General features: G+C 68.4%; 55 protein-coding genes (1 of these 55 cut by a window edge). 26 read left to right on the forward strand and 29 right to left on the reverse strand.

Annotated elements, in window-relative coordinates; genetic code table 11:
- Window positions 1-27 precede the first annotated feature (27 nt).
- On the reverse strand, window positions 28-1,062 hold the full coding sequence (gene fbaA, locus ACFTZB_RS03495) for a class II fructose-bisphosphate aldolase (RefSeq protein WP_378430108.1): 1,035 nt from the start codon (window positions 1,060-1,062) through the stop codon (window positions 28-30).
- A 204-nt stretch (window positions 1,063-1,266) separates the two neighbouring features.
- On the opposite strand from fbaA, the gene ACFTZB_RS03500 reads away from it, so the two are divergent.
- Window positions 1,267-1,998, forward strand: coding sequence for a VTT domain-containing protein (locus ACFTZB_RS03500; RefSeq protein ID WP_378430109.1), 732 nt, complete (start codon window positions 1,267-1,269; stop codon window positions 1,996-1,998).
- A 25-nt stretch (window positions 1,999-2,023) separates the two neighbouring features.
- Window positions 2,024-2,689, forward strand: coding sequence for a DedA family protein (locus ACFTZB_RS03505; protein ID WP_378430110.1), 666 nt, complete (start codon window positions 2,024-2,026; stop codon window positions 2,687-2,689).
- Here the strand turns inward: ACFTZB_RS03505 and ACFTZB_RS03510 are convergent.
- From ACFTZB_RS03510 to ACFTZB_RS03530, 5 genes are all read right to left on the reverse strand, one after another.
- The gene (locus tag ACFTZB_RS03510; protein WP_378430111.1) at window positions 2,686-3,855 is read right to left on the reverse strand and encodes a GTP-binding protein; all 1,170 of its coding nucleotides are present in this window, start codon (window positions 3,853-3,855) and stop codon (window positions 2,686-2,688) included. The genes ACFTZB_RS03505 and ACFTZB_RS03510 overlap by 4 nt on opposite strands.
- Before the next feature lie 59 nt (window positions 3,856-3,914).
- Window positions 3,915-5,270 carry an LLM class flavin-dependent oxidoreductase gene (locus ACFTZB_RS03515; protein ID WP_378430112.1) on the reverse strand — a complete coding sequence of 452 codons (1,356 nt, stop codon included), beginning with the start codon at window positions 5,268-5,270 and terminating at the stop codon, window positions 3,915-3,917.
- Window positions 5,271-5,337: 67 nt separating this feature from the next.
- A complete protein-coding gene (locus tag ACFTZB_RS03520) occupies window positions 5,338-6,456 on the reverse strand; it encodes a glycoside hydrolase family 76 protein (RefSeq protein ID WP_378430113.1) in 1,119 nt (372 codons plus the stop codon).
- A gap of 34 nt (window positions 6,457-6,490) precedes the next feature.
- Window positions 6,491-7,138, reverse strand: a complete 648-nt coding sequence (locus ACFTZB_RS03525; protein WP_378430164.1) for a TrmH family RNA methyltransferase — start codon at window positions 7,136-7,138, stop codon at window positions 6,491-6,493.
- Between the two features lie 49 nt (window positions 7,139-7,187).
- Window positions 7,188-7,787, reverse strand: a complete 600-nt coding sequence (locus tag ACFTZB_RS03530) for a hypothetical protein (protein WP_378430114.1) — start codon at window positions 7,785-7,787, stop codon at window positions 7,188-7,190.
- A 114-nt stretch (window positions 7,788-7,901) separates the two neighbouring features.
- On the opposite strand from ACFTZB_RS03530, the gene ACFTZB_RS03535 reads away from it, so the two are divergent.
- Window positions 7,902-8,348, forward strand: coding sequence for a hypothetical protein (locus ACFTZB_RS03535; RefSeq protein ID WP_072937374.1), 447 nt, complete (start codon window positions 7,902-7,904; stop codon window positions 8,346-8,348).
- Here ACFTZB_RS03535 and ACFTZB_RS03540 read toward each other — a convergent pair.
- Window positions 8,332-9,060, reverse strand: a complete 729-nt coding sequence (locus ACFTZB_RS03540) for a lysoplasmalogenase family protein (protein ID WP_378430115.1) — start codon at window positions 9,058-9,060, stop codon at window positions 8,332-8,334. The two genes, ACFTZB_RS03535 and ACFTZB_RS03540, sit on opposite strands and share 17 nt — an antisense overlap.
- A 102-nt stretch (window positions 9,061-9,162) precedes the next feature.
- Between ACFTZB_RS03540 and ACFTZB_RS03545 the strand changes: the two genes are divergently transcribed.
- Complete coding sequence (locus ACFTZB_RS03545) at window positions 9,163-9,804, forward strand: ScbR family autoregulator-binding transcription factor (RefSeq protein ID WP_378430116.1); 642 nt, start codon at window positions 9,163-9,165, stop codon at window positions 9,802-9,804.
- 1 nt (window position 9,805) lies between these two features.
- On the opposite strand, the gene ACFTZB_RS03550 is transcribed toward ACFTZB_RS03545, so the two are convergent.
- Complete coding sequence (locus ACFTZB_RS03550) at window positions 9,806-10,102, reverse strand: hypothetical protein (RefSeq protein ID WP_378430117.1); 297 nt, start codon at window positions 10,100-10,102, stop codon at window positions 9,806-9,808.
- 244 nt (window positions 10,103-10,346) lie between these two features.
- Here ACFTZB_RS03550 and ACFTZB_RS03555 point away from each other — a divergent pair, with 244 nt between their 5' ends.
- Window positions 10,347-11,615, forward strand: a complete 1,269-nt coding sequence (locus tag ACFTZB_RS03555) for a benzoate/H(+) symporter BenE family transporter (RefSeq protein ID WP_378430118.1) — start codon at window positions 10,347-10,349, stop codon at window positions 11,613-11,615.
- Window positions 11,616-11,619: 4 nt separating this feature from the next.
- Here the strand turns inward: ACFTZB_RS03555 and ACFTZB_RS03560 are convergent, their stop codons facing one another.
- On the reverse strand, window positions 11,620-12,135 hold the full coding sequence (locus tag ACFTZB_RS03560) for a DUF1992 domain-containing protein (RefSeq protein ID WP_378430119.1): 516 nt from the start codon (window positions 12,133-12,135) through the stop codon (window positions 11,620-11,622).
- 122 nt (window positions 12,136-12,257) lie between these two features.
- Between ACFTZB_RS03560 and ACFTZB_RS03565 the strand changes: the two genes are divergently transcribed.
- From ACFTZB_RS03565 to ACFTZB_RS03580, 4 genes are all read left to right on the forward strand, one after another.
- Window positions 12,258-13,805 carry a flavin-containing monooxygenase gene (locus ACFTZB_RS03565; protein WP_378430120.1) on the forward strand — a complete coding sequence of 516 codons (1,548 nt, stop codon included), beginning with the start codon at window positions 12,258-12,260 and terminating at the stop codon, window positions 13,803-13,805.
- The gene (locus ACFTZB_RS03570; protein WP_378430121.1) at window positions 13,802-14,257 is read left to right on the forward strand and encodes an SRPBCC family protein; all 456 of its coding nucleotides are present in this window, start codon (window positions 13,802-13,804) and stop codon (window positions 14,255-14,257) included. The genes ACFTZB_RS03565 and ACFTZB_RS03570 overlap by 4 nt, the downstream gene beginning before the upstream one ends.
- Window positions 14,258-14,352: 95 nt before the next feature.
- The gene (locus tag ACFTZB_RS03575; RefSeq protein ID WP_378430122.1) at window positions 14,353-14,793 is read left to right on the forward strand and encodes a MarR family winged helix-turn-helix transcriptional regulator; all 441 of its coding nucleotides are present in this window, start codon (window positions 14,353-14,355) and stop codon (window positions 14,791-14,793) included.
- A gap of 32 nt (window positions 14,794-14,825) precedes the next feature.
- Window positions 14,826-16,088, forward strand: a complete 1,263-nt coding sequence (locus ACFTZB_RS03580; protein WP_095861285.1) for an MFS transporter — start codon at window positions 14,826-14,828, stop codon at window positions 16,086-16,088.
- Between the two features lie 52 nt (window positions 16,089-16,140).
- Here ACFTZB_RS03580 and pyrE read toward each other — a convergent pair whose 3' ends face one another.
- The 6 genes from pyrE to ACFTZB_RS03610 all read right to left on the reverse strand — a co-directional run bounded on the left by pyrE (window position 16,141) and on the right by ACFTZB_RS03610 (window position 23,450).
- Window positions 16,141-16,671: an orotate phosphoribosyltransferase gene (gene pyrE / locus ACFTZB_RS03585; protein WP_072937384.1), complete on the reverse strand. Its 531-nt coding sequence runs from the start codon at window positions 16,669-16,671 to the stop codon at window positions 16,141-16,143.
- A 20-nt stretch (window positions 16,672-16,691) separates the two neighbouring features.
- Entirely contained in the window at window positions 16,692-17,486 is a 795-nt protein-coding gene (locus ACFTZB_RS03590; RefSeq protein ID WP_378430123.1) for an SDR family NAD(P)-dependent oxidoreductase, read from the reverse strand.
- Window positions 17,487-17,553: 67 nt separating this feature from the next.
- The gene (locus tag ACFTZB_RS03595) at window positions 17,554-18,471 is read right to left on the reverse strand and encodes a hypothetical protein (RefSeq protein ID WP_378430124.1); all 918 of its coding nucleotides are present in this window, start codon (window positions 18,469-18,471) and stop codon (window positions 17,554-17,556) included.
- A gap of 112 nt (window positions 18,472-18,583) precedes the next feature.
- Window positions 18,584-19,549: a hypothetical protein gene (locus tag ACFTZB_RS03600; protein WP_378430125.1), complete on the reverse strand. Its 966-nt coding sequence runs from the start codon at window positions 19,547-19,549 to the stop codon at window positions 18,584-18,586.
- 143 nt (window positions 19,550-19,692) lie between these two features.
- The gene (clpB, locus tag ACFTZB_RS03605; RefSeq protein ID WP_378430126.1) at window positions 19,693-22,245 is read right to left on the reverse strand and encodes an ATP-dependent chaperone ClpB; all 2,553 of its coding nucleotides are present in this window, start codon (window positions 22,243-22,245) and stop codon (window positions 19,693-19,695) included.
- Between the two features lie 167 nt (window positions 22,246-22,412).
- Complete coding sequence (locus tag ACFTZB_RS03610; RefSeq protein ID WP_378430165.1) at window positions 22,413-23,450, reverse strand: alpha/beta hydrolase; 1,038 nt, start codon at window positions 23,448-23,450, stop codon at window positions 22,413-22,415.
- 195 nt (window positions 23,451-23,645) lie between these two features.
- Here ACFTZB_RS03610 and ACFTZB_RS03615 point away from each other — a divergent pair, with 195 nt between their 5' ends.
- Window positions 23,646-24,866, forward strand: coding sequence for a globin domain-containing protein (locus tag ACFTZB_RS03615; protein WP_378430127.1), 1,221 nt, complete (start codon window positions 23,646-23,648; stop codon window positions 24,864-24,866).
- A gap of 60 nt (window positions 24,867-24,926) precedes the next feature.
- Window positions 24,927-25,679 (forward strand): FAD-binding oxidoreductase, encoded by a 753-nt coding sequence (locus ACFTZB_RS03620; protein ID WP_378430128.1) that lies wholly within the window; start codon window positions 24,927-24,929, stop codon window positions 25,677-25,679.
- Between the two features lie 10 nt (window positions 25,680-25,689).
- Here the strand turns inward: ACFTZB_RS03620 and ACFTZB_RS03625 are convergent, their stop codons facing one another.
- Complete coding sequence (locus ACFTZB_RS03625) at window positions 25,690-26,856, reverse strand: FAD-binding oxidoreductase (RefSeq protein ID WP_378430129.1); 1,167 nt, start codon at window positions 26,854-26,856, stop codon at window positions 25,690-25,692.
- Between the two features lie 111 nt (window positions 26,857-26,967).
- On the reverse strand, window positions 26,968-28,545 hold the full coding sequence (locus ACFTZB_RS03630) for an AMP-binding protein (RefSeq protein ID WP_378430130.1): 1,578 nt from the start codon (window positions 28,543-28,545) through the stop codon (window positions 26,968-26,970).
- A gap of 173 nt (window positions 28,546-28,718) precedes the next feature.
- Between ACFTZB_RS03630 and ACFTZB_RS03635 the strand changes: the two genes are divergently transcribed.
- From ACFTZB_RS03635 to ACFTZB_RS03650, 4 genes are read left to right on the forward strand one after another with little or no spacing between them, the layout of a single operon-like run.
- The gene (locus tag ACFTZB_RS03635) at window positions 28,719-29,213 is read left to right on the forward strand and encodes a CinA family protein (RefSeq protein ID WP_378430131.1); all 495 of its coding nucleotides are present in this window, start codon (window positions 28,719-28,721) and stop codon (window positions 29,211-29,213) included.
- Between the two features lie 58 nt (window positions 29,214-29,271).
- The gene (locus tag ACFTZB_RS03640) at window positions 29,272-29,679 is read left to right on the forward strand and encodes a ChaB family protein (protein ID WP_378430132.1); all 408 of its coding nucleotides are present in this window, start codon (window positions 29,272-29,274) and stop codon (window positions 29,677-29,679) included.
- The gene (locus tag ACFTZB_RS03645) at window positions 29,676-30,857 is read left to right on the forward strand and encodes a zinc-dependent alcohol dehydrogenase (protein WP_378430133.1); all 1,182 of its coding nucleotides are present in this window, start codon (window positions 29,676-29,678) and stop codon (window positions 30,855-30,857) included. The genes ACFTZB_RS03640 and ACFTZB_RS03645 overlap by 4 nt, the downstream gene beginning before the upstream one ends.
- 26 nt (window positions 30,858-30,883) lie before the next feature.
- On the forward strand, window positions 30,884-31,447 hold the full coding sequence (locus ACFTZB_RS03650) for a type 1 glutamine amidotransferase domain-containing protein (RefSeq protein WP_378430134.1): 564 nt from the start codon (window positions 30,884-30,886) through the stop codon (window positions 31,445-31,447).
- 15 nt (window positions 31,448-31,462) lie between these two features.
- On the opposite strand, the gene ACFTZB_RS03655 is transcribed toward ACFTZB_RS03650, so the two are convergent.
- Complete coding sequence (locus ACFTZB_RS03655) at window positions 31,463-32,650, reverse strand: sensor histidine kinase (protein ID WP_378430135.1); 1,188 nt, start codon at window positions 32,648-32,650, stop codon at window positions 31,463-31,465.
- A gap of 1 nt (window position 32,651) precedes the next feature.
- A complete protein-coding gene (locus tag ACFTZB_RS03660) occupies window positions 32,652-33,287 on the reverse strand; it encodes a response regulator (RefSeq protein ID WP_378430166.1) in 636 nt (211 codons plus the stop codon).
- Window positions 33,288-33,550: 263 nt separating this feature from the next.
- Between ACFTZB_RS03660 and ACFTZB_RS03665 the strand changes: the two genes are divergently transcribed.
- Together ACFTZB_RS03665 and ACFTZB_RS03670 are read left to right on the forward strand one after the other, a co-directional pair.
- The gene (locus ACFTZB_RS03665) at window positions 33,551-34,027 is read left to right on the forward strand and encodes a hypothetical protein (RefSeq protein ID WP_206006068.1); all 477 of its coding nucleotides are present in this window, start codon (window positions 33,551-33,553) and stop codon (window positions 34,025-34,027) included.
- A gap of 47 nt (window positions 34,028-34,074) precedes the next feature.
- The gene (locus ACFTZB_RS03670) at window positions 34,075-34,221 is read left to right on the forward strand and encodes a hypothetical protein (RefSeq protein WP_378430136.1); all 147 of its coding nucleotides are present in this window, start codon (window positions 34,075-34,077) and stop codon (window positions 34,219-34,221) included.
- A gap of 90 nt (window positions 34,222-34,311) precedes the next feature.
- On the opposite strand, the gene ACFTZB_RS03675 is transcribed toward ACFTZB_RS03670, so the two are convergent.
- Genes ACFTZB_RS03675 through dnaK form a run of 4 tightly spaced genes read right to left on the reverse strand, consistent with a single transcriptional unit; the run spans window position 34,312 to window position 38,417 of the window.
- Complete coding sequence (locus tag ACFTZB_RS03675) at window positions 34,312-34,719, reverse strand: heat shock protein transcriptional repressor HspR (protein WP_378430137.1); 408 nt, start codon at window positions 34,717-34,719, stop codon at window positions 34,312-34,314.
- Window positions 34,719-35,903, reverse strand: coding sequence for a molecular chaperone DnaJ (gene dnaJ / locus ACFTZB_RS03680; protein WP_378430138.1), 1,185 nt, complete (start codon window positions 35,901-35,903; stop codon window positions 34,719-34,721). Before dnaJ ends, ACFTZB_RS03675 begins: the two co-directional genes overlap by 1 nt.
- 22 nt (window positions 35,904-35,925) lie before the next feature.
- On the reverse strand, window positions 35,926-36,576 hold the full coding sequence (gene grpE / locus ACFTZB_RS03685) for a nucleotide exchange factor GrpE (protein ID WP_378430139.1): 651 nt from the start codon (window positions 36,574-36,576) through the stop codon (window positions 35,926-35,928).
- A complete protein-coding gene (gene dnaK / locus ACFTZB_RS03690) occupies window positions 36,573-38,417 on the reverse strand; it encodes a molecular chaperone DnaK (RefSeq protein WP_072937401.1) in 1,845 nt (614 codons plus the stop codon). The genes grpE and dnaK overlap by 4 nt, the downstream gene beginning before the upstream one ends.
- A gap of 348 nt (window positions 38,418-38,765) precedes the next feature.
- On the opposite strand from dnaK, the gene ACFTZB_RS03695 reads away from it, so the two are divergent.
- Window positions 38,766-39,332, forward strand: coding sequence for a hypothetical protein (locus tag ACFTZB_RS03695; protein WP_378430140.1), 567 nt, complete (start codon window positions 38,766-38,768; stop codon window positions 39,330-39,332).
- Between the two features lie 19 nt (window positions 39,333-39,351).
- On the opposite strand, the gene ACFTZB_RS03700 is transcribed toward ACFTZB_RS03695, so the two are convergent.
- Entirely contained in the window at window positions 39,352-39,612 is a 261-nt protein-coding gene (locus tag ACFTZB_RS03700; RefSeq protein WP_378430141.1) for a hypothetical protein, read from the reverse strand.
- Between the two features lie 315 nt (window positions 39,613-39,927).
- Here ACFTZB_RS03700 and ACFTZB_RS03705 point away from each other — a divergent pair, with 315 nt between their 5' ends.
- Window positions 39,928-40,470, forward strand: a complete 543-nt coding sequence (locus tag ACFTZB_RS03705; RefSeq protein WP_378430142.1) for a DinB family protein — start codon at window positions 39,928-39,930, stop codon at window positions 40,468-40,470.
- Between the two features lie 75 nt (window positions 40,471-40,545).
- On the opposite strand, the gene ACFTZB_RS03710 is transcribed toward ACFTZB_RS03705, so the two are convergent.
- The 4 genes from ACFTZB_RS03710 to ACFTZB_RS03725 are packed head-to-tail and all read right to left on the reverse strand — an operon-like array spanning window position 40,546 to window position 46,004.
- A complete protein-coding gene (locus tag ACFTZB_RS03710; protein ID WP_378430143.1) occupies window positions 40,546-42,798 on the reverse strand; it encodes an alpha-galactosidase in 2,253 nt (750 codons plus the stop codon).
- Entirely contained in the window at window positions 42,795-43,730 is a 936-nt protein-coding gene (locus tag ACFTZB_RS03715; protein ID WP_378430144.1) for a carbohydrate ABC transporter permease, read from the reverse strand. Before ACFTZB_RS03715 ends, ACFTZB_RS03710 begins: the two co-directional genes overlap by 4 nt.
- The gene (locus ACFTZB_RS03720) at window positions 43,730-44,653 is read right to left on the reverse strand and encodes a carbohydrate ABC transporter permease (protein WP_378430145.1); all 924 of its coding nucleotides are present in this window, start codon (window positions 44,651-44,653) and stop codon (window positions 43,730-43,732) included. The genes ACFTZB_RS03715 and ACFTZB_RS03720 overlap by 1 nt, the downstream gene beginning before the upstream one ends.
- Window positions 44,654-44,708: 55 nt before the next feature.
- Window positions 44,709-46,004 (reverse strand): ABC transporter substrate-binding protein, encoded by a 1,296-nt coding sequence (locus ACFTZB_RS03725; protein ID WP_378430146.1) that lies wholly within the window; start codon window positions 46,002-46,004, stop codon window positions 44,709-44,711.
- Between the two features lie 229 nt (window positions 46,005-46,233).
- Here ACFTZB_RS03725 and ACFTZB_RS03730 point away from each other — a divergent pair, with 229 nt between their 5' ends.
- The 7 genes from ACFTZB_RS03730 to ACFTZB_RS03760 are packed head-to-tail and all read left to right on the forward strand — an operon-like array spanning window position 46,234 to window position 54,921.
- Window positions 46,234-48,312, forward strand: coding sequence for a beta-galactosidase (locus ACFTZB_RS03730; protein WP_378430147.1), 2,079 nt, complete (start codon window positions 46,234-46,236; stop codon window positions 48,310-48,312).
- The gene (locus ACFTZB_RS03735; RefSeq protein ID WP_083395591.1) at window positions 48,309-49,115 is read left to right on the forward strand and encodes a DeoR/GlpR family DNA-binding transcription regulator; all 807 of its coding nucleotides are present in this window, start codon (window positions 48,309-48,311) and stop codon (window positions 49,113-49,115) included. The genes ACFTZB_RS03730 and ACFTZB_RS03735 overlap by 4 nt, the downstream gene beginning before the upstream one ends.
- Window positions 49,102-50,268, forward strand: coding sequence for a galactose-1-phosphate uridylyltransferase (galT, locus tag ACFTZB_RS03740; RefSeq protein ID WP_378430148.1), 1,167 nt, complete (start codon window positions 49,102-49,104; stop codon window positions 50,266-50,268). The genes ACFTZB_RS03735 and galT overlap by 14 nt, the downstream gene beginning before the upstream one ends.
- Window positions 50,265-51,455, forward strand: coding sequence for a galactokinase (galK, locus tag ACFTZB_RS03745; protein ID WP_378430149.1), 1,191 nt, complete (start codon window positions 50,265-50,267; stop codon window positions 51,453-51,455). Before galT ends, galK begins: the two co-directional genes overlap by 4 nt.
- Before the next feature lie 27 nt (window positions 51,456-51,482).
- On the forward strand, window positions 51,483-52,565 hold the full coding sequence (locus tag ACFTZB_RS03750; RefSeq protein WP_378430150.1) for an ABC transporter ATP-binding protein: 1,083 nt from the start codon (window positions 51,483-51,485) through the stop codon (window positions 52,563-52,565).
- A 16-nt stretch (window positions 52,566-52,581) separates the two neighbouring features.
- Complete coding sequence (gene galE, locus ACFTZB_RS03755) at window positions 52,582-53,574, forward strand: UDP-glucose 4-epimerase GalE (RefSeq protein WP_378430151.1); 993 nt, start codon at window positions 52,582-52,584, stop codon at window positions 53,572-53,574.
- A gap of 27 nt (window positions 53,575-53,601) precedes the next feature.
- Entirely contained in the window at window positions 53,602-54,921 is a 1,320-nt protein-coding gene (locus ACFTZB_RS03760; RefSeq protein WP_378430152.1) for a DUF2252 domain-containing protein, read from the forward strand.
- Window positions 54,922-54,926: 5 nt separating this feature from the next.
- On the opposite strand, the gene ACFTZB_RS03765 is transcribed toward ACFTZB_RS03760, so the two are convergent.
- Window positions 54,927-56,209 carry the 3' portion of a dynamin family protein gene (locus ACFTZB_RS03765; protein ID WP_378430153.1) on the reverse strand. Its footprint extends 214 nt past the window's final position, so only the last 1,283 of its 1,497 coding nucleotides appear in the window; its start codon lies off the right edge, out of view; it ends in the stop codon at window positions 54,927-54,929.

Genomic DNA, 56,209 nt, shown 5'->3' on the forward strand with positions numbered 1-56,209 from the left:
CCGGAAAGGCGCACGGGCCTGAAGGGCCTATCCGGAGACGGAACGCCCCGCGGACTCGAGGTCGTTGCAGGCCTCGATGACGCGGGCCGTCATGCCGGCCTCGGCCTTCTTCAGGTAGCTGCGGGGGTCGTAGACCTTCTTGTTGCCGACCTCGCCGTCGACCTTCAGCACGCCGTCGTAGTTGCCGAACATGTGGCCGACGATCGGACGGGTGAACGCGTACTGGGTGTCGGTGTCGACGTTCATCTTGACGACGCCGTAGTTCAGCGCGGCCTCGATCTCCGACTTCAGCGAGCCCGATCCGCCGTGGAAGACGAAGTCGAACGGCTGCGAGCCGTCGGACAGGCCGAGCTTCGCGGCGGCGACCTTCTGGCCGGTCTCGAGCACCTCGGGACGCAGCTTCACGTTGCCCGGCTTGTAGACGCCGTGCACGTTGCCGAATGTGGCGGCCAGCAGGTACTTGCCGTTCTCACCGGTGCCGAGCGCGTCGACGGTCTTCTCGAAGTCCTCGGGCGAGGTGTACAGCTTGTCGTTGATCTCGGCTTCCACGCCGTCCTCTTCACCACCGACGACGCCGATCTCGACCTCGAGGATGATGTTGGCTGCCTTCGCCTTCGCGAGGAGCTCCTGGGCGATCTCCAGGTTCTCGTCGATCGGGACGGCCGAACCGTCCCACATGTGGGACTGGAACAGCGGGTTGCGGCCGGCCTCGACGCGCTGACGTGAGATCTCGAGCAGCGGGCGGACGAACGTGTCCAGCTTGTCCTTGGGGCAGTGGTCGGTGTGCAGGGCGATCGTGACGTCGTACTTCGCGGCGATCACGTGAGCGAACTCGGCGAGTGCGACCGCGCCGGTCACCATGTCCTTGACACCCAGGCCCGAACCGAACTCGGCGCCACCGGTCGAGAACTGGATGATGCCGTCGCTGCCGGCGTCCGCGAAGCCCTTGATGGCGGCGTTGATGGTTTCGGAAGAAGTGCAGTTGATGGCGGGGAAGGCAAAGGAGTGCTCCTTGGCCCGACCAAGCATCTCGGCGTAGACCTCGGGAGTCGCGATTGGCACGGCGGCAGTCCTCCATAAAGAGTCGATTTCGGCGCGCGCGATCAGCGCAGCACACGATGTGGTCCTAGCAGTATGGCAATACCGGTAGCGTACGTCTCCCGGTGGCTGTCGCGGCACCCCGTTTCGGCCGGTCCGCGGCCCGGCCGAAACTCCATGACCTGCACCATTCCGACAGTCGAGGAATACGCCGGTACGCTGAGGGCCGTGATTGTGCAGGCAGCATCGGATTCCGTGACCAACCTCGCGTTGTTGCCGGGATTCCTCGACCCGGTGAACCTCCTCAACTCCTTCGGCACCTGGGTGCTCGTCGGGCTCCTACTGGTCGTCTTCATCGAGTCGGGTTTGCTGTTCCCCCTGCTCCCCGGCGACTCGCTCCTCTTCACCGCGGGACTCATCGCGGCGTCGAAGTCGACGGAGATCGAACCGTTCGCTCCCCTCTGGGTGCTGCTGGTTCTGATCCCGATCGCCGCGATCCTCGGCGACCAGGTCGGCTACTTCATCGGCAGCAAGGGCGGCACCGCCCTGTTCAAGAACGACGACGCCCGGTTCTTCAAGAAGAAGTACATCGACGAGTCGCACGCGTTCTTCGAGAAGCACGGCCCCATCACCATCATCCTCGCTCGATTCGTTCCGATCGTGCGCACGTTCGCGCCGGTCGTCGCGGGTGCGTCGCGGATGCGGTACTCGCTGTTCCTGACGTACAACATCGTGGGCGGCATCCTGTGGGGCGCCGGCGTCACGCTGCTCGGCTACCTGCTCGGGCAGATCGAGTTCATCCGCGACAACGTCGACGTCATCTTCCTGCTGATCGTCTTCGTGTCCGTGCTGCCGATCATCGTGGAGGTGGGCAAGCGTGTCGTGAAGTCCCGTCAGGGCACGAACTCCACGACTGAGGATCCGCAACCGGTCACCACACCCACCGATCCGACTTCCTGACACCGATCGGGGTAGCGCACTGACGATGGTCACCACGGCAGCAGGCAGCTTCGGGCCTCTCGTCTCGGCCGGCCCAGCGCTGGTCTGGGTCGTCGTGCTCACATTCGTGTTCATCGAGTGCGCGGTGATCCTGGGCCTGTTCCTGCCCGGCGACTCGATGCTGATCACCGCGGGCATCGTGCTGGCCAACCATGCGTCGGGCACCGGCCACGTGTGGGCGTTGTCGGTCGGCGCGATGATCGCCGCCATCTGCGGAAACCAGGTGGGGTACGTCATCGGTCACCGCACCGGCAACCGCATCCACGCCCGGAAGGGCGGGAAGTATCTCAACTACGCCAACCTCCACAAGGTGAATGTCCTGCTGGAGAAGCACGGCTTCTGGGCGGTGCTCGTCGCGCGCTGGATTCCGTGGATCCGCACCCTGTGCCCGCTGGTCGCCGGTGCTGCCAAGATGAACCACACCAAATACACGATCGCCAGCACTATCGGCGCCATCTTCTGGGCGCCCGTACTGCTGCTCATCGGCTTCTACTTCGGCTCGTTCCTCGACCGGGTGTCGTGGCTGATGCCTGCAGTGCTCGCCGGGATGGTCACACTGCTGGTGATCGGCACGGCCCTCGGGGTGTGGCACTACCGGCAGGAGATGGCGCGGCCACCCGAAGATGTGGCCGTCGAAGAAGTACTGGACTAGTGCTGATGCACCGGCTCCCACGCGGGCAGCGGGTCGTCGAACCGCACCCACTCCGCCGGTCCTGACCGGAGTTCCTCGTCGGTGAGCAGTGCCGGGTCGAGGATCCGCCGCGGGCCGTCGGGATCGAGGCGGACGCCGATGAACACGATCTCCTGCCCCGGACGTTCGTCCGTGGACGCCCACAGCTGGGCGGGCTCGATCACGAGATTCGGGCCGGCCTGCGACCAGACGGCGGCGAGGCCGGGGCGGCTCGCGATCCAGCAGAAGCCCTTGCTGCGGAGCAGGCCGGTGAACTGTCCCAGCGCCTGCTCGAGCCGGGCCGGGTGGAACGGCCGCGACGCCCGGTAGGTGACGCTGCGGATGCCGTATTCCTCGGTTTCCGGGGTGTGGCCCGCCGCCAGTTCCTCCGCCCAGCCGGGCAGCTCTGCCGACACCTCCGGGTCGTACAGGCCCGTGCCGAGTACCTCGCCGGGATCGACGACGCCGCGCGTGGTGCGCAACAGTGTCGCGGTGGGGTTGAGCCTGCGCAGGGTCGCCTCGACGGCGCCGGCGGCACCCTCGCTCACCAGATCCGTCTTGTTCAGCAGGATGACGTCGGCGAACTCCACCTGATCGACGAGGAGGTCGGAGATGCTGCGCTCGTCGCCGTCCCCGGCCTCGAGGTTCCGGTCGTCGAGACGCTCACCCCTGGCCAGTTCGCCGAGGAACGTCGACGCATCCACGACCGTCACCATCGTGTCGAGGGCGGCGACCGCGCCGAGGCGGAACCCGTCCTCGAATTCCCAGTCGAACGTGGCGGCCACGGGCATCGGTTCGGAGATGCCTGTCGATTCGATGACGAGGTGGTCGAACCGGCCCTCCCGCGCCAGCCGGGCGACCGCCTCGACGAGGTCTTCCCGCAGGGTGCAGCAGATGCAGCCGTTGGTGAGCTCGACGAGTTTCTCCTGCGTCCGGTCCAGGTGCCCCTGCCCGGCCACAAAGGGGCGGCTGGGGGAACCCCCTGCAAGAAGTGCTTGGGGGACGATGTTGACGTCGCTCATGTCGTTGACGATGACGGCGACACGCCTGCCGTCCCGGTTCGCGAGGAGATGGTTGAGCAAGGTGGTCTTGCCCGCGCCGAGGAAGCCGGACAGGACGGTGACAGGGACAGGCCGGACGACAGTCATCCCGAAATGATAACTGTTTTCATTAACCCTCGGTGCCGTCGGCCTGCCCGGCTCTGCGACTACAGCGCGACGGTGCCCGACGCGTCCGCGTACTGGCTCTCCGGGCGCGGCAACCCGAAGTGGTCGCGCAGCGTGGTGCCCGAGTACTCGGTGCGGAACAGTCCACGCTCCTGCAGGATCGGGACCACCTTCTGCGCGAACACCTCGAGACCGCCCGGGTAATACGGCGGCATGACGTTGAACCCGTCCGCGGCACCCTGCGTGAACCATTCCTCGATGGTGTCGGCCACCTGCACCGGCGTCCCGACAACGACCCGGTGCCCACGCGCACCGGCGAGACGGTGCAGCAGTCCGCGCAGCGTCGGGTTCTCCCGCTCGACGATCCCTGCGATCACCTGCAGACGGCTCTGCTTGTTGTCCGTGACGTCGCCGGCGTCCCCGAACAGTCCGACAGGCACGGAGGCGTCGAGATCGAGGTGCCGCACGCTCGAGCCGGTGAGCGCCTCGAGTTGGGCGATCCCGTACTCGGGCGAGGTCAGTTCGTTGAACTCCCGCTCCAGGTCCCGCGCCTCCGCCTCGGTGTCGCCGAGGAAAGGGCTGATGCCGGGAAGGACCTTCACGTGCTCCGGGTTGCGGCCGAGTTGCGCCGCCCGCTGCTTCACGTCCGCGTAGAACGCCTGCCCGTCCGACAACCGCTGGTGCGCGGTGAAGATGGCCTCGGCGTACTGGCCCGCGAACGCGCGGCCCTCGTTGGACGCGCCGGCCTGCACCAGCACCGGGTGTCCCTGCGGGGAGCGCGGCGCGTTGAACGGTCCCCGCACCCGCAGGTGGCGTCCGACGTAGTTGATCTCGTGGATCTTCGACGGGTCCGCGTAGATACCTGCGGCCTTGTCGATCAGGATCGCGTCGTCCTCCCAGCTGTCCCACAGCTTGACGGTCGCGTCGACGAATTCCCGCGCCCGCGCGTAGCGGTCGGCATGGTCCGGGTGGCTGGGCAATCCGAAGTTGGCCGCCGCCACCTCGGTTCCGGTGGTCACGATGTTCCAGCCGGCCCGTCCGCGGGAGATGTGGTCGAGCGACGCGAACAACCGCGCGAGGTTGTAGGGCTCGAAATACGTCGTGGACGCGGTCGCGATCAGCCCGATCCGTTCGGTGGCCGTCGCGATCGCCGTCAGCAGCGTGATGGGCTCGAGCGCTCCGGCGGCGCCGTGCTCGACGTCGCTGCGCAGGGCGGGGCCGTCGGCGAAGAAGATCGCGTCCAGCTTCGCGGCTTCCGCTGTCTGCGCGATCTCCTGGAAGTAGGAGACGTCGTACAGCCGCTCGGGCGTCGTGAGCGGGTGCCGCCACGCCGACTCGTGGTGCCCGGCCGGGTAGATGAACGCGTTGAGACTCAGCTGCCGCTGTTGATCTGACATAACGAACTGTCTAACAGCGCCGAATCCGGGGCGATACGGTTAATTTTCGCGTGATTCGAACCGTCGCCTAGCGTCGCGGATACCCCGCCGCGGACACCATGTGCGCGGCCTCCATCAGCATCCAGCCACCGAGTTGCACGGACATGTCGCGTTCCGGGATCCCGGACGAGTGCACGGTGCCCCCGGTGAACGTGGCGATTCCCCCGCCCATCCCCGGCAGTTGCGCCTGCCGGGTCCAATCGTGGCCGAACAGCGGCTGCCCCTCGATCTGCAGCCGGTTCTCCCACGCCGATTCCGCGGACGTCAGCACGAGCTGGGCGGCGATCTCCCGGGCCCGGATGTCGGCGGGCGACTCCCAGGGCAGCATCACCGCGGTCAGCGCCAGATACCGGGCGAGGATCCCGTTGAACAGGCCGCCGTCTCCCCCACCGCCGCCGTCGATGACGCCGTGGGGTGCGAGGTGTTCGTCGATGGCGTCGACCAGCCGGTGGGTCCGGTTGCGGTGCCGGGGCGAACCGAGGCGCACGGCGAGTTCGGTTTCGAGCCCGAGCACGACGCCCTGACAGTAGGAGTAGATGTTCTTTTCGATCTCGCCGCCGGGGTGGATACCGTCGGCGATCAGGTTGGTGTGCACGTCCCGCAGCGTGTCGTCGATCCAGTCCGCGGTGGCCTGGGCGCGCCACAGCTTTCCGGTGCGGGCCAGCATGATCCCGGCCGGTCCGTTGGCGGGCGCGTTGTAGAAATTCGAGCCCTTCCGCCACGGGATGCCGCCTCCCGCCTCGGGCGCCCAGGCGTCGAACAACTGGGATTCGAGCGCCTGCACCGCACTTCTGTTGTCTATGAAGTGCATTCGCTGGGCACGCTCGAGGGCGATCCCCAGCCAGGCCATGTCGTCGTAATAGTTGTTGGTCCAGCCCGAGATGTTCCGCAGACGGTGGCTGCGCGCCAGTTTCACGATGCGACGACGACGGCGCGGCGTGGGGTCGCGTTCGAGCGCGTCGACGGCGCAGTCGAGCAGATGGGCCTGCCACCAGTAGTGCCAGCTGAGGAACAGCCGCTCGCGCCGTACCGCCGGCCAGGCGACGACGCCCAGGGTGGTGCCCGGGAGCGCCCACAGCCGGCGAAGGTGCCTGCTCACCACCGCTTCTTCAGCGGCGTCCGCGCGCGCCGACCACGAGTCCTGCATAAGAGTTGATCTTGCCTATTCGCCAGGGGTTCCGCTACCACGCACGACCGAGGTCGGCGTGCTGGCGCACCCACGCATGCATGGCGATTCCTGCGGCGACACCCGCGTTGATGCTGCGGGTGGAACCGAACTGCGCGATCGACACCGTCATCGCCGCAACCTCTTTCGCCTGGTCGGTGACTCCCGGCCCCTCCTGGCCGAACAGGAGCACGCAGTCGCGGGGCAGGCTCGCCGTCTCGAGCGGCACCGACCCGGGTGTGTTGTCGACGGCCACGATGGTGAGACCTCTCTCACGCGCGAAGTCGACGAGACCGTCGACGTCCGCGTGGTGGAGGACGTGCTGGTACCGGTCGGTGACCATCGCGCCGCGCCGGTTCCAGCGTCGACGTCCCACGATGTGGACCGCCGCGGCGGCGAACGCGTTGGCGGTGCGCACCACCGTCCCGATGTTCGCGTCGTGCCCGAAGTTCTCGATGGCCACGTGGAGCGGGTGGCGACGGTTGTCGATGTCTGCGACGATCGCCTCCCGCGTCCAGTACCGGTAGGCGTCGACCACGTTGCGGCGATCGCCCCCGGCCAGCAGTTCGGGGTCGTACCACGGGTCGGTGGGGGCCGGTGTGTCGTGCTCCTCGGTCCACGGGCCGACACCGTTCGGGTTCTCCCCCCATTCGGTGGGACCCATCTCGGCGACCTCGACCTCCACCGGGCCCGTCTCGACTCCGCTCACGACGTCAGAACGTCTTGTTCGAATCGGGGGCGACGGTGAATCCGTGCGACGTCTCGTCGTTGGTGCACGTGACGGCCGTGGCGGTGGTGCCGCAGGTGTACCCGAGCTTGGTCAGTTTCGACCCGGCCGGCAGCGCCGCGTCCGGTTCGTCGCCGCCCGAGGTGTAGACGAGGCCGCCCGCGCACATGAACGACGCCTCGCCGTCGTTCTCGACGCGGATGCCGTGACCCCAGTCGACCATGCAGTCGTCCGGGCGCGGCGGCACCGGGCTCGTCGACCCCTGGCAGCCGGCCTCGGTGCGGTTCGGCAGCTTGATGATGCCGCATTGAAACCCGCCGTCCGGGGACGTGAAGAAGTACGACTCGTTGTGCTCGTACGGGACGTCGACGAGCGTCGTGGTCGGCGCTTCCGTCGTCGTCGGCGGCGGCGCGACGGTCGTGGTGGTAGTGGTCGGCGGAACCGTCGTCGTGGTGGTGGTCACAGGGGCCGCGGCCGTCGTCGTGGACGTCGGCGGAGCCACCGCGTCCGAGGACCCACCACACCCTGCGAGCATCATGGCCGAGCCAATGCTCAGACACACCAACGACACCCGACGCCACGCCATACGGCCACCTCCACACATACTTACCTGCTGCCGACACTGCACTCTAACGGCAGTGCGGCGGCGGGGCCGCTTCGGCGAGGCCGGGACGGGTTAATCTGGAGGTGGAGGCATTCGATGAATCATCAGCGCATCGTGCGGACGGTCTGCTTCGTCACGGTCGGCTACGTCATCGTCCTCGCCGTCTGGCTGGGATGGTTGATCCAGCACACCCCGCCGGCCACGATCCCGTACCAGATCATGGGATTGGTCGCGGCCTTCGGCTCGGCGCTGGGCTTCGGGATGATGGCGGCCGGGCGGCCCAGTCGCGCCGACCGGAAACTCGAGCGGCACGGACTCGAGGGCTGGGCCCGCATCGAGCACGTCACCCCGCTTCGCCGCACCCCGGACGACGGAGAGCTCACCGAACTGGACCTCCGGCTGACCGTGCCCGGATCGGAGAGTTACGCCGGACGGGTCGTCTACGAGGTGCGTCGGGAGAACGCGACACGATTCGTGCCCGGCGAGACGATCACCATCCTGGTGGACCCGGAGGACCGGGACCACATCATGCTCTGCCCGTGATCCGGCGACGCCCGAGCACGAGCATCCCCTCGACGAGCAGCAGCTGGGCCGCCGCGTAACTGGCGAGGATCAGCCCCTCGGCCGCGGCTCTCCCCCGGTCTCCCCGGATGAGCAAGCGCCGCACCACGATCAGCCCGTCGGAGGCGGTGAACAGCATCCCGCCCACGCCGAGCCAGCTGCGCCGGTCGGTTCCCGGCACGGCCACGTTCGCGAACACGTCGGCGCCGGGCGCGAGGGACGGGTCGGCCGACAGCGTCGACGTGGTGCCGAGCAGCGCACCGTACGCGGTCAACGGGGTTGCGACCTCTTTCGCCCGCCCGCGGAGCAGGGCCGCCGCGCCCGCCCACCCCGCGAGCCGGGGCAGCAAGGCGGGCACGGTGGGCCGGGCGCCCCGGCGCAGCAACAGCGTCGAATAGCCCACCTGCATGACGGCGAACGAGGACGCGCCGCGCACGAGACGGGCGTCGTCGTCGGGGTCGATCATGAAGACGTCGCCCGCGGTCGCGGCGGTGAGACCGGCGAGGAGGAGCGCGACGTCGGCGGGGTCGGCGTCTGCGCGCCGCCGCAGCACCCGGGCGGCGAGCGCGGGCGCGATCACTGGTTTCGCCGCGCGCTGCAACCGTTCCCGCCCGGAGACGGCTCCGACCACGGTGGCCAGCGTCGCACCGGCGAATACCGCGTGCTCGACACCCCAGTTGTTCTTCGACTTCACGTCTTCCTCCCACGCTTTCGGATGTGCCGAGGTTACCGGTCCGAACAGTGGTTGACTGGAGAGTGGATGCGACGGAGAATCCGCGATTGTGAGGCACAGGTGATGGCAAAGCAGGCGCGCGCGGCGGCCACCCGCCATCAAGTATTAGAGGGTGCGGCACTGAGCTTCGAGAAGCTCGGGTACGGCGGCGCGAGCCTGAGCGGAATCCTCTCCTACGCCGACGTGACGAAGGGCGCCTTGTACTTTCACTTCGAGTCCAAGGAGGCGCTGGCCTGGGCGGTGATCAAGGAACAGCACGCGATGGCGATGCTGGCGGCGCAACGCGTGCTCGCGACCGCGCAATCACCGATGGAGGCGATCCTGTTGTGCGCCAAGGAGATGGCGCGCCAGCTGCTGACCGAGCCGATCGTGCGGGCGGGTGTGCGGCTCACCCTGGAACTCGGGACCTCCCGCGGCCCGGCCACCGATCCCTACATCGACTGGACCGACACCCTCGTCGCACTCGCGGGCAAGGCACGGGAGGCGGGCGAACTGCGCGCGACGGTCGATCCCGCGGCGCTGGCCCGTTTCCTGGTCAGTTCGTTCACGGGTATGCAATTGGTGTCCGAGGCGCTCACCGGGCGTGCCGACCTGTACGAGCGACTGGCCGACATGTGGGAGCTGCTGCTGCCCTCGATCGCGTCGCCGGACATGCTGCCGCGCCTGCTCGAACTCGCGGCACTGCGCGACGACGTCGCGTCCTGACTCAGACGCCGGTGTGGGCGGGTTCCTCGGGACCGTCCGACGCCGGGTGTGGCAGGTCGAGCGGGTGCGACTGCGTCGGCGCCGGCTGGACGACGGCGATGCGTGCACCGTCCGGTATGGCGTCGACGGAGCAGATCGTTCCGAAGACACCGAGGCCGCCGAACAACGCCAGCAGGCCGTAGGCCAGGAACGTCGACGTCCGCTCGACTGCTGATCGTGGTTCGCCCTCCAGTGCCATCGTGGTGCGCCGCACGTACACGGCCCTTCGCTCTCGGGGATTTCGGCTGAGTTCCACCATGTGGTCCTTCTTCGCATGATCGGTCGGTGCGGATGGTGTCGGGTCGACGCTTACGAGTCTGTCGCGGCGGCGGCCGGGTGTCGCTGCCCCCAGGGATGGAATGCACTCCACCCAGGGTTCGGCGGCCCGGCCCGGAACCCCGGTACGCGGGCGGTTATGATCCGGACCACACCATCTGTACGCATAGCGGCGACTTTGTCCGCTTTGCGTACATGGTGGGCATCGTACCGAGCAGGAAGGCCTCATGACGACCACCGAGGAACCGGCCCGCGGCGACGACACGCAGACGTGTCCCCCTCGCTTCGAACGACCGCCGTGGCCGCCCGCCGGCCCCCGCCGCCTGCTCCGCGACCTCGGCGGCACCTACGCCGCCAACGGGCTGATCGGGCTGATCTTCTCCGCGACCGGTCCCGTGGCCGTGATCCTGGCCGCCGGTTCCGCGGGCGGACTGTCGCCCGGGCAGATGGCGTCGTGGATCTTCGGCGTCTTCTTCCTCAACGGCATCCTCACCGTCCTCGCCAGCTGGCTGTACCGTCAGCCGCTGGCGTTCTTCTGGACGATCCCCGGCACGATCATCGTCGGCGGCTCACTCACCCACCTGCCGTGGCCGGAAGTGCTCGGAGCGTTCCTCGTGACCGGGCTCCTGATCCTCGCCCTCGGCCTGACCGGGCGGGTGCGCCAGGTCATGGCGATGCTCCCGATGCCGATCGTCATGGCCATGGTCGCCGGCGTCTTCCTGAAATTCGGGACCGACCTCGTTCACGCCGTGGGAACCGATGCGGCCGTGGCCGTTCCGATGGTCGTCGCCTTCGTCCTCCTCGCGTCCCGCGCCGCGCTCGGCCGGTGGATACCCCCGATCCTCGGCGCGCTGCTCGTCGGGGCGGCCACGGTCGCGGTCACGGGCCGCTTCCACCCCACCGGCACGGGCACACCGTGGATCGCGGCGCCGATGTTCCAGACCCCGCAGTTCACCTGGCAGGCGATCGCCGAACTGGTCGTCCCGCTGGCGATCACGGTCATCGTCGTGCAGAACGGTCAGGGCGCGGCCGTGCTGACGTCCGCAGGCCACCAGCCGCCCATGAATGTCGGTACCGTCCTGTGCGGGGTCTGGTCCCTCGCGACCTCCGCCGTCGGAGCCGTGTCGACGTGCCTGACGGGGCCGACCAACGCCCTGCTGGTGGCGTCGGGCCATCGCGCCCGGCAGTACACGGCGGCCGTCGTCTGCGGACTGCTCGCCGTGGTCGTCGGTCTGTTCGCGCCGCTGTTCGTGCAGCTGATGCTTGCTACCCCGGCCGCGTTCGTCGCGACGCTCGGCGGCCTGGCGATGCTCCGGGCTCTGCAGGGATCGTTCGTCGCCGCGTTCGGCTCCCGATACACGCTGGGCGCGCTCGTGACGTTTCTGGTGACCTTCTCGAACGTGCAGTTCCTCAACATCGGGGCGGCCTTCTGGGGACTGATCGCCGGACTGCTCGTGTCCCGGCTGATGGAATCGGGCGATTTCCGGACGGGATGACCGGTCACCGCCCCCGCCGCCACCACCGCCGTTCGGCTCGGGGCGGGCCCAGTGCCGGTTCCGGTTCCGGTTCCGGTTGCGATTGCGCTGCGTGTTGCGGCTTCCGCACGTACTGCTTCTGCCGCCGCCACGTCGCGACGACCTCGTCCGCGTCGACCGGGCTCACCGGGATCCGGGGGCCGGACGGCGCCCGCAACCACGCGACGATCTGCAGGTTGAGTTGCGCCACCACATCCCGCACCGCCTGCTCGGACGGCATTCCCCGGATCGTGTCGGGCAGCCGCTCGATCTCCTTGCGCAGCTGCAGCGGCGTGGGGAGCAACGCGTCGGTGGGCAGATTCTCGCGGCGCAGGTAGTTCTTCACCCACCACAGTTCGTCGTCGACGTCGCCCGCCGGTATCGGTTTGCCCGCGCCGGGGAGATCGTCGAAGTCGCCGCGCTCCTGAGCGAGCCGGATCTGCTTGTCTATCCAGCTCTCGAAGCTCACCCCGGGAGGTTTGCGCTCGGTCACGCACGCCATTGTTCCAGGACCCGGTTGCCGGTCGCACTTGCCAAGCCGCCCCGCTCGTTTTACTGTGACACCACGTCTCAGTTAAATGGACTGACGGCGCAGGTTCCGTATCCGGCCCCAGGGAAGCGACCATGACAGCGACCACCTCCGAGCACGCCGCAGCGCACGAGAGCAGCGGAGACGAGCGGCACGTGCGCGTCGTCGTGGTCGGGGCCGGCCTGTCCGGGATCGCCGCCGCCGTCAAACTCGAACGCGCGGGCATCACGGACTTCGTCGTCCTCGAGAAGTCCGACCGCGTCGGCGGCGTGTGGCGCGAGAACACGTACCCCGGGTGCGGTGTCGACATCCCCGCACCGGTGTATTCGTTCTCGTTCAACCCCAACCCGGGATGGCGCAGCAACTTCGCACTCCAGCCGGAACTGCTGTCCTACATCGAGGACACCGTCGCCACGTTCGGCGTGCAGTCCAGAATCTCGATGCGGACCGAACTCCACGAGGCCGTGTGGTCCGACGAGCGCCGACGCTGGATCCTCGACACCAGCCGGGGCACGATCGTCGCGCAGCACGTGATCTTCGCAGCGGGCCCCATCACCGAACCCAGCACTCCCGCGGTACCGGGCATCGACGGTTTCGGCGGCGACATCTTCCACTCGGCCCGCTGGAACCACGACGTCGACCTCACCGGAAAGAAGGTCGCGGTCGTGGGCACGGGCGCGTCCGCGGTGCAGTTCATCCCCGAGATCCAGCCGGACGTCGAGGCGCTGTACGTGTTCCAGCGCACCCCGGCCTGGGTGGTGCCCCGCCTGGACTTCCCGTTCCCCCGGCTCGCGCAGTCGCTGTTCTCGCGGGTCCCGGCGGTGCAGCGCGGGCTGCGGCAGATCCTCGACCTCGTCCTGCGGACGCTCACCTGGGTGATGCGCCGCGAACGCACCGCCCGGCTCCTCAACCCCCTCGGCACCCGCTGGCTCGCCCGGCAGGTGCCGGACCCGGCGCTCCGCGCGGCACTGACCCCGAACTTCACACTCGGATGCAAGCGACTCCTGCTGTCCAACACGTATCTCCCGGCGCTGACGAAGAGCAACGTCGAGTTGATCCCGCACGCCCTCACCGAGGTGGACGGACGCGTCGTCGTCGGAGCCGACGGCACCCGCCGCGAGGTCGACGTCATCATCTTCGGCACCGGTTTCGACGTGAGCCATCCGCCGATCGCGAGCCGGATCCGCGGACGCGACGGGACACTGCTGTCGGAGAAGTGGTCGAAGAGTCCCGAGGCGTATCTGGCCACCACGACACCCGGCGCACCGAACGCGTACATCATGCTCGGCCCGAACATCTTGGTGTACAACTCGTTTCTCGGCCTGGCCGAAACCCAGCTCGACTACGTGATCGACGGGATCACCAAGGCGGAGCGGCAGGGCATCGAAGTCCTCGAGGTGCGCGATCAGCCGTTCCGCCGGTTCAACGACGCGGTACAGAAGGGCCTGGAGCGGACCGTGTTCAACAACGGCGGGTGCAGCAGCTACTACCTCGACGCCGACGGCAGGAACTTCGCCGCGTGGCCGTGGTCCACCGGTTCCCTGCGCCGCCGCCTCGCCCGTTTCGACCTCGAGAACTACGCCGTCCGGCCGTACCGGACACAGCCGACCCCCTCCCCTCACCCGTCAGGAAAGTCACGATGATCGAGATCCATCACACTGCTGTCGCCGGCGCACCGGTCGCGGGCGCGTTCGACTACGTCGACGACTATCGCCACGTCCCGTCCTGGATGTTCGGTATCACGAAGTTCGACCCGATCGGCGAACAGGATCGGGGGCTCGGCGCCGTCTACGACGCCGCGATGAAGATCGGCCCCAAGACCCTCGGTTCCGTCGTGAAGGTCACCGGGTGGGAACGCAATTCGCTGATCGAGCTCGAATCGATCGACGGCCTGTACACGCACTCGCGGTGGCAGTTCGACGCGGTCGGCGACACCGAGACCCGCCTGACGGTCGATTTCCGCTACGAGCTGCCCGGCGGGCTCGCGGGCAAGGCGCTCGGCAAGGTCATCGAGCCCTTCGTCGCGCAGGCGATCCGCCACACCGATGCCACGCTGCGGCGGCAGGTGGAGGAAGTCGCGCGCCGGTCGGCCTGACCCCCGGTCGATGCGCCGGCCGTTCACCGCCGTGTGGCGGGTGGAACAGCGGGCGCTCGTATACATAGTTAGTTAGCCTATGTAATATAATGTGCATGGACGACGACACACGGCTGCACGGCCTGCTCGTCGACCTGGTCACGAATTCTCACCGATTCACCAGGCTCGCGAGCTCCTTCGGATCCGAGGACCATCCCCGGCCGTGGACCCGTGCCCTCGCCCTGCTCGACGACCACGGCGAACTCCGCATCAGCGAATTCGCCCGCATCGACCGCTGCTCGCAACCGTCCGCGACCGCCCTGCTGCAGAAGCTCGCCGATCGCGGATACGTGGCCCGCCGGCCCGATCCGGACGACGCCCGGGCAGTCCGGGTGTCCATCACCGCCCCGGGACGTGACTGGCTGACCGTGGCCCGCAACGAGATCGCGGGCGCCCTCGCCCCGCACTTCGCGGACCTCGAACCCGAGCAGCTCGAGCGACTGACGCAGGGCCTGTCGGAACTGCGTTCCATCGTCACGGCATCGACCCGCGCCTGACGACCCATCCACCCCGCAACACATCGAAGGAGGTGGCCGTGAGCACCACGACCGCAACCGTCACGAACAGCAGCGAGGCGCCACCCAGCCTCCTCCACCAGCCGAAGTCGGTGTGGGCCGTCGCCTTCGCCAGCGTCATCGCGTTCATGGGCATCGGACTCGTCGACCCCATCCTGAAGCCGATCGGCGAACAGCTGGACGCCACCCCGTCCCAGGTGTCGCTGCTGTTCACCAGCTACATGCTGGTCACCGGTGTCGCGATGCTCATCACCGGCGTGGTGTCGAGCCGGATCGGCGCCAAGAAGACGCTCCTGACCGGTCTCGCCGTCATCGTCGTGTTCGCGGCGCTGGCCGGAAGCTCCGGCACCATCGCCCAGATCGTCGGCTTCCGCGCCGGCTGGGGACTCGGCAACGCCCTGTTCATCGCGACCGCACTCGCCGCCATCGTCGGCGCGGCCAGCGGCGGCGTCGCGCGGGCCATCATCCTCTACGAGGCCGCGCTGGGCATCGGCATCGCCGTCGGCCCGCTGGTCGGCGGTGTCCTCGGCAACATCAGCTGGCGCGCGCCGTTCTTCGGCGTCGCAGCCCTGATGGCCGTCGCGTTCATCCTGATCGTCGTGATGCTGCCGTCCGCCCCCAAGCCGGAGCACCGCACGTCGATCGCCGCGCCGTTCCTCGCCCTACGCCACCGCGGCCTGCTCACCGTCGCAATCACCGCGCTGCTCTACAACTACGGCTTCTTCACACTGCTCGCGTACACGCCGTTCCCGCTGGACATGGGCACGTACTCGATCGGATTCATCTTCTTCGGGTGGGGCCTCGCGCTGGCTGTCGCGTCGGTGTTCCTCGCGCCACGCCTGCAGCGGCGCTTCGGCACGCTGCCGATGATGATGGTGGCCCTCGCGCTGTTCGCCCTCGACCTCGCCATGATGGCCGCATTCACCGAGAACAAGACCGTGCTCATCGTCGGGGTCGTGCTCGCCGGGCTGTTCCTCGGTGTCAACAACACCCTCATCACCGAGACCGTGATGATCTCCGCCCCCGTCGAGCGGTCGACGGCGTCCGCGGCCTACAGCTTCGTCCGGTTCGTCGGCGGGGCCGCGGCACCGTGGGTCGCGGGCAAGCTCGGCGAAAGCAACATCCACCTGCCGTTCTGGGTCGGCGCGGTGTGCACCGCCGCCGCGATCCTCGTCCTCGCGACCGGCCGTAAGGTCCTCGCCCACGTCGACGAGCACGATCCCGAACCGCACAGCGTCGACGAGGCACTGGCCGTCACGGCCGGCGACGCCGACTGACACCCCGATGTGAGTGGCGAAGTGTGCCCCGGCACGCTTCGCCACTCACCTGTCAGAGGTTCAGGTCGGGCAGTCCGAGGAGCGAACGGTACTCGAGACCCTCGGCCGCGATCACCTCGCCGGCCCCGGTCGCCCGGTCGACGACGGTCGCGACACCCACGACGATCGCCCCCACGTCGCGCAGCGCCTTCACCGCGGTGAGCGGCGAGTTGCCCGTGGTGGTGGTGTCCTCGACGACGAGGACACGCTTGCCGACGACATCCGGCCCCTCGATCTGCCGCTGCATCCCGTGCGCCTTCGCGGCCTTACGCACCACGAACGAGTCGATCGGCCTGCCCGGCGCGTGCATCACGGCCATCGCCACCGGGTCGGCACCCATCGTCAGGCCGCCGACGGCGTCGAAATCCCAGTCCGCCACCAGTTCACGCAGCAACTTCCCGATCAGCGGCCCCGCCTCGTGATGCAGCGTGGCGCGGCGAAGGTCCACGTAATAGTCGGCTTCCTTGCCCGAAGACAACGTCACCTTGCCGTGCACAACAGCCAGCTCGCGCACCAACGCGGCCAGATCCTCGCGATCACTCATGCCCGAAACCCTACCCACCTCTACGTGCGGGCACGCCCCCGGCCGAACACGTTGGTCAACCGCCGGACCAGACTCTTCGGGACGAGTCGACCGGCGGTCGTCAGCACCTTGTACTGGAAGCCGGGAATGCTCACGACCTTGCCGTCCTCGAGATCGGCCAGCGACGCCGCGACGACCTGGTCGACGCTCAGCCACATCGCATTCGGAATCGAACTCATCTCGATGCCCGCGCGCTCGTGGAATTCGGTGCGAATGAATCCCGGGCACAGCGCCTGGATCCGCACACCCGTGCCGCCCAGCCCGTTCGCCAAACCCTCGGAGAACGAGATCACGTACGCCTTGCTCGCCGAATACGTCGACCCCCGCCCGGACAGCAGTCCCGCGACGCTCGCCACGTTGATGACGGTGCCGTTCGCCGCCGCGATCATGCCGGGCAACGCCGCGCGGGTCAGCTGCATGACGGCGGTGACGTTCACGTCCAGCTGAGACTGCAACAGTTCCGGCGTCGCCGTCCAGAATTCGCCCGACGTGCCGAATCCGGCGTTGTTGACCAGTACTTCGACACCCTTCCCGAGGCGTTGCGCCACCTCCTCGCGCCCGGACGCCGTCGCCAGATCGGCCTGCAGGATCTCGGACTCGGTGTCGAACAGCGCCTTCATCTCGTCGGCGAGGGCGTGCAAGCGGGTGTCGTCCCGCGCGACGAGCACGAGGTCGTAACCGAGGGACGCGAACTTCCTCGCGAAACCGGCACCGAGCCCCGATGTCGGGCCGGTGACGAGGGCAACGGGTCGGGCTGAGCTGGGAGGCGTCGACATACCGGTGACGGTAGCAAGGCGCTGCGCGCCTGTGCGCGGTTAACGAGTCCGGGGACTCGTCACGCACTCACGACCGCGGCGCGCCCGGCGGGGGTGCAGGACGGTTCTGCGGTGCCGGACGTGGCGGTGCGGTCGGGCGCGCCTCCGGGGACGGGCGCCCCTGCGATGCAGGACGCCCCTGTTGCGCGGGACGTCCCTGCGCTGCAGGCCGCTTCTCCGGCGCCGGGCGTGCCTGCTGGGTGGGACGTTTCTCCGGTGCCGGACGTCCCTGCGGTGCGGGACGTTTCTCCGATGCGGGGCGCGCTTCGGCAGGGGCGCCGTCACGCAGTCGCGGCCTGCTCGGGTCATGATGGCCACGGTCGAGTCCGCTCGGCTCGGTGACCGGGGGCAGGACGTGCAGAATGCCGGACAGCCGGGCGACGGCCTCGATGGCAGAATCCCACTCCCGGCCGCTGCTGCCGATGGGCAGCGAACCGAGGGTCCACTCGCCCTCACTCCACAGCATGTTCACGTGCGGCGGCACCGACTCGGTGAACGCCACCATCCGCTGGTCGCAGACCCTGCGGGCGATCTCGAGGTCGGTGGCGAACACGACGCGCGGTCCGATGGCGCCGAGGAGTTCGAGGTCCGAATCCTTCGGCGGCGGGGTCGACTTGAGGCGGAGGTCGATGTCGACGTCCGAACCCACCCGGCGGCGCACCGCGACGATGGTCGCGGTCTCCTCGAGGTCGAACAGGATGAACGACTCGCCGCGGCGTTCCCCCTTCACCACGTCGATGGCGCTGAGGTACTCCTGCTTGGCCAGCGCGGCCCGGTGGAACTGGGCGGGCAGCCGCTCTTCGACGTTGTCGTACGTGTAGCCCTGGGCTTTGGCCCAGATCTGCCGCACACGACCCGTCTGATCACGACGCGAGCGATCGAAATAGAGCAACGCGCACGCGCCTGCGAGTGCGATCAACGCCAGTAAGAACCACATTCCGGTCATCGTTGATCAGCCTAGCGAGTCGAGGGCGTAACGAGGGTAGGCGGTACCGGGACACCCCGTGTCGGTTTTGCCGGAACCGGCCCGACAGCCGTGTCCGCCGGCACGGGTGGGCTCAGTTGCCACCGAGCTTGGGCAGCTCGGTACTGATGATCGTCTCGGCCGTCATCGTGCCGTTCTCGACCTTCGTCCCCTGCACCATGACGGTGAATCCGGGTTTCAGATCGGCGACCGTGGTGCCGTCGAGTGCGATCACGTTGGTCTGCGCGTTGGTCTGGACCGTCAGCTTCGAACCACCGAGGGCGTCGAGGGTGAGCGTGGAACCGTCGTTGGTGCTGATCGTTCCGAAAGCGGCACCCGCGGCCCCGATGGCCTCGCCGATTCCGCCGGGAAGTTGATCGAGCGGCGACTCGGTGGTGGTCGACGGCGGCGCGGTCGTCTTCGGCGGCGCGGTGGTGGCCGGCGGACGGGACGTGGTGGGACCCGCCGCGGTGGTGCTCGAGGAGTTGTTCGGCGCCGTCGTGAAGAGGGCGACGCCGAAGCCGATGACCGCGATCAGCAGCAACGCCGCGGCGGCGGCCGCGATCCACGTGCCGATCCGGCGGGGCTTCTTCTCCTCGGTGGCCTCCGCAACCGGCGCCTGGTATTGCGATCCCGGGTACCCGGCGTTCGGATACTGCCCCGTCGGATACCCGCCCTGGTACTGATGCGCCTCGTAGGGCGGATACGCCTGTGTGGCGTTCGGCGGCGGAGCCTGCTGGTCGAACCGCGGGTCGTAGGTCGGGTACGCCTGCGTCGGATTGGGCTGGTTCTGCCCGTATGCCGCGGTCGGGTCGGACGTGTAGAACTGCTCGGTCGGCCCGCCGGCGGACCCCAGGTACTCGGTGCGGTGGTCCTGGTCCGACGAGCCGAGGTGCTCGGTCGGCTGGTCCTGCCGCGACCACGCCTGCGTCGGGTCCTCGTCACGAGCCCGTGACGCGGAATCGTCATGCGCCCGCGACGCCGAATCGTCGGTCGTCCACGACTCCGTGCCGTCGTACGCGCGCTCTTGCGGGGTGCGCGGATCGTCGGGGTTCGTCATGATCGGCCCCTCCCTCGGGTTCGTGTGGCCGGTGTCCTGCGGTTACGGACGATCCAGGGTAACGGCGAAACTTAAGACTCCCCTGTGAAAACACAGGTGAGTGGCACGGCGTGCGGGAGCACACCGTGCCACTCACGTGGGGATCAGCCGAGGACGAGCGCGTCCCCGGTCTCGGACACCTTCACGGGAACGGTGTCGCCGTCCTTGACGTCGCCGGCGAGCAGCAGCTTCGCGAGCTGGTCGCCGATCGCCTGCTGAATCAGCCGGCGCAGCGGCCTGGCCCCGTACAGGGGGTCGTAGCCGCGGACGGCGAGCCAGAAGCGGGCCGAGTCGGACACGTCCAGCGTCAGCCGCCGCGCCGCGAGCCTGCGGGACAGCTGGTCGAGCTGGATGTCGACGATCGACTCGAGCTGCTCCTCGGTGAGCGGTTCGAAGATCACGACGTCGTCGAGCCGGTTGATGAACTCCGGCTTGAACGCGTGCCGCACCGCATCCATCACCTGCTCCCGGGATCCGCCCGCACCGAGGTTGGACGTGAGGATCAGGATGGTGTTGCGGAAGTCGACCGTCCGCCCCTGACCGTCCGTCAGCCGGCCTTCGTCGAGGACGGCGAGCAGGATGTCGAAGACGTCGGGGTGCGCCTTCTCCACCTCGTCGAACAGCACCACCGTGTACGGACGCCGTCGCACGGCCTCGGTGAGCTGCCCGCCCGCCTCGTACCCGACGTAGCCGGGCGGCGCGCCGACGAGCCGGGCCACCGAATGCTTCTCGCTGTATTCGGACATGTCGATGCGGACCATGGCCCGTTCGTCGTCGAACAGGAAGTCCGCGAGCGACTTCGCGAGCTCCGTCTTACCGACGCCGGTGGGTCCGAGGAACAGGAACGAACCGGTGGGCCGGTTGGGGTCGGCGACGCCGGCGCGGGCGCGGCGGACGGCGTCCGACACGGCGACGACGGCCTCTTCCTGGCCGACGACCCGCTTGCCCAGTTCGGATTCCATCCGCAGCAGCTTGGCGGTCTCGCCTTCCATCATGCGGCCGGCGGGGATGCCGGTCCATGCCGCGACCACGTCGGCGACGTCGTCGGGACCGACTTCCTCCTTGAGCATGACGTCGCCGTCGGCGGCGGCGCCGGACTCGCGGGCGGCCTGCTCGAGTTCCTTCTCGAGCTGCGGGATCCGCCCGTAGCGCAGTTCCGCGGCCCGGCCGAGGTCGCCGTCGCGTTCGGCGCGCTCTTCCTCACCGCGCAGCGTCTCGAGTTGCACCTTGACTCCGCGCACGGAGTCGATGGCCTGCTTCTCGTTCTGCCAGCGGGTGGTCAGCTGATTGAGCTTCTCCCGTTCGTCGGCGAGTTCCTGACGCAGCTTCTCCAGCCGGTCCTTCGACGCCGCGTCGGATTCCTTCTGCAGCGCCATCTCCTCGATCTCGAGGCGGCGGACGATGCGTTCGACGGTGTCGATCTCCTCGGGTCGCGAGTCGATCTCCATCCGCAGCCGGGACGCGGCCTCGTCCACGAGGTCGATCGCCTTGTCCGGCAGGAACCGGGACGTGATGTAGCGGTCGCTGAGCGTGGCGGCCGCGACGAGCGCGGAGTCGGTGATGCGCACACCGTGGTGCACCTCGTACCGCTCCTTGAGCCCGCGCAGGATGCCGACGGTGTCCTCGACGGACGGTTCGCCCACCAGCACCTGCTGGAAACGGCGTTCGAGGGCGGCGTCCTTCTCGATGTACTTGCGGTACTCCTCGAGGGTGGTCGCGCCGACGAGCCGCAGCTCACCGCGGGCGAGCATCGGCTTGATCATGTTGCCGGCGTCCATCGCCGACTCACCGGTGGCACCCGCACCGACGATGGTGTGGAGTTCGTCGATGAACGTGATGACCTGACCGGCCGAGTTCTTGATGTCGTCGAGGACGGCCTTGAGCCGCTCCTCGAATTCGCCGCGGTACTTGGCTCCGGCGACCATCGATCCGAGGTCGAGGGAGATCACCGACTTGCCGCGTAGCGATTCGGGGACGTCGCCCTGCACGATGCGCTGGGCCAGCCCCTCGACGATGGCGGTCTTGCCGACGCCGGGTTCACCGATCAGCACCGGGTTGTTCTTGGTGCGGCGGCTGAGCACCTGCACGACGCGGCGGATCTCGTTGTCGCGGCCGATCACCGGGTCCAGCTTGCCGTTACGGGCGGCGGCCGTGAGGTCGGTGGAGTACTTCTCGAGCGCCTGGTACGTCGCCTCGGGATCCGGGCTGGTGACGCGCGCACTGCCGCGGACGGTGGTGAACGCGTCGCGCAGCGCCTCGGGGGTGGCGCCGTGCCTGCCCAGCAGCCCGGCCACGTCTGACTCACCCGATGCGAGTCCGACCATCAGGTGTTCCGTCGACACGTACTCGTCGTCGAGTTCGGTGGCGAGGCGCTGCGCTGCGGTGAGTGCGGCGAGGGCCTCGCGGCCGAGTTGCGGTGTGGTGGTGGCGCCCGTCGTCTTGGGCAGCCGGTCGACGAGATTCTGCGCTTCGCGGTGGATCGCGGCGGGGTCGACGCCGACGGCCTTGAGCAGCGGGGCGGCGATGCCGTCGGTCTGGTCGAGCAGGGCCACGAGCAGATGCGCGGGCCTGATGTCGGGATTACCGGCCGACGACGCCGACTGGAGCGCAGCGGTCATCGCGGCCTGGGTCTTGGTGGTCGGATTGAACGAGTCCACTGGTCACCTCTTCTGGCGTTGTAGAGCGGTTCGCCGCCGGGGGCCGGGTGGCACGTGGCGACGCTGTCATCTTCTTAACGCGCGAAGAGTTGAGTCTGTTCCGCTCAACTTTGAATTTTTTTGGCTACCCCCATCATCTCGCCCCCGAGACTCCGCGGGGCGGAAAATCACGCCCCGATCGCGGCACCCATCATCGGCCAGGACGTGGTGAGGTCGTCACGCCAATACCCCCACGAGTGGGTGCCCACCGGCCGGAGGTCGACGGTGGCGGGAATGTCGAGGGCCCGGAGTTTCTCCGCGAGCCGCATCGTGCAGTCGTTGGTCACGGCCTCGATGACACCGCCGACCACCACCTGCGTCGCGAGGGCGCGGCGGTCGCCGCCGACGGTCCGGGCGTCGAGGGTGTCGTACGGCCCCGGCAGTCCGCTGCCGTTGGAGATGTAGAGGGTGGTCCCCCGGAGTTTCTCGGCGTTGACGTACGGATCGTTCGCGGCCCACAGCGGATCGTTGGCAGCACCCCACATGTTCTCCGGGTTGCCACCGAAGTCCGCGACCGTGATCTCGACGAATCGGCGGGCCACCGGGTCGCTCGTCATCGCGCACCCGCTGTAGGCGCCGACGCTCTGATACAGCCCGGGCTTGGAGATCGCGAGGTTGAGCACGCTGGTGGCCGACATGGACAGCCCGGCGATCGCGTTCCTGCCGGTCGTGTCGAGCGCCGAGTCGACGATGGGCGGCAGTTCCTTCGTCAGGAACGTCTGCCACTTGTTCCGCCCCAGTTCGGGATCGTCGCGCTGCCAGTCGGCGTAGTAACTGGACTGGCCACCGAACGGAATGACGACGTTGACGTCCTTGTCGGAGAAGAACTTCTCGACGTCCGCCTTCTGCTCCCAGCCGAACTGTTCCGAGTTCCCCTCGACACCGCCGAGCATGTACACGGTGGGACGTTTCGCGGACGCGGCCCGAATGACCCGGACGGTGACGTCCTTGTCCATGGCCGTCGAGTGAACCGTGAAGTTCATCTGCGCTTCGCCGACCGGGGTGACCTCGACCAACCGCGAACCGTCGGGCGCCTCGTCGGCCGTGATCGACTCGACCGTCGCCCGGGGTTCCGCGGAGGCGATCGTTCCGACGCTCGACGCCATCAGGCCGCCGACCGCCAGCACGACGGCGCCCACGCGTCGAACCGAGCCGGCGCTGCGCATCCCCTGGCGAAACCGACCCCGATCCCGCGCAACACCAACTCGCATGGAGCCCCCCTCGGTAACCCGGTCCCATTCTCGATGCACATCGTGCCCTGCCGGTGGTCACGGCTCAATAGCGGCCCGCCGAAAATGCCGGGGTCGGCGGCCGAAGCGGCCGGCGCCGTAACCCGGGGTCCCGTGCGGAGGACGGCTAGAATGCGGGTGTTCGAATCAGCAGGCACGGAGGCAGGGGACGGCTTGACACGAGATTGCCTCGACCCACTCGTGATTTCGCGTCTGCGCGCCAGCTTTTCGTCGATCGTGTCCACCGACCACGGCCACAACCGGCTCACCACCACGTTCTACGCCACCCTGTTCGCGGAGCACCCCGAATTCCGCGCGCTCTTCCCGGCTGCGCTGGATCAGCAGGGTCATCGCCTGTTCCAGGCGCTGCAGTTCGTCATCGACAACCTCGAGGACGTGGACCGGGTCCTCGGTTTCCTGAGCCAGCTCGGGCGTGATCACCGCAAGTACGGTGTCGAGGGCAGGCACTACTTCGCGTCGGGCCATGCGCTGCTGGTCGCCGTGCAGAGCTCCTTCACCCAGGCCATCTGGACGCCGTCGCTGACCGCGGCGTGGACGGAACTGCTCGACCTTCTCCTGAACACGATGGCCGACGCCGCGGACAACGACGACCTGCCCGCCGCCTGGGGCGCCACCGTCGTCGATCACGAACGCCGCCTCGACGACCTCGCGATCGTTCGTCTCGAGACCGACTCCCCCATCCCGTACGGCGCGGGCCAGTATCTCAGCGTCCAGATCCCGCAGCGGCCGCGGATGTGGCGGTACCTGTCGGCGGCCATCCCGGCCAACCCGTACGGACAGCTCGAATTCCATGTGCGCCGCGTGTCGGGCGGGTGGGTCAGTCCGGCGATCGTGAACGAGACGCAGGTCGGCGACCGCTGGTTGCTCAGCTCGCCGCTCGGCGGGCTGGAGGTGGACCGCGAGAGCGGGCAGGACGTCCTGATGATCGGTTCGGGGACGGGCATCGCACCGCTGCGCGCCCAGGTGATGGAAATGGCGATGCGGTCGAACAACCCGCGCGTCCACATGTTCGTGGGCGGCAAGTACCCGTGCGACCTGTACGACATCGAGACCCTGTGGCACCTGTCGCTGAGCAATCCGTGGCTGACCGTGGTTCCCGTCTCCGAGGAGGACGAGGACCCGTGGTGGCACACGATTCCCGCACCCGAGGCGCCGCCGGGGTTGCATCAGCGACTCCAGGGCCAGCTGGGCCGGGTGGTCGCGCGGTTCGGGTCGTGGGCGGACCGGCAGATCCAGATCTCCGGGTCGCCGGCGATGATCAAGACCACCGTGTACGCCCTGCAGGGCGGGGGCACCCCGCCCGAGCTGATCCGCCACGACCCCCTGATCTAGCCGCGCAGCCAGTCCCCGCCCATCCGCCATCCGGTTCGACCGTCGGGAGAGCATCACGCCATGCAAGCCACGCAGACCACCTGGACCAGCACCGTCGTCGAACACCACCGATTGCGGCACGACCTCGCCGTCGTCCGCCTCGTCGGTGACTACGTCCCGTTCGAGCCGGGACAGTACGTGGACGTCAGCGTGCCCCAGAACCCGCGGCTGCTGCGCAGGCTCTCCCCCGCCCTTCCGCCGTCGCTGGACGGCAAACTCGAATTCCACGTCCGGACGGTGCCGGGCGGCTGGGTCAGCGGCGACATCGTCACGGGGACGTCGCCGGGCGACCAGTGGCAGATCCTCGAGCCGCGCGGCACGATGTCCGTCGACGAGGACGGACCGGACGTCATCATGATCGCCGGCGGCACCGGCCTCGCCCCGTTCCGGTCGATCCTGCTGGACCTGTCCCGCAGGCCGAATCCGCCGCGGGTGTTCCTGTTCACGGGCGATCGGACGCCGCGCGATCTCTACGCGTCCGACATGCTGTACCTGCTGCTGCAGAATCTGCCGTGGCTCACGGTCATTCCGGTGGTGGAGAACGTCGCGAATCCCGACTGGACCGACGAGTGGTACGAGCGCACCAGAGTGGACGTGGGGTTCACCGAGGACGACCTCATCGAGGGCTCGCTGCCCGACGTCGTCACGTCCTACGGTGCGTTCACCGAGCACCAGGTGCCGGTGTGCGGTTCGGCGGCGATGGTCCGCGCCACCCTCGACCGTCTCCGTGACACCGGGACCCCCACCGAGAACATTCAGTTCGACCCGTACTGAGCGGCCCGGATCAGTAGGACGGGTCGTGCCGGATGTTCTCCGGCGGCGTTCCCGCCGCGTGCAGCCGGAACTTGGTGGTGTTGATCATGGCTTCGGAGCCGACGAGCTGGATGTCGCGCTCGGCCCACGTCCCGAAGTCGGCGACGACCTGCCCGACCTTGCCGGTCAGCCGGCGGTGCATGCCGGGCATCCCGGCACTGCTGGGGCCCGTGTACCACCACGGGTCCTCGTCGTCCTCGGTGACCGGGACGACGGTCAGCCACGGATTCTGCTCCGCGAGCGCCCACAGGGTGCCCAGGTCGTAGAGGTCGCAGGGGTACCGGCCGGCAAAGAAGAGGTGGACGCGCCGGTCCTGGCCGCGCTGCGACATCTGGAGGATCTGCGCGCGCAGCGGGGCGATGCCGGTCCCCGATCCGATCATCAGGATGTCGCGACCGTTGTCGTAGCGGATTCCGAGGTCGCCGAGGGGGGACCCGACCACCCACCGCTCGCCCACGAGTGTCTGGGCGACGATGGCGGGGCTCACCCAGCCGCCCGACACCCGGCGGACGTGGAATTCGATGATGCCCTGATCGTTGGCGGGGTTCGCCGGCGACAGGTACCGCCACATCCGGGGCCGCGACGGCACCTGCACACTCACGAACTGGCCTGCGGTGTACGTCATCGGCTCGTCGAGTTGCAGCCGGATGATCGAGACGTCCTTGCGGACCTGCAGGTGCTCGATCACGGTCGCGCCCCACGCCGGCGGGCCGCTCTCGGCGTTGGCCGCGTCCATCATGGTGGCGGCGACGACCGCGAGGACGTCGCGCCACGCCTGCTCGAGTTCGTCGGTCCACGGCTCGGTCGAGGGGAATTGCTCGACGGCGGCGATCAGGGAGTTGCCGACGGCGACGTAGTGCGCGTCCTCGATGCCGTACTTGCGGTGGTCGCGGCCGAGCTGGGCGAGGTAGGCGAGGATCTGCCCGGAGTCCTCCTCGAGCCGCTCGATCACGTACTGGACGGCGGCGATCAGCCGATCGCGTTGCTCGTCCATGGCGGCGGGGAAGAAGTCGCGGGCTTCGGGATACCGGGCGAACAGCAGGGCATAGAAGGACCGCGACAGAGTCTGGGGCCCGTCCGGCACTGCCGCGATAGCCTTGAAACTCGACCGGACCAGCGATATTGCCTGTGAATCCACCGCGCATCCTCGTCACCGACTGAACGCGGCGCCGCCGCGAAGTACTTGGGCAGACTATAGGCGCGGCCGCCACGCCGCAGACCAGGTCCCTTGTTTCTCGGCCCGGTCGTGCTATCCGACCGCTCGGTCTGCACTTTCCCAGTACCGGGAGCGCAGCGCCTTCTTGTCCAGTTTGCCCAGCGGGGTCAGGGGCAGGGTGTCGACGAAATCGATCGACTTGGGGGCGTGCACCGATCCCTTCGCGGCCCGCACCCGTTCGACGAGTTCGGCGGCGTCCACCGTCCGTCCCGCCCGCAGCACCACGCACGCCTTGACGGCCTCGCCCCACTTCTCGTCCGGGACGCCGACCACCGCGACCGAACCGACGGCGGGGTGCGCCGAGATGACGTCCTCGATCTCGCGGGGGAACACGTTGAATCCGCCGGTGACGATCATGTCCTTCTTGCGGTCGACGATCGTCATGAAACCGTCCTTGTCCTTGCGCGCGACGTCGCCCGTGTGCAGCCACCCGCCGCGAAACGCCTCGGCCGTCTCGTCGGGTTTGTTCCAGTACCCCTTCATGACGAGGGGGCCGCGGACGCAGATCTCGCCGAGTTCACCCTGCGGGACCTCGTTCAGGTCGTCGTCGAGCAGCGCCACGTTCAGCCAGGGCACGGGACGTCCGCACGTCGCGAGCCGACTGGGGTCGTCCGGCAGGTGCTCCTCCTTCCGCAGCACGGCGATGGTCATTCCGCATTCGGTCTGCCCGTAGAACTGGAAGAAGATCCGGCCGAACTTCTCGATGCCCTCCTTCAGCCGGGCAGGCGACATCGCCGACGCGCCGTAGAACAGCGTCTGCAGGCTGGACACGTCCCGCTTCGGCAGGTCGGGATGGTCCATCAACAGGTAGATCATGGTGGGGACGAGCATCGTCGCGGAGATCTTGTGCTTCTCGATCGCCTCGAGGACGGCGCCGGGTTCGAACGCGGGCAGCACGATCAGCGCACCACCACGCAGCAGGGTGGGAATGAAGAAGGCCGCGCCCGCGTGCGACAGCGGCGTGCAGATGAGGAAGCGCGGTTCGTCGGGCCACTGCCATTCGGCCATCTGGATCTGATTCAACGTCGCGCCGGACTGGTAGGAGCCGACGACGCCCTTCGGCTTGCCCGTCGTGCCGCCGGTGTAGACCATGCTGCTGTTGTCGTCGGCGGCCACGTCCGCCGCCCGCAGGCGTTGCGGGGTGAACGTCTCGGCGAGCGCCAGGATGTCGGTGCCCACCTTCGACGGCCCCAACGACAACACGTTCTCGATCGACGGCGACTGCGCCACCAGTTCGGCGGCACGCCCTTCGAAGGCGGTGGGATCGAAGATCAGGGTCTGAATCGCGGCGTCGCCGACGATGTAGAGGTGGTCGTCGAGCGAGCCCATCGGGTTCAGCGCGCTGGCGCGGCATCCGGAGATCATGGTGGCGCCCATGCTGATGAGCACCTCGGGCCGGTTCTTGGACAGCATGGCGGTGCTCGTCCCCTTGCCGATCCCGAGCGAAGCCAGTGCCTGCGCAAAGCAACTGATCTGATCGCGCATCTCACCGCCGGTGAGAACGACGTCGCCGAGGTAGAGCGCCGGCTTGTCGGAATTGCGGTCCAGTGCAGTGATGAGGAGGTCTGCAGCGAAGGCGGGTCGATGCAGATCTGCGAACTCGTCGGTCATCTGTGATCCTTCTACTCCCGCGAGGCCGGGGTGCGTCGTCCGGCGGCCTGGATTTTCTGTGTCCTGGGTCACCGACACCCTAACCGGAAACCCGCAAAACTGAAACCTGTTCCACTCCTGTTGGGGTGTCGGCCGCCCCACCCGGCCGGGTCACGTCCGATAACGTGAGATCCATGACTCCGCAGGATCGGGTTGCCGAACGGATCTCGACAGCGGCCCGGAGCGCGCACGTCTTCCTCGCGACAGCGGAATCCCTCACCGGCGGGCAGATCTCGTGCCTTCTCGGCGCCGCACCCGCGTCCTCCGACTGGTACCGGGGCAGCGTGGTCGCCTATTCCAGCGAGGTGAAACACCGGGTGCTGAAGGTGCCGGACGGTCCCGTCGTCAGCGAAGCCAGTGCCCGCGCGATGGCGGGGGCGGTCGCGGAACTGCTCGGCGCCGACGTCGCCGTCGCGGTGACCGGCGCGGGCGGCCCCGACCCCCAGGACGGGCAACCGCCGGGCACCGTCTGGTTCGGACTCTTCGCCCACGGCCGCATCGACACCGAGATGCGGCACTTCGACGGTGAACCGCAGGACGTCGTGACCGCCACGACCGAACACGCACTGGGCCTGCTCGAGCAGGCGCTGGCCCCGGTGCCCGGCGGCGTGCCCCCGCCCGTCGCGTAAATCTCCGGGAGTCGGGTAATCGTCCGCGAGGGCACCGCCACACCCGAGGAGGATTCCCGTGCCGAAGACCACCGAGAGCGGCAAGCCGAAGAAGAGCGAACTCCCGGAAACCCTGAAGAAGTCGTCCGAGAAGGCGCAGCGCACGTTCGCCAAGGTGTACGACTCCGCGATGGACCAGTACGGGGACGAGGAACGAGCGCATCGCGTCGCGTTCGATGCCCTCAAACACAGCTACGAGAAGGTCGGCGACCACTGGGAGGCCAAGGCCGAGAAGGGCCCCTCCGACGAACGTGCGGAGAGCGGCGGCCCGAACCCGTCCGGCGAGACCGCCGAGGGCGTCGACGCCAACGCGAGCAAGGAGCACCTGATGCACCTCGCGCAGAGACTCGACATCCACGGCCGGTCGACCATGACCAAGGACGAACTCGTCGAAGCCCTCGTGAAGGCGAACCGGAGAGCACGATGAGAGCGGTCACCTGGCAGGGCAGACGGAAGGTCAGCGTCGACACCGTGCCCGACCCGGTGATCGAACAGAAGACGGACGCGATCGTCGAGATCACCACCACCAACATCTGCGGTTCCGACCTGCACCTGTACGAGGTGCTCGGCGCGTTCATGAGCGAGGGCGACATCCTCGGGCACGAGCCGATGGGCATCGTCCGCGAGGTGGGGTCCGAGGTGACGGACGTGAAGATCGGTGACCGGGTGGTCATTCCGTTCCAGATATCCTGCGGCCGTTGCCATATGTGCGACCGGAAACTGTTCACCCAATGCGAGGTCACGCAGATCCGGGACGAGGGCATGGGTGCGGCACTGTTCGGGTACTCGAAGCTGTACGGGAGCGTCCCCGGCGGTCAGGCCCAGTATCTCCGGGTGCCGCACGTGAAGAACACCCATATCAAGGTCCCCGAGGGCCCGCCGGATTCGCGGTTCGTGTACCTGTCCGACGTGCTGCCGACGGCATGGCAGGCCGTCGAATACGCGAACGTGCCCGAGGGCGGCTCCGTCGTCGTTCTCGGACTGGGGCCGATCGGTGACATGGCGGCACGCATCGCCGCACACAAGGGTTTTCGCGTCATCGGCGTGGACCTCGTACCCGAGCGTCTCGCCCGAGCGAAGGCGCGGCAGATCGAGACGGTCGACCTGAACGACGCCGGGAGCGAACTCGGCGGCGTGATCCGCGACATGACCCACGGCCGCGGTCCCGATTCCGTCATCGACGCCGTCGGCATGGAGGCGCACGGCTCCCCCACCGCGAAGCTCCTGCAACAGGTCACCTCGTTCCTTCCCGACGCCGTCGCGGGCAGGCTGATGTCGACGGCGGGAATCGACCGCCTGCACGCCCTGTACTCGGCGATCGACATCGTGCGGCGCGGCGGCACCATCTCGCTCAGCGGGGTATACGGCGGGATGGCCGACCCGATCCCGATGCTCACGTTGTTCGACAAGCAGATTCAGCTGCACATGGGTCAGGCCAACGTCAAGCGGTGGGCACCCGACATCCTGCCGCTGCTCACCGACGCCGACCCCCTGGGCGTCGACACGTTCGCCACTCACGAACTGCCCCTGGACCACGCACCGCACGCGTACGAGATCTTCCAGAAGAAGCAGGACGGCGCGGTGAAGATCCTCCTGAAGCCGTAACACCTTCTCGTCGAAAGGAATTGCCCATGACATCGGCAGACACACTGCGCGGCCGGAAGGTCGCGATCCTCGCCACCGACGGCGTCGAAGAAGTCGAGCTCGTCGAACCCCGCACCGCCGTGGAGAAGGCCGGCGCGCAGGTCCAGCTGCTCTCGCTGGCCCCCGGCAAGATCCAGGCGATGAACTCGGACGTGAACGAGGCAGGCACCTATGCCGTCGACGCCGTCGTCGGCGACGTGTCCGCCGCCGACTTCGACGCACTGATCCTGCCGGGCGGCACCACGAACCCCGACCACCTGCGGATGGACGCGTCGGCCGTCGGATTCGTCCGCGACTTCGTCACTTCGGGCAAACCAGTAGGCGTGATCTGCCACGGACCGTGGACGCTCGTCGAAGCCGATGTCGTCCGCGGCCGCACCCTCACGTCGTATCCGAGCGTGCGCACGGACATCCGCAACGCCGGCGGAACCGTCGTCGACGAGGAAGTGGTGGTCGACAACGGATTGGTCTCCAGCCGCAACCCGGACGACCTCCCCATGTTCTGCGCGAAGATCGTCGAGGAATTCGCCGAGGGCCGCCACCCGCGGTGATCCATCCGCTGGTCGTCATCCGGCATCGGGGACCGTCACCACCACCCGGGTGCCCGATCCGGGCGAGGACGTGACGTCGAAGGTGCCGCCGAGGCTCTCGACCCGCACGATGTGCGACGCCAGTCCGATGTGCCCCTGCGCCACCCGTTCCGGGACGACGGCGGGATCGAATCCGGTGCCGTCGTCGGCGACCGTCAACGTGGTACGCCCGCCGGCGCGGGTGAGCGCGAGTTCGACCTTCGTGGCACGCGCATGCTTGGTGACGTTGGTGAGCAGTTCCCGCGCCACCCGGTAGAGCAGCTCCTGGCAGTCGGGGTGACCGACGTCGTCGAGGCTCACCGACATCGCGATCTCACCGCGCCGGGAGAACAGGTCCGCGAGTTCCCGCAGCGCCGCGGTCAGGCCCAGCTGCGCGAGTACCTGCGGATGCAGGGTGGTGACGGTGGAGCGCAGTTGCGCCGCGGTCTCGCGGAGGGCGGCCTCGGCGGCGTCGAGCTGCGCGTCCGGGTTCCGCTCCAGTGCCTCTTCCACATCGAGCCGGGCCGCGAGGACATTCTGCAGGGGCCCGTCGTGGAGGTGCTCGGCGAGTTGCCGTCGCTCGCGTTCCTCTGCGCCCATCGACTCCGCGATCAGCTGCCTGCGTACATCCATCAGTGAGATGACGGTCGCGGAACGGCGCACCAGCACGTACGACAATGCCGTCGTCGCGGCCGCGAGCCACAACAGGAAACCGAAGTAGAGGTACACCTCGTCGGGGAACCCCACGAGGTCGTCGCGTTTCGAGTAGACGACCCACACCACCTGGTACCCGACTGCCGTGCAGACCCCGACGATCGCCGTCAGCCGCGGCCGGTACTGGAACGCCACCGAGATCGGCAGCAGGAAGAACACCGGCAACAGCACCGACGTCGCGCCGCCCGACGCGATGCACAACGCCACCACCGCCGAGACGTCCGCGGCGGTGGACACCCATCCTGCCCACGGCCCGACGTCCCGGACGAGGACGAAGATCAGCCAGCCGGCCGCGAGCAGCGCATATCCGATCAGCAGCCCGGCGAACACGTCGGGCTGCCAGTGCGTCACGCTGATCACCGGCCCGAGCAACGCCATCAGCCCGATCAGGGGGAGCCGGAGAATGGCGGTCACCCGGACCGCCTCGGTGGTGTAGCGGCGAACTACGCGACTCTGCGACGTCTCGCGCACGTCACTCCAGCAAACCGCGTCGCATCGCCTCGGCGACGGCGGCCGCGCGGTCGCTCACCCCGAGTTTCTCGTACAGCCGCTGGACGTGGGTCTTGACCGTCGACGGCGCCAGGTACAGTTCGCCGGCGATCGTGGGAATGCTCTGGCCGCGCGCGATGAGCGCCAGCACCTCCTTCTCCCGGCCGCTCAGCACCGGCCCCACCGGTTCGCTGCGGCGGCGCACCTCGCCGGCCAGCCCGACGGCGAGGGAGGCGGGCAGGACGTCGCGGCCCTGCGCGCAGTCCAGGACCGCTTTCACGATCTCCGCCCGCGTCGACTCCTTCGGCAGGAATCCCGCCGCCCCCTCCTGCAATGCGTGGTAGACGATCGCGGACTCGTCGTGCGCCGACAGCAGCAGCACCCGGGTGGCGAGTTCGGCACGACGAACGGCCGCCGCCACCTGCGAACCGTCGAGTTCGGGCATCCGATAGTCGAGCAGTGCGACGTCGGGGGCGAGTTCGCGGATCAGGGCGAGCGCCGCCGCACCGTCGTCCGCCTCACCGACCACGTCGATGTCGCCGCTCGCGAGGAGGGCACGGACGACACCGTCCCGGAAGATCGGGTGGTCGTCTCCCACCACTACCCGCACGCCGGTCACGGCGCGGTCCGGTCCGGGTCGACTCCGGCGAAGTCCATTGCTCACTTTCTCACGAGACCGGGCCCGCGCGGAGCACTTCGCGGCGCCGGTGTCCCCCGATCGGAGGACACCGGATTCATCCCGCCCTCGGTCCCGTCGGTGGACAGACTGCGGCGCGCATACGCGACATAGTTGATGCACACCGGAAAACGGGGAGATCGGAAACCGAAACCCCCACGGCCCCAGACATTCCCCCCAAGAGCCACAACTCAGGAGAAGCCATCATGCGCACCAACGCCCGCCGCCGCATCGCCCTCTTCATCGCACTGCCCGCCACCGCGCTGGCCGTCACCGGATTCGCCGTCGCGGCCGCCGGGGTCGCCACCGCAGGCACGATGCCGACGTCGGGACCGACGATCGCGATGACGATCAGCAACGACACCGACCTGCCGATGGTCCTCGCCGGATCGTCGAACCCGTACGGGCAGTGGATGCAGGCGCCGTCGGACTACCTCGCCCCGCACAGCAGCCAGATCGTGAAGGCATACTCCAACGACCCGAACGGCGTCGAGGTGGACGCCACCTACGCGCTGCCCGGTGGCGCCCAGGCCGTGTTCCGCGCCGACAACTACAACAACATGACCGACGTGGACGGGACCCGCATCGACGGCAACTTCGGCCACGGCTACGGCATCAGCAGCTGGATCGACTCGGGCTACCCGAACATGAACGCCGGCTACCACCTGTACGGACAGCCCTGATCGACGACCACACCCAACCACCGAACACTCGCCGAAGGACCGAGACCATGATCATGCACGTCACCGAAACCCCCACCCCCACTGTCTCCAAGGCACTGTGGAGCACCGAGGAGATCAAGGCACGACTCGAGCAGATGGACATTCCACGCTCACACACCCGCCGCGGCCCCCACTGGGGCAGCCGCGACCGATAAGCCGGGGGGCTGGGGATGCGGTGTCGCACTGATCCACTCCGACTTAGATCAGTGCGACACCGATTCCGGTTCACACGGCGGAACGCCCGGTCAGCGCTGGTGCCGCGGCTTCCACACGACGAGCGCGTTGCTCCGCGGGATCGGCACCAGGTCGCGCCGGTAACCGGCGTGGACCTTCGAGATCTCCTCCGCCAGCTCACGAACCCGGTGCTGCAGAGCCTCCACCTGGTTGGTGAGTTCGATGATCCGCTTGATCCCGGCGAGATTGACACCCTCGTCCTGGGAGAGTCGCTGCACCTCGCGGAGCAACGCCACATCCCGCGGCGAGTAGCGTCGCCCACCCCCGGACGTGCGGTGCGGGGTGACGAGCCCGAGCCGGTCGTAGTTGCGCAACGTCTGGGCGTGCATCCCCGCGAGTTCCGCGGCCACCGAGATCACGAAGATCTGGGCATCCGGATCAACGGCGGTTTCGCGTGGATCCTCGGTCGTGTCGCTCATCAGGCACCAGCCCACCCGGCCCTCGGATCGAATCCGCTGGCCTTCTCTGCTTCCAGATAGGTCTTCAGTGCTTCGGTGGCCGGGTCGTCGAGCTTCTGCGGAACGGCGACCTTGACCGTGACCAGCAGGTCACCGGCGCCACCGGCACGCTTGGGGACGCCCCGGCCGCGCACGCGCAGGATCCGGCCGTCCGCCGTGCCCGCCGGAATCTTCACACCGACCCGACCCTCCAGGGTGGGGACGGAGACGGTGGTTCCGAGCACGAGCTCACCGTAACTGACGGGGACGACGAGGGTGAGGTCGTCGCCGTTGCGGCCGAACACCTTGTCGGGACGCACCCGGACCGTCACGAACAGGTCGCCGGACGGCGCGCCGCGCAGGCCCGCCTCGCCCTGGCCTGCCAACCGGATCTTCTGCCCGTCACTGACACCCGCGGGGACGCGGACGGTGATGGTGCGGGTGCGGTTGGTGACGCCGTTGCCGTGGCACACCTCGCACGGCGAGTCGATGATGGATCCCGTGCCGCGGCAGTCGTCGCACGGCTCACTGAACCCGAACGCGCCCTGGTTGCGGCTGACGATCCCGGTCCCGTTGCAGCGCGGGCAGACTCGCGGACTGGTGCCCGGCTTGGCACCGCTGCCGTGACAGGTGGTGCACGGTGACGGGCTGGTCAGCCGCAGCGGGACCGTGACACCCAGCGTGGCCTCGCGGAATTCGAGGGTCGTCTCCGTCTCGACGTCGCTGCCACGGCGGGGACGGTTGGTGGTGCGGGTGCCGCTGCCGGCGCCGGCGCCCCGGTTGAACAGCCCGCCGAAGATGTCGCCGAGGCCGCCGTCACCGGCCGCCGCGCCGCCGCCACCGAACAGGTCGTTGATGTCGAATCCGCCCTGACCGAAACCGCCGGCCCCGGGGTTGAATCCGCCGCCGCCCTGGCCGAAGCCGCCGCTCGCGAACAGCCGACGGGCCTCGTCGTATTCCTTGCGCTTGGCCGGATCGGACAGCACGGCGTGTGCTTCGCTGACGGACTTGAAACGCTCCTCGGCCTTCGTGTCGCCGGGGTTCGCGTCGGGGTGCAGGTCGCGGGCGAGCTTGCGGTACGCCTTCTTGATCTCGTCCGCGGATGCGTTGGACGAGACGCCCAGCTCCTTGTAGAAGTCCTTTTCGATCCACTCCCGCTGGCTCACTGGGCGTCTCCTCCTCTCGCTCTTACTCTTGTTCCGACGCGGCGGGCTTCGCCGCCCCGTCGGGGGTGTTCGCGTCGGCATCACCGGCGCGGTCGATCACAGCTACCATCGCATGCCGCAGGACGCGATCACCGAATTTGTAGCCCTTTCGCATCACCGTGCCGAGAACGGGGTCGTGACCCTCGCCCTCGTGCTGCACCGCCTCGTGCAGCGCCGGATCGAATGCGTCGCCCTCGGCACCGAACTCGCTCAGACCGAGCGAGGTGAGGGTGCCGGTGAGCTTGTCCGCCACACCCTTCAGCGGCCCCGAGTCGAGGTCGCCGTGGCTGCGGGCGCGGTCGAGGTCGTCCAGCACCGCGATGAGCTCACCGACGACGGACGCTTTCGCGTTCGCGATGTCGGCCTGCTTGTCGCGCTGGACGCGGCGACGGTAGTTCGCATACTCCGCCTGCAGTCGCTGCAGGTCGGCGGTGCGCTCCGCCAACTCGTCCGTCTCCGGTGCCGCCGTCTCCGGCAGGGCCCCTTCGTCCACCGAGCCGGGCTGCGGAGCGGCAGCGGTGCCCGAGAGGGGCTCCACTACCGGTTCCGCGTCCCGAGTCTGACCGGTCTCGGGGTCGATCTTCCGCTTGTCCACGAAAGTGACCGGTTCCTGCTCGGTGTTGTCGGACGTCACTTCTTCTCCGCGTCGGACGGCTCGTCCACGACCTCGGCGTCGACGACGTCGTCGGCACCGCTCGCGCCGGAGCCGTCGGTGTTGGCGGCTTCCTCGGCGGCACTGGCCTCGTAGATCGCCTGGCCGAGGGCCTGCGACTCGGTGGCCAGCTTCTCGACCGCAGTCTTGACGGCCGCGATGTCGGTGCCTGCGAGAGCGTCGTTGGCTTCCTTGATGGCAGCCTCGACCTTCTCCTTGACGTCGGCGGGCACCTTGTCCTCGTTGTCCTTGATGAACTTCTCGGTCTGGTGCACCAGCGACTCGGCCTGGTTGCGCACCTCGGCCTCCTCGCGGCGGGCCTTGTCTTCCTCGGCGTGCGCCTCGGCGTCCTTGACCATCCGCTCGATCTCCTCCTTGGACAGACCGGAGCCGTCCTGGATCTTGATCGTGTTCTCCTTGCCCGTGCCCTTGTCCTTCGCGGTCACGTGCACGATGCCGTTGGCGTCGATGTCGAAGGTGACCTCGATCTGCGGCACGCCACGCGGGGCGGGCGGCAGGTCGGCCAGCTCGAACGAGCCGAGCAGCTTGTTGTGCGAGGCGATTTCGCGCTCACCCTGGAACACCTGGATCTGCACCGAGGGCTGGTTGTCGTCAGCCGTGGTGAAGGTCTCGGACCGCTTGGTCGGGATGGTGGTGTTGCGCTCGATGAGCTTGGTCATCACGCCACCCTTGGTCTCGATGCCGAGGGACAGCGGGGTGACGTCGAGGAGCAGCACGTCCTTGACCTCGCCCTTGAGGACGCCGGCCTGCAGGGCGGCGCCGACGGCGACGACCTCGTCCGGGTTGACGCCCTTGTTGGGCTCACGGCCACCGGTCAGCTCGCGCACCAGGTCGGAGACGGCGGGCATACGGGTGGAACCACCGACGAGCACGACGTGGTCGATGTCCTTGACGGCGATGCCGCTGTCCTTGATCACGGCCTGGAACGGCGCGCGGGTGCGGTCCAGGAGATCGGACGTGATCTTCTGGAATTCGCTGCGGGACAACTGCTCGTCGAGGAACAGCGGGTTCTTGTCCGCGTCGACGGTGATGTAGGGCAGGTTGATCGACGTGCTCTGCGACGAGCTCAGTTCGATCTTGGCCTTCTCGGCAGCTTCACGGAGACGCTGGAGGGCCATCTTGTCCTTGGTCAGATCGATGCCGTTCTGAGCCTTGAACTTGTCGACGAGCCACGTGACGATGCGCTCGTCCCAGTCGTCACCACCGAGGTGGTTGTCGCCGGAGGTGGCGCGGACCTCGACGACGCCGTCGCCGATTTCGAGCAGCGAGACGTCGAAGGTGCCGCCACCGAGGTCGAAGACCAGGATGGTCTGTTCCTTGTCGCCCTTGTCGAGGCCGTAGGCCAGTGCGGCCGCGGTGGGCTCGTTGACGATGCGCAGGACGTTGAGGCCGGCGATCTGGCCGGCTTCCTTGGTGGCCTGACGCTGGGCGTCCTCGAAGTACGCGGGGACGGTGATCACGGCGTCCGTGATGTCCTCACCCAGGTAGGCTTCGGCGTCGCGCTTCAGCTTCATGAGCGTGCGCGCGCTGATCTCCTGCGGCGTGTACTTCTTGCCGTCGATCTCCACGTTCCAGTCGGTGCCGATGTGGCGCTTGACGGAGCGGATGGTGCGGTCGACGTTGGTGACGGCCTGGTTCTTGGCGGGCTGGCCGACCAGCACCTCGCCGTTCTTGGCGAAGGCGACGATCGACGGGGTGGTGCGTGAACCTTCGGCGTTGGCGACCACTACGGGCTCGCCGCCTTCCAGTACAGACACGACCGAGTTCGTTGTACCGAGGTCGATACCGACGGCACGAGCCATAGTGTTCCTCACTTTCGTTTTGCAGTCCTGTGGGCAGGTTGTTCAGTACTGAACTGCGATGTTGGCGCTTAGTGAGCGCCCTCCGCTCAAGTTTGCACTCCGGGACCATCCGGAGTCAATTCGAACTTGAGTCGAGCACGCTCAATCTTGTCGTAAGGCTCAACGGAGGGGTGAGGAGATTTGTTCCCGGCCGCCCGGATCTCGTGTCGGCACCGCCGCCCGGATGTCGTGTCGGCACCGCCGCCCGGATCTCGTGTCGGCACCGCCGCCCGGATGTCGTGTCGGCTCCGCCGACGCGGCCCGTGCGCGTCGGCCAACTTACACGCGGCCGCTCGATAGGATCGCAGCGTGACGACACCCGAACAGCCGCCACGCCGGCCGGCACCGCCGCGACCCGTCCCGCCGCGCCCGGAGTTCGCGGTCACCCCGCTGCGCTCCGCCCCCACCGACGCCACCCCGAAGGCTGTCGCGGTGTCGCTGTCCGCCTGGGTGGGTTCGTTCGTCGTCCTCGCCGGCATCGCCGGGGCCATCGCCCTCGACCTCGGCGCCGTCCGCGACGCCCTCGAGGCGTCGGTGGCCGCGGACAATCCCGGCGACTCGGCGACGGACATCACCGACACGGTGAACCTGACGCTGATCGGCAGCGGCGCCATCGCCGTCGTCCTGATCCTGCTCGGCCTGCTGGGCATACAACTGCTGCGCGCCCGGAAGACGGCGGGGCGGATCACCCTCGCCGTCGTCGGCGTCCTCAGCGCCGCGGGCGGGGTGGGCCTGTGGACGCTGCTGTCCGACGCCGGGGACGCGACCGCCGGAGTGCTGCAGTGGGCGCCGCTCGCCTACAGCGCCCTCGTCGCGGTGGGAGTGCTCGCGCTGTTCGCCCCCGGTGTGTCGCCGTGGCTGCGCCCGGGTCGCTGACCGGAGTCGCCGACGGGACTCACGCCTGGCACGGGGCGGTGCTGTGCTGGAACTCCGGATCCGGGTCGTACTCGCGGTTGGACGTGCCCGAGTAGTCGGGATCGGGGTCGTATTCGTCGTTGGTCGTCCCGGTGAAGTCGGGGTCCGGGTCGTACTCGTCGTTGGTGGTGCCCTCGTAGGAGGAGTTGCAGGCCGGGTGGGCTGCGGCGGTCTGGGTCACGGACGCGGCGCCGAACACGAGAGCCACTGCTGCCAGTGCGGTCATCGTCGTGCGGATCATGGTGAGTCCTTTCATCGGTGGGCTGAGCGGACGGAGAAGAAAACTTCCCTTGCCTCTGCAGCGCCGCGCCCCACGACGTCGTGGTGCGTCACCGAGGGGGTACCCAGATCGGGGCGCGTGAAAAGTGTTCCGGGCACCTCCTCGAGGGGACGAGTTGCCGGCGCCGGCGAAGGGAATGTTCATACCGAGAATCCTTCTCGCCGGGCACTTTCCGCACATCCAGGAAGGCACCCAACTCGGTCCCCGGGAAAAACCCTGAGAAGCCCTTCCTAATGAGGACCGTTTCTGACCTCAATCACTTCTATCGTTCTTCTCATGACCACTTCGCAGAAGTCCCCGGCCACCGGCGAACGCGCCGACCTCCTCCAGATCCTGCAGGAGCAGCGCGCCACCCTGCTGATCACGATCCGCGGTATCGACGACGAACAGGCACGGAAGCGCTCGACCGTCAGCGACCTGACGCTCGGGGGTCTGATCAAGCACGTGTCGCACACCGAAAAGCACTGGATCGAGACCATTCTCGAACCCGACGAGAACGCGGAGTTCGACATGGAGTGGTCGATGCAGCAGTACTACATGCGGGACGACGAAACCCTCGAGGGACTGCTGGCCGAGTACGCCGACGTGGCCCGCGCGACGGAGGCCGCCGTGGCCGGACTCGACGACCTGGACGTGCTCGTCCCGCTGCCCACCGCCCCCTGGGCGCCCGAGCGGCAGTGGTGGACCGCCCGCCGCACCCTGCTGCACATCATCCGGGAGACCGCCCATCACTCCGGACACGCCGACATCATCCGGGAATCCCTCGACGGCGGAAACACCACCAGGCAGATGGGCGCCGACGCGGGCATGGAGTTCTGACCCACCCGCCGGAACAGACGAAAACACCTCACCGGCTTCGGGTTCCGGTGAGGTGTTTCTCGTCTCGGTGCGCGGTTACGTCTCCTCGGTCACGGACAGCACGATCACGTCGTCGGGGAAGGACGCGGGTGTCTGCAGACCCACGACCGCGAGGGCCCGGCCCGTCAGCGAGACGCCCGGAACCTCGCTCCCCGCGGACAGTCCGTCGGCGCGTCCGCCCCCGGGTGCCGTGGTGACGGTCGGCTGATCCTGCGCGGGCACGTTGAACCACGCCGGCGGTGTCATCCCCTCGTCCGGTTCGCCGGCGAAGACGGGGCGCACCCGGTAGCGCCGGTCGGGGTCGAGCCCGGGCAGCGTGAACCTGCCCCGCGGCGACACCTCGGATCGCCCGACGTACGCGAGGAAGAACAGCGCCTCCGCCCGGTCCTGCGCGACCGCGCCGTAGACGAGCAGGGTCGGATCGATCTCGTCGGCCCGCACCATCGTTCCCGTGTGCAGCAGTTCCCGGTGCCGCTTGTACAGGTCGATCCACACGGCGAGCTGTGCATTTTCGTCTTCGGTGGCGGTCGCGAGGTCCCACTCGATCCCGAGGTGACCGTAGAGCGCCGTCCCCGCCCGGAACGACAGGCGGTGGTACCGGCCGGTCGTGTGGGAGACCCCGGACGCGATGTGGGAGCCGAGCAGTTCGGGCGGAAGCAGTTGCATCGTCCACCGGTTCATCTGCTGACGTTCGAGCGGGTCGATGCAGTCCGAGACCCAGACCCGGTCGGTGCGCTCGAGGATTCCGAGGTCCACCCGGGCCCCGCCCGACGAGCAGGATTCGATCTCCAGACCCGGGAAGCGGCGCTTCAGTTCGTCCATCAGCCGGTACGTCGCGAGAGTCTGGTCGTGGACGCCGGCCCGTCCGAGCGGGGAGGTGCCCGCGTCGATCAGGTCGCGGTTGTGGTCCCACTTGATGTAGGCGATGTCGTACTCGCCGAGGATCGCGGACATCCGTTCGAGGATGTGGTCGTACGCCTCGGGGATCCCCAGATTGAGCACCTGCTGGTTCCGGGACGGCACCGGGGTGCGCCCGCCGGTCGCCATGACCCACTCGGGATGTTCCCGTGCGAGATCGGAATCCAGGTTGATCATCTCCGGTTCGAACCACAGGCCGAATTCCATGCCGAGGGAACGCACGTGATCGACCAGCGGATGCAGACCGCTCGGCCACACCGTCTCGTCGACGTGCCAGTCCCCCAGGCCCGCCAGATCGTTGCGCCGGTACCGGAACCAGCCGTCGTCGAGCACGTAGCGTTCGACGCCGAGCTTCGCCGCGCGATCCGCCAGGTCCGTCAACCGGGCGAGGTCGTGATCGAAGTAGACCGCCTCCCACACGTTGATCGTGACCGGGCGCGCACGCCGCGGATGCGTGGGCCGCGACCGGAGATGGTCGTGGAAGCGATGCGCCTGGGCGTCGAGTCCGTCGCCGTAGGCACCGTAGATCCAGGGCGTCGTGTAACTTTCGCCGTCCGCCAGCCTTATTTCGCCCGGCAGGAGCAGCTCCCCGCCGCCGACCACCTGAAAACCGGTGAACAGGCGTTCCGCGTAGTGCCGATGGTTGCCGCTGAACGCGACGTGGGTGCCCCACACCTCGCCACGGTCGAAGCCGAAACCGGGCACGCCGACGGAGAGTACGGTCGCCGCGTCCGGGCCGGTGCGTCCCTTCCGTCCTTCGCGTTCGTGGATGCCGACGGTGAGCTCGCGGCGCTGCGGGGTCCGTTCCTTCCCCCACCGGCCCGCGAAGTCGAGGATCTCCCGGGCCTGCGGCGGGACCGGGAATGCGAGCTGGAGGTCGTCGAGAGCGTAGAACGTGTCGCCCGCGTTCGTGACCTCGGCGCGCGCCCTCAGCAGGCCGCTCGGCAGCAGTTCGATGTCGAGGACCAGACCGAGATCGGCCACCGGGTCGTGTGCGGCGACCCGGACCTCACCGGCACCGACCGCGACGAGTCCCGCCCGGTGCTCGGATCCGTCGACCGTGAGCGTGGTCGTCGTGAACAGCGGCGACCAGTCGGCGCCGTCCCGGTGGCCGGCGATCCCGGGTTTCCCCACCCACCCGGTGTGGTGTTCGGGGAGTACCGACAGGCGCACCGGGAGATCGACCACGTTGCCCGCCGGGGGCTCGATGTTCGCCTGCGCCAGGGCCTCGACGTCGGCGAGGGTGAGGTCGCCGAGCGCCGCACCCCAGTGCACGATCGCCGGCAGTCGTCCTTCGGTGAGGTCGAGGACGACGGACACGCCGCCGGCGGTCAGGTGAACGTACGCGTGCGGGGGGATTGTCGCACTCACTTGTTGGCTCCCATCGTCAGTCCGGAAACGAAATGCCGCTGCAGCGCGACGAATACGAGCACCGTCGGCAATGCGACGAGCACCGATCCGGCGGCGAGCAGGTTGGTGTCGGTGAAGAAGCTGCCCTGCAGATTCTGCAGCGCGGTGGTGACCGGCAGCTTGTCGCCGCTGACCATCAACGCGAGAGCCCAAAAGAAATCGTTGTATATCCAGGTGATCATGAGCGTCGCGAGCGCGGCCAGCGCCGGACGGCACAGTGGGAGCACCACCTGCCAGTACTGGCGGAACAGTCCAGCGCCGTCCACGGTCGCCGCCTCGAGCAGTTCCGGCGGAACCGTCTTCATGTAATTGCTCAGCACGAACACGCAGAACCCGGTCTGGAACGCGACGTGCACGAGGATCAGTCCCCAGTAGCTGTCGTAGAGCGAGCCCGACGAACTCATCCAGTACGGCAACGGAATCGCGTTGTACAGGCGGAACAACGGGGTCAGCAGCGTCTGCTGCGGCAGCAGATTGCCCGCGATGAACACGGCCAGCATGATCACGTTGAACTTCCACGGGAACCGGGCGAGCACGAACGCGGCCATCGACCCGATGAACAGGATCAGCAGCACCGCCGGGATGGTGATGAGCATCGAGTTGAGGAAGTAGTGCGGGATTCCGCCGACCTCCCACGACTCGGTGTAATTGCTCAGCGTGAATCCGCCGACCGACAGGTAGCCGTGGGTGAGGACGTAGTCGTAGTCGCGGAACGAGTTGTAGAGCGCCCACAGGAGCGGAAAGATCCACAACAACGCCAGCGCGGTGAGCAGGAGGTACATCGCCGCGTGCGCGGTACCGAGCCGGCGCCGGTTCGCGACCGCCGCCTTGTTGCGGGGCCCGGCCCGGTCGACGGGCACACTGTGGTCGGTGGGGTGTGTGGTCATGGTCATCAGTCGTCGCTCCGCAACACGATCCAGAGATAGAAGGATATGAACACCAGCGAGATCACGAGCATGATCGTCGCCAGGGCCGAACCGAATCCGACCCGGCCCGCTTCGCCCACGACATTGGCGGTGACGAGGGCGGAGATGAGTTCGAGTCCGTTGCGACCCTTGTTGATCACCCACACGAGGTCGAAGGCGCGCAGGGCCTCGATGACGGTGATGACGATGATCAGCAGGTTGGTGGGCTTCATCAGAGGAAACACGATCCGGAAGAACGTGCGGATCGGCCCGGCGCCGTCCATGAGGGCCGCTTCGCGCACCGACGGGTCGATGGCCTTGAGGCCCGCCAAGTACAACAGCATGATGTAGCCGGTGTGCCGCCAGCTCGCGGCGACCATGACGGCCCAGATGTTGACGTCGGGGTTGCCGAGCCAGTCGACGTCCGTGCCGAGGATGGTGTTGAGCACGCCGCCGTCGGTGGAGTAGATCAGCTGCCACACGAATCCGACCAGTGCCATCGACAACACCACGGGGATGTAGAAGATGCTCTGGTACAGCCGGCTCCCCTTCAGACCCCGGTCGAGGAGGACGGCGAGGAAGATGCCGAGGATCGTCGGGAAGACGAACAGGAACGCCAGCCACAGGACGTTGTTGTGCAGGGCCTGCTGGAACGGCGGGTACGCCTGGACGGCGTCGACGTAGTTCTGCGGGCCGATCCACTCGATGGTGGACGTGCCGCCGATGCCGTCCCAGCGTGCGAACGACAGGATCACCGTGAACACGGTGGGAATCCACACCAGCCCGATCACGATCGCGGCGGGCAGCCCGAGCATGACGGCGATGGTCCACCGGTCACCCCGGCTGCGCCGGACCTTCGGCGCCGGGGTCCGGGGTTCGGTTCCGGCCTGGGGAGGAACTGTGCTGGTCATGAATTCACCTGACCTGTCGGGACCGTGATGATGGTCGTTGTCTTCTCGTGTGCGTTCATTGCCCGAACACCGCCGCCTTCTGCCGCTCGATGCTGCGGACCAGGCCGTCGACGTCGTTCGGGTTGCCGAGGAACTGCTGCATCGCCGGGATCATCACGACGGACGCGAAGTCGGGGCGGGTGTCCCGGTCGAGGAACTGGGTGATCGCCCCGGCGCCCTGCACGAGGGCGGCCGACTTCTGCACGAGCGGAGGGAAACTCGACAGGTCGGCGCCGCGATGCGCCGGGATCGCCTGCGGGTCCTGCTTCGCGTACGCGACCGCGGCGTCGGCGCTGGTGAGGAAGGAGAGGAGCTGCTGCGCCCCGCCGAGGTTGCGCGGGTCCTTGCGCATCATGAAACCGTCCATCGGCGCCTCGACCGCCGAAGTGCCGACGGCGGAGTCGAGTTCGGGGAAGGCGAAGAAGTCCAGGTCCTCCCGGTCGGGCCCCGCGGGGAAGCTCTGCGCGACGAACATGCCGGCCACCAGCATGCCGACCTCCTTGTTGAGGAGTGCCTGCTGCGCCTCGGACATCTTGCGGCCCAGCGGTTGCGGCTGGTGGAACGGCAGGATCTCACGCCAGGTGTCGAACACCGACCGGACGCGGTTGTCGGTCCAGCTCACATCGCCCGCGAGCAGGGAGCGGTGGAAGTCGACGCCGTTGAGGCGCAGGTCGAGGTAGTCGAACGTGCCGAACGGCGGCCAGCCGTCGCGCACACCGAACCCCATGGGTGTGAGACCGTCTGTCTGCATGCGTTTCGACAGGATCACCCATTCGTCGAACGTCTTCGGCGGCACGTAGCCGCGCTGCTGCCACAGGCTGGGCCGGTAGAACACGGCCCACGGGTAGTAGAAGAACGGGATCAGGTACTGCCTGCCGTCGGTTCCGGTGGACGCCTCGCGGAAACTGTCGCTGAAACCGCTGCCGCGTGCTTGCCACACCGAGCTGACGTCGTCGACGAGGCCCTTGTCGGCGAAGTATTTCATCCGGTATCCCGACATCCAGGTGAACACGTCATCCGGTGTGCCCTGCAGGTAGTTGTTGACGTTTTCCTGGAACGAGGTGGAGTCGACGGAGTTGATGCGCACGGCGGCGCCGGTCTGCTGCTGGAACATCCCGACGACGTCCTGGACGCCGAGCTTGGCGTTCTTGTCCGACAGCCGCGATCCGAGGGTGATCAGGTGGGGGTCGACACCGCTCGTGCACCCGGACAGCAGGCCCGCCGTCGACAGGGCGCCCGCGGCGCCGAGCGCGGCCTTGAGAAAGGTGCGCCGGGAGGGTTGCCACGTGTGCGGCAGCTCGTTTCGGTTCATGGTGCCCTTTTCGATTGAGTACCCGGTGGGCGGAGTCGCTCATCACCTGATCGAAATCGAACAATTTCGATCATGTTTCGGTGCTGTCGCCTCACGCCGCTACGTGATGCACGTTACAAAATCACGACCATCCGCGCATTGTCAACCGGATCGATGCGCTTTCACCTGCAGAAGTGCAGAAATGTTCATTCGTGTTGACTTTTGAATGGAGATCCGACAGATTGTGAGCATGCACACAGCGAGCGACTCCGGCGGGCGGCCCCTGAGGTGGCCGACCCGGGGCATTTCCTTCGGCGGTGACTACAACCCCGAGCAGTGGCCCGAAGAGGTGTGGCGGCGCGACGTCGAACTCATGCGCGAGGCGGGTGTCGACTTCGCGACCGTCGGCGTGTTCTCGTGGGCGCGGCTGCAGCCCACCCCCGACACCTGGGACTTCGGCTGGCTCGATCGCGTCCTGGATCTCCTGCACGGGGGCGGTGTCCGCGTCGACCTGGCCACCGCCACCGCGTCCCCGCCCCCGTGGCTGACGGCGGCGCATCCCGAGGTCCGGCCCGTCGACGAGCGCGGCTACCGGTACGAGATCGGCAGCAGGCAGACCTGGAGCCCGAGTTCCCCGGTCTACCGCGACCTGTCCCTCGTCCTCGTCGAGAAGATGGCCGTCCGCTACGGCGACCACCCGGCGCTCGCCCTGTGGCACGTGTCGAACGAACTCGGCTGTCACAACTCGCGCTGCTACTCCCCCGACAGCACGCGGGCGTTCCGGCGGTGGCTGCAGCGTCGCTACAGCGACCTCACCGAACTCAACCGGGCGTGGGGCACGACATTCTGGAGCCAGCGCTACAGCGCGTGGGACGAGGTGGTGCCGCCCGCCGTGAGCACGACGTTCGGCAACCCCACCCATCTGCTGGACTGGCGCCGATTCTGCTCCGACGCCCTCCTCGACCAGTACCTCGCGGAGCGGGAGGTGTTGCGGCGCATCACCCCCGACATCCCCGTCACCACCAACTTCATGGTGGGGATGGGCTCACCGCAGTCGCTCGCCGGCGACATGAACTACGCGCAGTGGGCGCCCGAACAGGACCTCGTCTCCACGGACCACTACCTGGTGGGGCCCGCGACGGGCGACGGCGCCGCCCACCACCGGCTGTCGTTCTCCGCGGACCTCACCCGCGGGATCGCCGGGTCGCGGCCGTGGCTGCTGATGGAGCATTCGACGAGCGCCGTCAACTGGCAGCCGGTCAACCGGGCGAAGGCGCCCGGCGAGATGCTGCGCAACTCCCTCACTCACGTGGCCCGCGGAGCGGACGGCATCGCCTACTTCCAGTTTCGTGCCTCGCAGGCCGGCGCCGAGAAGTTCCATTCCGCCCTCGTGCCGCACGCGGGCACCGATTCCGCCCGCTGGCGGGAGGTCGTCCAGCTCGGTGCCGTCCTGCGCCGCCTCGAGCCGGTGGCAGGCAGCCGTGTGGAGGCGCCGGTGGGTGTGCTGTTCGACTGGGAGTCGCAGTGGGCGTGCGAGCAGGACGGGCATCCGTCCCGGCTGATGCAGCCGATGGCGATCGCCGAACGCGCCCATCGCGCCTTCTCCGGCGTCACGTGTGACGTGATCCCCCCGGACGCCGATCTGAGCGGATACGCCGTGGTGGTGGTCCCGGCCGTGTACCTGTGCAGCGACGAGGACGCCGCGCGGATCGAGGCCGCGGCCCGGGCGGGCGCCCAGGTGCTGGTCACCGCGTTCTCCGGGATCGCGGACCGCGACGATCACGTCCGGCTCGGCGGCTATCCCGGGGCGTTCCGCGATCTCCTCGGCGTCCGCACCGAGGAATTCTTCCCGCTCGCCGACGACGAGACCGTGGTCCTCGACGACGGCACCGCCGCCGGCATCTGGACCGAATACCTGACGGTCTCCGAGGATGTGGACGTCCTCGCCCGCCACACCGAGGGACACCTGCAGGGCGTGCCCGCCCTCACCCGGCGCCCCGTCGGCGACGGCGCGGCCTGGTATCTCGCCACCGTCCCCGACCCGCGGGGCTGGGCGAGGCTCGCCGAGACAATTTGCGCCGCAGCCGGTCTCGCGCTCTACGCCGGGCAGCACGCCGACGTCGAGATCGTGCGCAGGCGCGGCGAGCACGGATCGTGGCTGTTCGTCCTCAACCACACGAACGACAAGGTGACCGTGGACGTGTCCGGAACCGACCTCGTGACCGAACGGGTGGTCGACGGACCGCTCGCCCTGGAACCGGGCAGCTGTGCTGTGATTCGCGAAGGCAGCGCCGGCCGCGGCGCCCGGACACGAAAGGCGGACGCATGATGCTCGCTCGTCAGCGCCAGCAGGTGATCCTCGACGAAGTCACCGCGCACGGTGCGGTGAAGGTCGTCGACCTCGGCGCGACCCTCGGGGTCTCCGACATGACCATCCGGCGCGACATCAACGAACTCGTCGAACAGGGTCTCGTCGAACGGGTGCACGGCGGAGTCACGCTGCCGCGGTCGGCGAGTGTGCACGAACCGGGGTTCTCGGCGAAGTCCGAACTCGACCGCGAGGCCAAGCGTGCCATCGCCCGCGCCGCCGCCCGGCTGGTGCGCCCGGGCACGTCGGTGGGCATCTCCGGCGGCACCACCACACACGCGCTCGCACGCGAACTCCTCGACGTCCCCGACATCACCGTCGTCACCAATTCGCTGCCCGTCGCAGACGCGTTCCACGAGGGCGGCCGCGACGACCAGACCGTCCTCCTCACCGGCGGTCAGCGCACCCCGTCGTTCGCACTGGTCGGGCCGCTCACGGTCGCCGCCCTCCGCGGTATCCACGTGGACATGCTGTTCCTCGGCACCCACGGCATGGGGATCGACTCGGGGCTCACCTGCCCCAATCTGATGGAAGCACAGACCAATCAGGCGCTCGTCGCGTCGTCGCGGCGGGTCGTGGTGCTCGCCGATCACACCAAGTGGGGGGTGACCGCGCTGGCCAACACGATCCCACTGTCCGACGTCGACATCCTCATCACCGACGCCGGGCTCGAGCGCGCCGCCCAGGAAGCCCTCGCCGACCACGTCGGCGATCTCGTGGTGACACGGGAGAACCGGGAAGGACTTGACGATGACCGTGCGTGACGAACAGGAGGCGCGGGAGGCCCCCGCGCGGGTCCGGATGCGCAAGACCCGGACAACGCTCGCGGACGGCCGCGAACTGATCTACTTCGACGACTCCGAGCCGTACGTGTCGGGCGACGCCACCCGGGAACTGGTGGATTCGCGCCCCTTGCCGCCGGCGGTGTCGCAGTCGCAGATGCGGTTCGATGTGCTCACGGGTGAGTGGGTGGTGATCGCGGCGCAGCGGATGGACCGCACGTTCCTGCCACCGCCGGACGCGTCACCGCTCGCCCCGAGCCGGCCGGGCAAGGCGCCCACCGAGATTCCGGCCGACGACTACGACGTCGTGGTGTTCGAGAACCGCTTCCCGTCGCTGGCGACGGCCGCCACCGAGCAGGACCTGCCGGACTGCGTCGACGGGGAAGCGTTGTGGCCGTTGGCCCCGGGAGCGGGAAGGTGCGAGGTGGTGTGCTTCACCAGCGACCCGGATGCCGCGTTCGCCTCCCTGAGCGTCGACCGGGTTCGCACCGTCGTCGACGTCTGGGCCGACCGCACCGCCGAGCTGTCGGCGCTGCCCGGGGTGCGGCAGGTGTTCTGCTTCGAGAACCGAGGCAAGGAAATCGGTGTCACCCTCACCCATCCGCACGGTCAGATCTACGCCTACCCGTATCTGCCGCCGCGCACGGACGCGCTGATCCGGCGTTCCCGCGAGCACTTCGAGAGCACCGGGCGACTGCTGCTCGCCGACGTCCTCGACGCCGAAACACGCTCCGGCAGAAGGGTGGTCCTGGCCGGAGAACACTGGACCGCGTACGTTCCCGCCGCCTCGCGCTGGCCGCTGGAGGTGCACCTCGCACCCCACCGCGACATCCGTGACCTCACCGAACCGACCGAGGACGAACGCGACGAACTCGCCCACGTCTACCTCGAACTGCTGCGGCGGGTCGACCGCTTCTTCGAGGGCGTCGACGCCGTCCCCTACATCGCCGCGTGGCATCAGGCGCCCGTCGGCGAGGACCGCCCGCTCGGACGCCTGCACCTGCAGCTGTTCTCGATGATGCGCTCCCCTGGCCGGATGAAGTACCTGGCGGGATCCGAGTCCGGGATGGGGGCGTGGGTCAACGACACCACCCCCGAGCGCATCGCCGACCGGCTGCGGGAGGTGGCGTCGTGAGTGCACCGCACTGGGTCACCCCTGTCGACGCCCGCGCGGTCGCGGACACCGCGGAGGCGTTGTTCCGCAACACGTTCGGCGGCGACGCGGACGGTGTCTGGACCGCGCCCGGCCGGGTCAACCTCATCGGTGAGCACGTCGACTACGCCGGCGGGCTGGTCCTGCCGTTCGCCCTCCCGTACGGGACCGTGGTCGCCGTCCGGGTGCGCGACGACGGGATCCTGCACGCCGTGTCCACGCACACCACCGACACCTGGCGGGGCCCGCTCGCCGACGTCGCCCCGGGCCACCCGTCCGGCTGGGCCGCCTACGTCGCCGGGGTGGTGTGGGCGCTGCGCCGGTCCGGACATCTCACGGCGGGAACGGGTTTCGACGTGGCGGTGCATTCGACGGTTCCGGTGGGCTCCGGGCTGTCGAGTTCGGCCGCCCTGGAGTGCGCCTTCGCGCTGGCCGTCGCCGACCTCACCGGACTACCCACGGACACGAACGGCCGCCGGCCACTGATCGAGGCGTCCGTCCTCGCGGAGAACGAGATCGCCGGCGCCTCTACCGGCGGCATGGACCAGTCGGTGGCGATGCTCGCCCGCCCCGGCCACGCTCTGCTCCTCGACTGCCGGGACGGCGCCACCCGGCACGTCCCCCTTGACTTCGGCTCCGCGGGCGCCCGGCTGATCGTCATCGACACGAACGCGCCGCACCGACTGGTCGACGGCCAGTACGGCAACCGGCGCGCCGCCGTCGAGAAGGCGTGCGCCGACCTCGGCGTCGCCACCCTGCGTGACGTCGCCGACGCCGACGCGGCGGTCGCGGCGCTCAGTTCCCCGGTAGCGCAGCGGGCCCGGCACGTGCTCGGCGAGATCCGTCGTGTCCGGGAGGTCGCCGATCTGCTCGACCGCGGGCGGATCGCCGACATCGGCGACGCCCTGAACCGTTCGCACGCCTCGTTGCGCGACGACTACGAGGTCAGCTCCGCCGAACTCGACTCCGCCGTCGACGCCGCCCTCGCGGCCGGCGCCTGGGGTGCCCGGATGACCGGGGGCGGGTTCGGCGGCTCCGCGATCGCCCTGGTGCCCGCCGGCCGGGTCGACGCCGTCGTCGAGACCGTCGTCCGCCGGGCCGCTTCCGCCGGCCTGCCGGTCCCCCAGTTCCTGTCCGCCGAGCCGTCGGGCTCGGCACACCGACTCTGAGATCCCTTCCACGACCAGGAGAACACCATGGCACAAGTCACGTACGACGCAGCCACCAAGATGTACCCAGGTTCCGATGTGCCGGCCGTCGATTCGCTGAACCTCGACATCGAGGACGGCGAATTCCTCGTCCTCGTCGGCCCGTCCGGCTGCGGCAAGTCGACGTCGCTGCGGATGCTCGCCGGTCTCGAGGACGTCGACTACGGCGCCATCCGCATCGGCGAACGCGACGTCACCGCGCTCGCCCCGAAGGAACGGGACATCGCGATGGTGTTCCAGAACTACGCGCTGTACCCCCACATGACTGTCGCGAAGAACATGGGCTTCGCCCTCGAGATCGCCGGCATGGACAAGACCGAGATCGGCCGCCGCGTCGAGGAGGCCGCGAAGATCCTCGACCTCGGCGACTACCTGAACCGCAAGCCGAAGGCACTGTCCGGCGGGCAGCGCCAGCGGGTCGCGATGGGCCGGGCGATCGTCCGCAACCCGCAGGTGTTCCTGATGGACGAGCCGCTGAGCAACCTCGACGCGAAGCTCCGCGTGCAGACCCGCACCCAGATCTCACTGTTGCAGAGGCGGCTGGGCACCACCACCGTGTACGTCACCCACGACCAGGTCGAGGCCATGACGATGGGCGACCGCGTCGCGGTGATGAAGGGTGGCCTCCTCCAGCAGTGCGCGAGCCCCAAGACGTTGTACGAGAAGCCGGTCAACAGTTTCGTCGCCGGATTCATCGGGTCGCCCGCCATGAACCTGTTCGAGGTCGACATCGAAGGCGGCGCCGCGCAGATCGGCTCACTGGCCACACCCGTGCCCCGCGCCGTCCTCGACGAGCTCGGCACGGACCGGGTGGTCGTCGGCGTGCGGCCCGAATCGTGGCGCGCGGCCGGCACCGGCACCGCCGTCAAGGTCGACGTCGTGGAGGAACTCGGCGCCGACGCCTACGTGTACGGGCGCCTCGTTCGGGACGGCGAACTCGGTGGTCACGACATCGTCGCCCGGGTCAGCGACTCCGCCTCCCCAGCCAAGGGCGACGTGATCCGGCTGGCACCGGACCCGGCCCGCCTGCACTTCTTCTCGCCCACGACCGGCGCCCGGCTCGGCGACTGATACTCGAAGGAGAACGGTGAAACTTCTCGTCACCGGCGGTGCCGGATACGTCGGCAGCGTCTGCGCACAGCGGCTGCTCGAGTGCGGCCACTCGGTCGTGATCGTCGACGACCTCTCGACCGGCAACGCCGACGCGGTGCCCGCCGGGGCGGAGTTCGTCGAGGACGACGTCGCGAACGCCGCCCACCGGGTCCTCGGCGCCGGGGATGTCGACGGCGTGTTGCATTTCGCCGCCCGCTCACTCGTCGGCGAGTCGGTAGAGACCCCGGAAACGTACTGGCAGGCCAACGTCGTCACGACGCTGACGCTGTTGGAGGCGATACGCTCCTCCAGCACCGGCCGGCTGGTGTTCTCCTCGACGGCCGCGACGTACGGCTCACCGGATTCCGTGCCGATCACCGAGGACGCACCGACCCGGCCGACCAACCCGTACGGCGCCACCAAACTGGCGATCGACCACGCGATCACGTCGTACGCGCACGCCCACGGACTGGCGGCGTGCAGCCTCCGGTACTTCAACGTGGCGGGCGCGTACGCCGGTCTCGGCGAGAACCGTCGCGTGGAGACCCACCTGATCCCGCTGGTGCTGCAGGTCGCGGCCGGGCACCGCGCCGAGATCTCGGTGTTCGGCACCGACTGGCCCACTCCCGACGGTACCGCCGTCCGCGACTACATCCACATCCGCGACCTGGCCGAGGCGCACGTCCTCGCGATCGAATCCTCGCGACCCGGAACGCACCGGATCTTCAACCTCGGCACCGGCACCGGGTTCAGTGTGCGGGAGGTGATCTCGTCCTGCGAACGTGTGACGGGCCGGACGGTCGCCACGCGCGACGCGCCGCGCCGCGCCGGCGATCCGGCGGTCCTCGTCGCGTCCGGCGCACGGGTGCAGGCCGAACTGGGCTGGCGCCCGCAACACGCCGATCTCGACGAGATCGTGGCCGATGCGTGGGCGTATCTGCAGTCGCCGGCAGGGCGGCAGCGTTACCGTGGTTCGGTGCGGTCGTGACGGTTCTGCCGCGAGAAGGAGGCTGGTGTGGACGACGCCGATTCCACGAGGCGGAGGCGGATCGTGGAGGTCCTCGTCGAGACCTTCGCCGACCTGATGGACGCGGACCCGAGCGCGTTCCGCACGAAGTTCCGGAAGATGGCCGCCAACCCGTTCGCGTTCTACCGGGGCAGCGCGTGCCTGTTCTACGACGATCTGCGTGAGTTCGACGATCCGTGGGCGGACGAGCGCACCGGCCGCGTGTGGATTCACGGCGATCTGCATCTGGAGAATTTCGGCACGTACATGAACTCGGAGGGCACGCTCGTCTTCGACGTCAACGATTTCGACGAGGCGTACGTGGGGCACTTCAGCTGGGATCTGCGGCGCTTCGTCGCGAGCCTGGCGTTGATGGGCTGGCAGAAGGCGCTCCCCGAGAGCGATGTCCGGGAACTCGCCGAGACGTATCTGCGCAGTTACGTCGAGCAGGTCCTGCAGTACGCGCGGGAGGAGGAGGACGAGGCGTATGCGCTGCGCCTGGACAATTCGCGGGGCGCCATTCACGACCTCCTGCTGAGCGCGCGCCTCGCCACCCGGGTGAGCCTGCTCGAATCCGTCACGGTGCTGGAGGACTTCGACCGGCACTTCCGCCGCGGGCGCGGGGTCCGCGAACTGGAGGAGGCCGAACGCGCCACGGTCCGCGAGGCGGTGGAGAAGTACGTCGAGCGGGTCCCCCGCAGCAAGCGGTCCACTCGCCCGGTGTTCTACCGCATCAAGGACGTGGTGGGACGGAAGGGCTTCGGGATCGGAAGCGCCGGTCTGCCCGCGTACAACGTGCTCATCGAAGGGGCGTCCCAGGCGCTCGAGAACGACATCGTGCTGTCCCTCAAGCAGGGCAACGTCGCCGCTCCGAGCCGGATCGTCGACGAACCCGGTGTCCGGGAGTACTTCGAGCACGAGGGTCACCGCACCGCGGTGAGTCAGCGCGCCCTGCAGGTCCACACGGATCCGCTGCTCGGCTACACGGAGATCGACGGCACCGGCTTCGTCGTCGCCGAACTCTCCCCGTACGAACTGGACCTCGACTGGTCCGACCTCACCGAACCCGAGGACATCGCGCCGCTGCTCGAGGACCTCGGCCGGGCGACCGCGAAGGTGCACTGCGTCTCCGACGAGGACAGCGACCAGACCCTGGTGACGTTCCAGACCGAGGACGCGATCCAGAACGTCGTCGACGGCAGGCTGGACGAATTCGTCGGCGAGATCGTCGACTTCGGCATCGCCTACGCCGAGGTCAGCCGCAAGGACCACCAACTGTTCGTGGACGCGTTCCGGGAGGGCGAGATCGCGGGCGTGTCCGCGACCTGACCCGGCTAGAGGCGGACCGTGTTCAGTTCCTCCAGAACACCTTCCGCGCTGCGGGCCGCGACGGTGCAGGCCCGCGCCGTGAACTGGTCGAGCAACGGGTGCCGTGCGCGTTCGCGCCACTTTCGCACCGCGGCGAGCGCCCGCATCCGCTGCAACTCCACGGAGTCGTCGCCGTCGGTGCCCAGTCGTTCCGGGATCTGGATTCCGAATCCGCCGATCAGTCGTTGCAGTTCGGCGACGTCGTCGGCGGGCAGCCCCACCTCGGTGGACCGCAGCCGCCCGAGCAGCCGCAGTTCCTGGAAACCGTGCACGTCGGACAGCAGTCGTTCGGCCGACATCAGGATCTCGCCCGCCCCCGGCACCGGATGCGCCGTCAGCACCCGCTTGAGCGCCACCAGTGCCGAGTGGGTCTTCAACTGATCGGCCCGCTGCCCGAACTGGATGTCGATCACCTGACGCAATTCGTCGAGACCGCTGCGTTCCACCAGTTCGGCCGCCAGCGTCGGCGAGTCCTTGGTGCCCAGCCGGATCAGGGTGACGGCCATCCGGATCCCGAAGAGCCCGAAGCGGTCTGCCAGCTGCGCGCGCATCCGGGCGTCCACCGGGAGCGGACTGTCCTCACGGGAGAACCGGTCGGCCGAGAGCATCGCCAGGTTCAGATCGTCCACCGGAACCTCGGCCAGATGCTGGAACGCCGCGAACTCGGCCTGACGCATCGTGCGGGCCCCGAGCGCCAGCAGACCCGCGACGGGGACGACGGCCTGGCACAGCCCGGTCCGTTCGAGTTCACCCGCGAACCGGGACGCCACCTCCTTCGCCGACATCATGGCGTCCAGGCGTCCGGCCCCCACCTCGTCGGCCCGCGACACGACCCCGACCACACCGAGCGGTCCCGATTCGTCGCCGACGTGGTCGCCGATCTGACCGAGGAACTGGACGTCGGTGGCGTTGAGGGTGCGCAGCAGGTAGACCACGGCGTCGGCGCCGGACGCCTCGTTGTCCGGGGTGAGCATCTCGAGCGTGCGCGCCGAGACGTCCCGCGACAGCGAGGACGTGCCCGGGGTGTCGATGATCGTGGTGTGCGCCAGCGCGGACGACGGCCACTCCACGTCGAGGCGGTCCACCTGGTCGGCGGTGAGGTGTCCGAGGTCGAACGTCAGATGTCCGTCCCGGCGCAGCACCGGGACGTTCGCCGAACGCCGGCCGCCGGTGCCCGGGTCCGGCTGGTACCACGCCGTCACGGTGGGCGTCGACCCGCTCCGGTACCAGGTGACGACGCGCGTGCACT

Source organism: Rhodococcus sp. NPDC057014, from assembly GCF_042673295.1.
Lineage (GTDB): Bacteria > Actinomycetota > Actinomycetes > Mycobacteriales > Mycobacteriaceae > Rhodococcus_F.

What these genes read in the sequence shown, in the direction of transcription:
- ACFTZB_RS03505 (WP_378430110.1), top strand. Translation starts at nt 2,024, where the DNA reads ATGGTCACCACGGCAGCAGGCAGCTTCGGGCCTCTCGTCTCGGCCGGC.
- ACFTZB_RS03510 (WP_378430111.1), bottom strand. Translation starts at nt 3,855, where the DNA reads ATGACTGTCGTCCGGCCTGTCCCTGTCACCGTCCTGTCCGGCTTCCTC.
- ACFTZB_RS03515 (WP_378430112.1), bottom strand. Translation starts at nt 5,270, where the DNA reads ATGTCAGATCAACAGCGGCAGCTGAGTCTCAACGCGTTCATCTACCCG.
- ACFTZB_RS03520 (WP_378430113.1), bottom strand. Translation starts at nt 6,456, where the DNA reads ATGCAGGACTCGTGGTCGGCGCGCGCGGACGCCGCTGAAGAAGCGGTG.
- ACFTZB_RS03525 (WP_378430164.1), bottom strand. Translation starts at nt 7,138, where the DNA reads ATGGGTCCCACCGAATGGGGGGAGAACCCGAACGGTGTCGGCCCGTGG.
- ACFTZB_RS03530 (WP_378430114.1), bottom strand. Translation starts at nt 7,787, where the DNA reads ATGGCGTGGCGTCGGGTGTCGTTGGTGTGTCTGAGCATTGGCTCGGCC.
- ACFTZB_RS03535 (WP_072937374.1), top strand. Translation starts at nt 7,902, where the DNA reads ATGAATCATCAGCGCATCGTGCGGACGGTCTGCTTCGTCACGGTCGGC.
- ACFTZB_RS03545 (WP_378430116.1), top strand. Translation starts at nt 9,163, where the DNA reads ATGGCAAAGCAGGCGCGCGCGGCGGCCACCCGCCATCAAGTATTAGAG.
- ACFTZB_RS03550 (WP_378430117.1), bottom strand. Translation starts at nt 10,102, where the DNA reads ATGGTGGAACTCAGCCGAAATCCCCGAGAGCGAAGGGCCGTGTACGTG.
- ACFTZB_RS03555 (WP_378430118.1), top strand. Translation starts at nt 10,347, where the DNA reads ATGACGACCACCGAGGAACCGGCCCGCGGCGACGACACGCAGACGTGT.
- ACFTZB_RS03560 (WP_378430119.1), bottom strand. Translation starts at nt 12,135, where the DNA reads ATGGCGTGCGTGACCGAGCGCAAACCTCCCGGGGTGAGCTTCGAGAGC.
- ACFTZB_RS03565 (WP_378430120.1), top strand. Translation starts at nt 12,258, where the DNA reads ATGACAGCGACCACCTCCGAGCACGCCGCAGCGCACGAGAGCAGCGGA.
- ACFTZB_RS03570 (WP_378430121.1), top strand. Translation starts at nt 13,802, where the DNA reads ATGATCGAGATCCATCACACTGCTGTCGCCGGCGCACCGGTCGCGGGC.
- ACFTZB_RS03575 (WP_378430122.1), top strand. Translation starts at nt 14,353, where the DNA reads ATGGACGACGACACACGGCTGCACGGCCTGCTCGTCGACCTGGTCACG.
- pyrE (WP_072937384.1), bottom strand. Translation starts at nt 16,671, where the DNA reads ATGAGTGATCGCGAGGATCTGGCCGCGTTGGTGCGCGAGCTGGCTGTT.
- ACFTZB_RS03590 (WP_378430123.1), bottom strand. Translation starts at nt 17,486, where the DNA reads ATGTCGACGCCTCCCAGCTCAGCCCGACCCGTTGCCCTCGTCACCGGC.
- ACFTZB_RS03595 (WP_378430124.1), bottom strand. Translation starts at nt 18,471, where the DNA reads ATGACCGGAATGTGGTTCTTACTGGCGTTGATCGCACTCGCAGGCGCG.
- ACFTZB_RS03600 (WP_378430125.1), bottom strand. Translation starts at nt 19,549, where the DNA reads ATGACGAACCCCGACGATCCGCGCACCCCGCAAGAGCGCGCGTACGAC.
- ACFTZB_RS03610 (WP_378430165.1), bottom strand. Translation starts at nt 23,450, where the DNA reads ATGCGCAGCGCCGGCTCGGTTCGACGCGTGGGCGCCGTCGTGCTGGCG.
- ACFTZB_RS03615 (WP_378430127.1), top strand. Translation starts at nt 23,646, where the DNA reads ATGCGGGTGTTCGAATCAGCAGGCACGGAGGCAGGGGACGGCTTGACA.
- ACFTZB_RS03620 (WP_378430128.1), top strand. Translation starts at nt 24,927, where the DNA reads ATGCAAGCCACGCAGACCACCTGGACCAGCACCGTCGTCGAACACCAC.
- ACFTZB_RS03630 (WP_378430130.1), bottom strand. Translation starts at nt 28,545, where the DNA reads ATGACCGACGAGTTCGCAGATCTGCATCGACCCGCCTTCGCTGCAGAC.
- ACFTZB_RS03635 (WP_378430131.1), top strand. Translation starts at nt 28,719, where the DNA reads ATGACTCCGCAGGATCGGGTTGCCGAACGGATCTCGACAGCGGCCCGG.
- ACFTZB_RS03645 (WP_378430133.1), top strand. Translation starts at nt 29,676, where the DNA reads ATGAGAGCGGTCACCTGGCAGGGCAGACGGAAGGTCAGCGTCGACACC.
- ACFTZB_RS03650 (WP_378430134.1), top strand. Translation starts at nt 30,884, where the DNA reads ATGACATCGGCAGACACACTGCGCGGCCGGAAGGTCGCGATCCTCGCC.
- ACFTZB_RS03665 (WP_206006068.1), top strand. Translation starts at nt 33,551, where the DNA reads ATGCGCACCAACGCCCGCCGCCGCATCGCCCTCTTCATCGCACTGCCC.
- ACFTZB_RS03670 (WP_378430136.1), top strand. Translation starts at nt 34,075, where the DNA reads ATGATCATGCACGTCACCGAAACCCCCACCCCCACTGTCTCCAAGGCA.
- ACFTZB_RS03675 (WP_378430137.1), bottom strand. Translation starts at nt 34,719, where the DNA reads ATGAGCGACACGACCGAGGATCCACGCGAAACCGCCGTTGATCCGGAT.
- dnaK (WP_072937401.1), bottom strand. Translation starts at nt 38,417, where the DNA reads ATGGCTCGTGCCGTCGGTATCGACCTCGGTACAACGAACTCGGTCGTG.
- ACFTZB_RS03700 (WP_378430141.1), bottom strand. Translation starts at nt 39,612, where the DNA reads ATGATCCGCACGACGATGACCGCACTGGCAGCAGTGGCTCTCGTGTTC.
- ACFTZB_RS03705 (WP_378430142.1), top strand. Translation starts at nt 39,928, where the DNA reads ATGACCACTTCGCAGAAGTCCCCGGCCACCGGCGAACGCGCCGACCTC.
- ACFTZB_RS03715 (WP_378430144.1), bottom strand. Translation starts at nt 43,730, where the DNA reads ATGACCATGACCACACACCCCACCGACCACAGTGTGCCCGTCGACCGG.
- ACFTZB_RS03720 (WP_378430145.1), bottom strand. Translation starts at nt 44,653, where the DNA reads ATGACCAGCACAGTTCCTCCCCAGGCCGGAACCGAACCCCGGACCCCG.
- ACFTZB_RS03725 (WP_378430146.1), bottom strand. Translation starts at nt 46,004, where the DNA reads ATGAACCGAAACGAGCTGCCGCACACGTGGCAACCCTCCCGGCGCACC.
- ACFTZB_RS03730 (WP_378430147.1), top strand. Translation starts at nt 46,234, where the DNA reads ATGCACACAGCGAGCGACTCCGGCGGGCGGCCCCTGAGGTGGCCGACC.
- ACFTZB_RS03735 (WP_083395591.1), top strand. Translation starts at nt 48,309, where the DNA reads ATGATGCTCGCTCGTCAGCGCCAGCAGGTGATCCTCGACGAAGTCACC.
- galT (WP_378430148.1), top strand. Translation starts at nt 49,102, where the DNA reads ATGACCGTGCGTGACGAACAGGAGGCGCGGGAGGCCCCCGCGCGGGTC.
- ACFTZB_RS03750 (WP_378430150.1), top strand. Translation starts at nt 51,483, where the DNA reads ATGGCACAAGTCACGTACGACGCAGCCACCAAGATGTACCCAGGTTCC.